Here is a 57,671-nt window from a genome sequence, read left to right as displayed (position 1 = left end):
TGAACCGATTGCGCTGAAACAGCCGAACGGCAGCATCTGGAAACCGATGAATGACGATCGTCGTTTCAGCGGCAAAGTGATGCTGGTGGATGCGCTGACCAACTCGATGAACGTGCCAACCGTCAACCTCGGTATGACGCTGGGACTGGATGCGGTGGTCGATACCTGGAACAAGCTCGGCGTGCCGAAAGATCAGCTGCATCCGGTGCCGTCAATGCTTCTCGGTGCGCTGAACCTGACGCCGATTGAAGTGGCGCAGGCGTTCCAGTCGATTGCCAGCGGCGGTAACCGCGCTGAGCTGTCGGCGGTGCGTTCGGTGATTGCGGAAGATGGCACGGTGCTGTATCAGAGCTATCCGCAGGCGCAGCGTGTTGAACCGGCGCAGGCGGCGTATCTGACGCTCTACACCATGCAGCAGGTCGCCGATCACGGTACTGCGCGTGCGCTGGGTGCGCGTTATCCTAAAGCGCATCTGGCTGGCAAAACCGGTACCACCAATGACCTGATCGATAGCTGGTTCGCCGGTATTGATGGCAAAGAAGTGGCGATTACCTGGGTTGGCCGCGATAACAACCAAACCTCGAAGCTGTACGGTGCCAGCGGTGCAATGCAGCTTTATCGTCGCTATCTCGACAACCAGGCGCCAATGCCGCTGGTGCTGACGCCGCCGGAAGATATCACGCAGATGAATATCGATTCTGCCGGTAACTTTATCTGCGGTACGGGCAGCAGCACATGGCGTTCGCTGCCGGTGTGGTCGCTGGATCCGAACGCGCTGTGTCAGCAGCAGCAAGAGCAGGTTCAGCAACAACAGCAGCAGTTGCAGCAGCAACAAGAGCAGCAACAGCAGCAACATCAGCAACAACAGCAGCAGCAGCCACAGAATGAGCAGAAAGATTCTGACGGCGTGGCGGGTTGGATTAAAGATATGTTCGGCAGCAAATAAGTTGCTGAGAAAACACAGGGCGCTGCGGCGCCCTTTTTTATTGGGATAGATGGTTAGCTGGGCTGATTCTTACAGTTACTTTTGCGAATATCAATAACCATACCAGTACCTTGCGTCACGAGAACTTCCAGGCTTTTTACTGCAACGTCTCGTGCATGTAGCAGTGAATCTGCAGGTTCGTCGCCAAAATTAACGGTTCTCATCGGTGTGGCGGTACGCTCAGGATTGATGCAGTTCACTTTGACTTTATCCTCAATCCACTCTTCCGCTAGCGCCTGAGTCAGATTGACTACCGCAGCTTTTGCCGATGAGTAAAGGGCGTAAAAAGCCCGTCCACGAGTGTAAGAACTGGATGTGAAATTCAATAACATGCCGGAGTTGCAGATTAACCGCTCTTTTGCCGCAATTGCCACGTTTACCGCTCCCAGATAATTAATGTTAATCAGCGCCATCACTTCCTGCTGAGTAAGCGTGGAGAGCGGTTTCTTAATCAAGACACCCGCAGTGTTGACGATAAAATCAATATTGCCATGCTCGGCAACAATGTTAGTTAAATAGTTTTTTACGCTGTCGAGATGAGTAATGTCGATATCATTATGTGAACGACTGGCAATATGTACTTTGGCCCCACACAGCGTGGCAACTTTCATCATCTCCAGACCAATTCCGCTACCTCCACCAAAAATAACCATATGCTTATCGCGCAGGAAATCGAGATTTGCAGAATTCAATGCGTGTGAGCTTTTCTCCTGCAGCAATTTCTCTGCGATAAAGAGATCAAGTGGATGGGTGATTTTAATATTGTTCTCATCGCCCTCTACGGTAATAACACGCGTTTCAGGCAGCATATTACGCAATACTCCGCAGTCGCAGGTAAACGTAAACTTACCCATGGCCGCTGCTTTCTCATAAGCCTGGCGAATTTTTTCCAGACGAAATGCCTGAGGGGTCTGGCCTCGGCGCATGCTGGCACGATGAGGAATATTGGCAATGCAGCCATCATCGTGAACTTCTACTAAAGTATCTGCTGAGGGGATCACCACATCTACGGCGTCAAAGGATTCAAGTGCATCTACGCATTTGCGAATAATAGTGTCGCTAATTAATGGACGCACGGCATCATGCAGTAAGATTTTACAATGACCGTCATAGTTGATAAGGGTTTTCAGCGCGGAATATGTTGAGTCAAAACGTTCCTTACCGCCGTTCACCACTTTACTCACTTTGTGCCACTGATTTTTTGCCACCAACTCCCACATGTAATCGATGTACTCATTTTGTGAGACGATAATAATTTCATCAATGTCGGCCGATTTTTCAAAACGTTCGATGGTGTATTCAATCACGGCACGTCCCGCTAACTTGGCGAATTGTTTTGGCTTGTCGCTGCCAAAGCGGGTGCCTGTACCGCCAGAAAGTATTATGGCTACATTTTTCATTTTTTATTCCGCCGCTTGCGGTCTGAGTGATGAACAAATAATTTCAGCGATTTTCTCGCCCGCTGTTTTCTCCTCTATCTGCAGTTCCTCACGCAGGACTTGTTCCCGGCGCACTTTCATTGCATCGTGACCCGCGACAATGTTGTCTACAAAGGTGAAAATATCCTTTTCACACCAGGCAACGTCGTAGGCGTCATAAATGAATTCTGCAGTGCGGTTCAAACCGTGACAGGTTTCGTGAGTGAGGTAGAGGATGGGTTTTTTCGACGGCAGATATTCCAGCAGGAAGGAACCGGCGTCCGCAATGAGTGCATCGGAACGCGCAAAAGTCAGCGTGTAATCATGCCCGAGATCCCACTCCAGATTGGTGTGTTGCTGCGACGCGCGCTGTAACTGCTGATAAAGACTTTGTGCCGTTGGGTTGGCTTCACCTATCCATTGGCTCAGCAGCGGATGGGGGCGAATGATCAGATGAATGTCCTGACGCTCAATCAGTTTTAAGAACGCCGAGCAGTAAAGGCTGAACGTGGTGTACATCTTCTGGTCGCCAGGCAGTACGAAATGCGGCGTCCACAGGAAGGTGGTTACCGTTTGAGCCGGCAGGTTATCCGTGAGATGGAAACGACGCTGATAGTGGTCAAATTTAGGATGGCCGGTAACGTGCACATGGCGATTTCCTGCCTGACACTGCAGCGCAAACTCAGTTTTATGTTTTTCCGAGCGGGCAAATATCCACGTCGCCAGATTTTGACAAAGCAAATTATATTGATACACCATGCTCTCTGCGCCAATTCCGGTATCGAGCGCATAAGGGATGTAAGCGATTTTCACGCCGCGCTCATGCAGGTAGTCGCTGCGAAAGGCTTCGGGGCGTGCTTCGTCGTAAGGGTTTTGCAAGAACACCACATCGGGCTGACGCTGCTCCAACTGATAGTCTTCAAATCCTGTGTAATCCAGCCCTCTTTCACGCAGAATCTCACGCTGAATATCGCCATTAACATCGCTCGCCTTCCAGTTCAGGTAAGGCACCACCACGATGCGGCAATCGAACGCGGGATTGGCCTGCATCGCCTCAATCACCGATTCAAAGTTCGTCCAACCCGGCGGCCACTGGAAGTAAAAGTCGACTTTAATTGGGCCTGAAGTGGAGGGTGTGAATTTGGCGGGCGCAACGATTTGACTCAACGGTTTTCTGAAGAGTGCGCGGTAATCTACCGTTCTATTTTCGATATCGCTTTTATCGAGCCGTTGTGCACCGGCATTGGGGAATACGCCCAGCCAAAGATCCTGCTGCATCAGGCTATTCCAGTGCACATCAAGGGCATATTGTGCCTGCGCACCACCTTGCAATTGCGCCTGCAGCGCCTCGTGATAGTTTTCAATCAGCGTGGTGTAATAGCGGTGATTTACGATATAGGCGCATGCGCACCACGCGAAGTTAGCGCGCACGATATAGTCCACGCTCTTTAACGGCGTGACTCGGCGGTAATTGGCCGCCAGAAAAGCCACTTGCCAGTTGATTTGCGGCAGGGCGGCAAAGTAGCGGTTGAGATTGTCGTAGTTTTTCTGGTTTTCATTGAAGCTAAAGTCATCCTCCAGAATCAGCACGCGCTCCCAGCCGTTATCGCGTGCCATCTCCAGCGCGGCGATATGCGATTGCGTGCAGCCGATGTAGCCCTTTTCATGCTTGATCGCGTCCAGGCGAACGATTTTTTCAGCGGTTAAACCCAGCTTTTTAAGTTGTTTAGTGATGCGGGTTAATCGGTCTTTGCGTTTCTTCAAATTGATGAAGATAACGCGATCAACAATGTTCCAGTTTATAGCGGTCATGAGTGTGTCTGCAGGAAGGAGAATGCAGGGCATAAGCAATTAGCGGGCCATTTTTTTAAGTTTATGATTTTACTCGTTATCGTTGGTTTGGTGCTCTGTCGGGATGAAATAAACTTCCTCTGTGCGGCAATGCAATTTCCCGATTGCCGGCCTCCGCTCCTTTTATTGCTCATTTATTATTTGCGATCATGAATATGCGCGATCTGGCTGTAAACGCCGCGCTTACAGGCATTAATCGTTGCGAATATGACGCTATTTCGCCTAAAATCCGTGCGTCATAATAATCATTCTCGTTTGTATTCGCCTGCATCGACTTTTTTCGAGAGACCTCACTTATGAATACGCGAAACACTAATCCTTGTTTCTTACGCCCGCGTTCGCTGGCTTGGTTTATTTCACTGACTATGGGTACGTTCAGCGTGCAGGCGTTGGCAGAAGATACCGTGGTGGTTAGCGCTGATGGCGGCAGCGGAGTCGAGCAAGAGAAAGCGTGGGGCCCGTCGCCAACCATTGCGGCCAAACGCAGCGCCACCGGCACCAAAACCGATACGCCGATCGAGAAGAACCCGCAGTCAATCTCGGTAGTCACGCAGGAAGAGATGGCGATGAAAAACGTCACCAGCGTGAAAGGGGCTTTCAACTACACGCCAGGCGTGTTGACCGGTAACCGCGGTAGCTCCAATGTTATCGATGCGCTCTCTATTCGCGGCTTCAGCGAAACCAACACCAACCAATATCTTGATGGCCTGAAACTGCAGGGTGATAACTACTCTGAGTTTGCTATCGATCCCTATTTTCTTGAACGCGCCGAACTGTTGCGCGGTCCGGTTTCGGTGCTGTACGGCAAGAGCAATCCAGGCGGCGTGGTGTCGCTGGTGAGTAAGCGTCCGACGCAGGAGACGCTGCGTGAAGTGCAGTTCCAGATGGGCACAAACAATCAGTTCTCCACGGGTTTCGATTTCGGCGGCTCGCTGGATGATGACGACGTTTACAGCTATCGCCTGACCGGTCTCGCGCGTAGCGCCGATGCGCAGCAGGATATGAACAAAGAGAAGCGCTATACCATTGCGCCATCATTCAGCTGGCGTCCGGATGAGAATACGCGTTTCGATTTGCTGACCTACTTCCAGAACGAACCGGAAACCGGCTATTACGGCTGGTTGCCGCGTCAGGGCACCGTGGTGGGCATCACGCGTCCTGACGGCAGCAGTTACAAGCTGCCAACTAACTTTGATGAAGGCGAAGACAGCAACAAGATTTCGCGCAACACCAGGATGGTGGGCTACAACTTCGAGCACAGTTTCAACGACACCTGGACGGTGCGGCAGAATTTGCGCTATGCGGATCTGAGAACGGATTATCGCAGCATTTATGGCAGTAGTTTTAATCCTGTTACGCTGGAAATTAATCGAGGTTCTGCTGTTTCAAACGAAAAATTGAACCAGTTTGCATTGGATAACCAGGTTCAAGCTAAATTTGCCACCGGTGCCGTAGATCATACTTTGTTGATGGGGGTGGATTATCAGCGTACCCGCAATGATATTGATGCTGCCTTTGGTAGCGCCGCACCGATCAGTGCAATCAATCCGCAATATGGCAATGACGCGGTTATCGGTACGCCATCTCCGTATCAATATCTAAACCGTCAGGAACAAACTGGCCTCTACTCCCAGGATCAAATGGAGTGGAACCGTTGGGTGCTGACGTTAGGTGGTCGCTATGATTACGCGATGACCTCAGCATTGAATCGTAACGGTAATATAGAAGAGAAAAATCACGATCAGGCCTTCACCTGGCGCGGTGGTTTGAACTATGTGTTTGATAACGGCATCGCGCCGTATTTCAGCTATAGCGAATCGTTTATTCCTACTGCGGGTACCACTTCCAGCGGCCAACCATTTGACCCTTCACGCGCTAAGCAGTATGAAGCGGGTGTGAAATATGTGCTAAAAGATCGTCCGATTGTTATTACGGGTGCGGTCTATCAGCTCACGAAAACGAAGAACCTTACAGCCGATCCCGATAGTCTGCAATTCAGCGTGCAGGGTGGTGAAATTCGTTCGCGCGGCGTGGAGTTAGAAGCCAAAGCGGCGGTGAATGCCAATATCAACCTGACTGCCGCTTACTCTTACACCGATGCTGAGTATACGCATGACACCTTGCTGAAAGGCAAAACGCCGGTGCAGGTGCCGAAGCATATGGCATCGCTGTGGAGTGATTACACCTTCCATGAAACGGCGCTGTCGGGCGTGACCGTGGGTGCAGGTGTACGTTATGTCGGCGAGAGCAAAGGGTTGTACGCCAGCGGCGACGATGTGAACCAAAACTTCGACGTAGCCGGTTACACCACCGTTGATGCCGCGCTGAAATACGATCTTGCACGCTTTGGCATGCCGGGCTCCACCATCGGCGTTAACGTCAATAACCTCTTCGATCGTGAATACGTCGCCAGCTGCTACCGCGACTACGCCTGCTACTGGGGCGCTGAGCGTCAGATTGTCGGTACTGCGACTTTCCGTTTCTGATCGTGTTACGCAGGTCGCCATCAATGGCGACCTACAGATTAACCAGGGATTATCATGCAGCATCCGCACCACGCAGAAACCACCTTCAGGCTGGATAACGTCAGTTTTCGTGTGCCAGGCCGCACGCTGCTGCATCCGCTGTCTCTTACCTTTGCACCGGGCAAAGTCACCGCGCTGATTGGTCATAATGGTTCCGGCAAATCCACGCTGCTGAAAATGCTCGGTCGTCACCATGCGGCGAGTGAAGGGCGCGTGTTGCTGAATGAGGACGCGGTAGATAACTGGGGCAGCAAAGATTTTGCGCGTCAGGTGGCGTATCTGCCGCAGCAACTGCCCGCGGCGGAAGGCATGACGGTGCGCGAGCTGGTGGCGATTGGCCGCTATCCGTGGCACGGCGCGCTGGGCCGCTATGGTCAGGAAGATCGCGATCGGGTGGAAGAGGCGATTACGCTGGTGGGATTAAAGCCTTTTGCCGGGCGTCTGGTGGATGGCCTTTCTGGCGGCGAGCGCCAGCGTGCCTGGCTGGCGATGCTGGTGGCGCAGAACAGTCGCTGCCTGTTGCTGGATGAACCGACCTCGGCGCTGGATATCGCCCATCAGGTTGATGTGCTGGCGCTGATTAAGCGTCTCAGCCGCGAACGTGGGCTGACGGTGATTGCGGTGCTGCACGATCTCAACATGGCAGCACGCTATTGCGATCGTCTGGTGGCGCTGCGCGGTGGCGAAGTGATAGCCGAAGGTGGCCCCGAGGCGATCATGCAGGCCGATGTGCTGGGCAACATTTACGGTATTCCGATGGGCATTTTGCCGCATCCGCTTGGCGGCGCGCCCGTCAGTTTCGTTTATTAAGGCCTCGCCATGTTCGACATTTCTCGCCGCCGCCTGCTGACGGCGCTGGCACTTTCCCCGTTGATGTCCGCGTTGCCGCTGCGTGCCGCCATACCGGATGCGCAGCGCATTCTGGCGCTGGAGTGGCTGCCGGTGGAGCTGCTGATGGCGCTCGGCGTGACGCCACTCGGGGTGGCCGACATGCACAACTACAACATTTGGGTCGGCGATCCGCAGCTGCCGTCCAGCGTTATCGATCTTGGCTTACGCACCGAGCCCAATCTGGAGCTGATGACGCAGCTCGAACCTTCACTCATCCTGCACTCCAATGGTTATGGTCCGGCGCTGGATAAGCTGCGGCACATCGCGCCAACCATGGGTTTTGACCTCAACAGCGGCGACGGCAAACCGCTCAGCACCGCGCGTCACTCATTGCAGGCGCTCGGCGCACGTCTTGGCCGTGAAGCGCATGCCGTGCAGCATCTGCAGTATGTGGATGAACAGCTGGCGGCGGCGCGTGAACGCCTCAGGCCGTGGGCCGATCGTCCGGTGCTGCTGATGTCGCTGATGGACAGCCGCCACGCGATTACCTTCGGTAAAAACAGTTTGTTCCTTGAGGTGATGGAGATCCTTGGCTTGAGCAATGCCTGGCAGGGCGAAACCAACTTCTGGGGCAGTGCAGTCGTTGGGCTGGAGCGGCTGGCGGAAGTGGGTGATGTGCAGGTGATCTGCTTCGATCACGATAACGATCGCGATATGCAGCAGGTGATGGCCACCGCGCTGTGGCAGGCGCTGCCGTTTGTGCGCGCGCAGCGTTTCCAGCGCGTGCCGGCGGTATGGTATTACGGCGCGACCTCTTCGGCGCTGAAATTTGTCCGCGTGCTGGAACACGCGCTGGAGTCGCACTGATGCGCAATCGTCTTTTTCCCGTCGCGCTATTGAGTACGGTGTTTCTGCTGGCGCTGGCCTTAACCGTGATCAATCTGCGCCAGGCGCTGCCGATCGATCAATGGTCGCAGGCGTTTTTTGCGCCTGACATTAACAACATCCAGCAAGTGGTGTTTCATCACAGTTTGCTGTCGCGACTGGCGCTGTCGCTGCTGGTTGGCGCGGGCCTTGGCCTGGCCGGTTTGCTGTTTCAGCAGGTGCTGCGCAATCCGCTGGCGGAACCCACCACGCTTGGCGTGTCGTCGGGCGCTCAACTGGGGATTACCGTCGCGACGTTATGGCATTTGCCGGGCGGCGAGTTCACGCAGCAGTTTGCGGCGATGGGCGGCGCGGTAATTGTCGGTATTTTGGTATTCGGCGTGGCCTGGGGCAAACGTCTGTCGCCGGTGACACTGATTCTGGCTGGGCTGGTGCTGAGTTTGTACGCCGGTTCGGTGAATCAAATCTTCGCGATCTTCAATCACGATCAGTTGCAGAACATGTTCCTGTGGAGCACCGGCGCGCTCAACCAGCTGGATGGACACAATGTGGCGCAGCTGTGGCCGCGTCTGCTGCTGGCGTTTGTGGTGGCGCTGGCGCTGCTGCGTCCGCTGACGCTGATGGGGCTCGACGATGGCGTAGCAAAAAACCTCGGTCTGGCGCTGTCGGCAGCACGTATTGCTGCGCTGGCGCTGGCGATTTTACTTAGCGCGCAACTGGTCAATGTTGCAGGCATCATCGGCTTTATTGGCCTGTTCGCGCCGCTGCTGGCGAAGATGCTCGGCGGGCGTCGCCTGATGAGCCGCATGATGTTGGCGCCGCTGATCGGTGCGCTGCTGCTGTGGCTGGCCGATCAGTGCGTGCTATGGCTGACCAGCCACTGGCGTGAAGTGTCTACCGGCACGGCGACCGCGCTAATCGGCGTGCCGATTCTGCTTTGGTTGCTGCCGCGCCTGCGTACCGGATCGGTACCGCCAGCGCTTAATCAGGGCGATAGCGTGCCGGCTGAGCGGCAAAACGTCTTGCGCTGGTGTCTGGTCGGTTTGCTGATTCTGGCCGCGTTTAGCTGGGTTGGCATCACCTTTGGCCGCGATGCGCACGGCTTTGCGTGGGTGGGCGGCGATATGCTGCAGCAGCTGCTGCCGTGGCGCGCGCCGCGCGTATTGGCCGCGCTGATGGTGGGCATGATGCTCGGCGTGGCGGGTGCGCTGATCCAGCGGCTTACCGGTAATCCGATGGCGAGCCCGGAAGTGTTGGGCATTAGCTCGGGTGCGGCGTGCGGCGTGGTGGTGATGATGTTCTTCGTGCCGGGCGATGCGGTGGCGTGGCTGTTGCCTGCCGGTGCGCTGGGTGCGGCGTTGACGCTGATGATTATTATGCTGGTGGCGAGTCGCGGCGGCTTTTCGCCAGAACGCATGTTGCTGGCGGGCATGGCGCTTAACAGCGCGTTTGTCACACTTTTGATGGTGCTGCTGGCCAGCGGCGATCCGCGCATGGCGGGCTTGCTGAGCTGGATCTCCGGTTCAACTTACAACATCAATATGCATCAGGCCGTGCAAAGCGCGGTGGTGGGTTTGGTGCTGATGGCGCTGGCGCCGCTGGCAAGTCGCTGGTTAACGTTGTTACCACTCGGCAGCACCACCGCACGTTCGGCGGGCATGGCGCTCACCACCTCGCGCCTCAGCCTGCTGCTGCTGGCGGCGGCATTAACCGCCACGGCAACCTTGACCATCGGGCCGCTGAGCTTTATCGGGCTGATGGCGCCGCATATCGTGCGCATGCTCGGGTTCCGCCGTGCGTTACCACAGGTGTTGATGGCCGGTTTGTTGGGCGGCGGCTTGATGATTTTCGCCGACTGGTGCGGCAGGATGCTGGCGTTTCCGGATCAAATTCCAGCCGGGTTGATGGCGACCTTCTTTGGTGCGCCGTATTTTATCTGGCTGTTGCGGCGGGCGTAATCAGGGTAACCCGGAATGGCGTAATGCTCGTCAGTTAAGGCATGAAAATCCCTCATACCGAGAGCACGCATTGTAGCGGCGCAATTCATTGCGCGATAAATCGCGCCGCTACGAAAGTTGCGGTGATTTGATACGGTGCTTAACTGTGATCGGCATTAAACCCTGAATGGCGACTCCACAACGACGGTAGAGTGCGCCATTCAGACGGTTTTAAAGTTTCGCGAAGCTGCGGCGTGCCGCATCGATGGTGCGTTGAATATCTTCTTTACTGTGCGCCAGCGACATAAAGCCTGCTTCAAAAGCAGATGGCGCAAGGTAAACGCCTTCTTCCAGCATCAGGTGGAAGAAACGCTTAAAGCGCTCAACGTCACACTGAGTGACGTCCTGATAGCAGGTCACTTCATCGGCATCAGTGAAGAAAATCCCGAACATACCGCCCACGTGGTTGATCACCAGCGGAATATTTTCGGCTTTCGCTGCGGCCAGCAGGCCTTGTGCTAACTGCGTGGTCAGATCGGTCAGCGTGCTGTGGGTGCCAGGCTGCGCAATTTGCGACAGACACGCGAAGCCCGCCGCCATGGCAATCGGGTTACCGGACAAGGTACCGGCCTGATAAACCGGACCGGTTGGTGCCAGCGCATCCATCACATCACGACGACCACCAAAGGCACCGACCGGCATGCCGCCGCCGATGATTTTACCGAGACAGGTCAGGTCTGGCGTCACGTCGTAATAGGCCTGAGCACCACCTAATGCGACACGGAAGCCGGTCATCACTTCGTCGATGATCAGCAGCGCACCGAATTCGTCACACAGCGCACGCAGGCCTGGCAGGAAGTCTGGCTGCGGTGGAATGCAGTTCATGTTGCCCGCGACCGGCTCAACGATGATGCAGGCAATATCCTCAGGATACTGCTCGAAAGCCGCACGCACGGTGCTGAGATCGTTATAGGTGCAGGTCAGCGTGTGCTTAGCGAAATCGGCCGGTACGCCCGGCGAGTTTGGCTGGCCGAGCGTCAACGCGCCGGAGCCGGCTTTCACCAGCAGGCAGTCGGCGTGGCCGTGATAGCAACCTTCGAATTTGATGATTTTGTCGCGATGGGTGAAGCCGCGCGCCAGGCGAATGGCGCTCATGGTGGCTTCGGTGCCGGAGTTAACCATGCGCACCATGTCCATGCTTGGCACCAGCTCGCACACCAGCTCGGCCATTTTCACTTCCATCTCGGTTGGCGCGCCGAAGCTCAGACCGCGCGCAGCCGCTTCAATCACTGCGTTACGGATGTTGGCGTTGTTATGACCCAGCACCATCGGGCCCCACGAACCGACATAATCGATATAGCCTTTGCCGTCGGCGTCATACAGATACGCACCGTCAGCGCGTTCGATGAACAGCGGCACACCGCCCACACCGGTAAATGCACGTACCGGGGAGTTCACACCGCCGGGGATCAGGCGTTGCGCTGCGGCATACAGGTTTTCTGACTTACTCATTGTTCTGCTCCTGCTGTTCGGGAAAAAATCTGGCGCCATTCTACGGGAATAACGGCTTGCGCTAAAGTTTAGGGTATATACTTTCCTGCGCATGCGGCGGCACGCAGTGTCAAGCGTGAGACTTGATTGCACTGGACGGCTGGCAGATAATAGCGAGATTAAGGTCGTTTTCTGACCTCGACGTTTACCCGGAGTAAAAGATGAGTGACGACTTAGCAGCGCTGCCTTTGCAATTTACTGATGCAGCAGCAAAAAAAGTGAAAAACCTAATTTCTGATGAAGAAAATCCCGAGCTGAAATTGCGCGTTTACATTACCGGCGGCGGTTGCAGCGGTTTCCAGTACGGCTTCACGTTTGACGATCAAATGAATGACGGTGACATGACCATCGAGAAACAAGGCGTGGCGCTGGTGGTGGATCCGATGAGCCTGCAATATCTGGTGGGCGGTTCCGTGGATTACACCGAAGGCCTGGAAGGTTCACGTTTTATCGTGACCAACCCGAATGCCAAAACCACCTGCGGTTGTGGTTCTTCCTTCAGCATCTAATGCTGCTTCTGGCTGCCGTTCTGGTAGCCAGATTCCTACCATTCAATAGTCACTAAACGCGCAGATTCGCGGCGTTTAGCATCGCGTTTTAATACTCGTTCAGTAATGCGCGGCTGCGCGCTGAAGTGACGTCCACAATCCACTTTGGGCAGAGAGTGTTCACTCTGGCGTGAGATATCGCAACGCGAGAATAACGTTAAGGTAGCGGCGATAGAGCCGGTCGACGTGGCCGCACTCAGAGGTGCAGCGATCACGAGCCCTATGGCCAGCAGCAGTGCTCTGGTCATGAATAGTTCCTGGTGAAGACAAAATTGCGCTAAACGCTAAAAAAGGGCACAGAGCATACGTGGCCGCTGCGCCTTGTATTATGATTTACGACAATTTATGCCGAATCTTTAATCTTTATTAGTGCTTTTTTTCGTCGGATGTAAATCTGCACACAGCTGTTTCGCTGCCAGCAGCATGCGAGGCCCCGGACGGCTCAGCCAGTCGTCATTGATGGCGATCACCGGCACATCCAATTGCGGCTGCCAATATTGCGCGATGCTGGCGGCCCGAGCGGCATCACCCCCGATCACAATCGCCTGCGGATGGCGCATCAGCACCTGTTCGCGGCTCACCTGCGGCCAGCTAACGCTGCTATCGGCAAAAATATTCCTGCCGCCGCACAGCTCAATGACCTGGTTTTGCATGGTGTTACGCGAAGCCGTAAACAGCGGCTGCTGACCAAACTGCAAAAACAGCGGCAGGGGCGTACTTTGCTGATACTGCTTGCGTAGCGCCGCTTCCTGCGCGCGTAATGCCTGCGCCGCATCGATGGCTTGCTGCGGCTGCGGACTCCAGCGCTGTAACGCCGCCAGCGCATCGATCATTTGGTCAATGGTTTGCGGATCGATCCACTCAACCTTAATCCCGAAACGCTGCAGCTGTTCAATTTGCCGCTGTGGATTACCGCCGCGCCACGCCAGCACCACATCCGGCTTCAGTTGCAGAATGCGTTCCACTTTAATGCCTTGCCAGTTCGCCACCTGTTCCAGCGCGTTGGCCTGCGCGGGATAATCGGAGAAGGCGCTGACGGCGAGCGGCGTAATGCCTGCGGCGAAGGCCAGTTCCGTCAGATGTGGCGAAAGAGTGATGACGCGCGGCGCGGCAGCGAACAGGCTGTTGCACAGCAGCAACAGCCCAAGCAGCAGGATTTTAGCCACGCGCCAGCTGAACCAGCAGGTTTTCAACCATCAGTGAAGATTGTTTTGCCGCAACGCTGAGGAACTCGTCGAAGCTGAGGTGTGATTCCTGATCGGCGACGTCAGAAATGGCGCGCACCACCACAAATGGCACCTTGAACTGATGGCAAACGTGACCAATCGCGGTCGCTTCCATCTCCACCGCAATCGCCTGCGGGAAGGTGGTGCGGATGCGTTCCAGCGGTGCTGCGCCGTTGATAAAGGCATCGCCGCTCACCACCAAACCGCGTACCGCGTTGAGGTCGAGCTGCTTGATAACCAGCTCAGCGGCGGTAATCAGTTTGTCATCCGCCACGAAAGCGGCGGGGCAGCTGGCCATCTGGCCTGGCTCGTAACCGAAGGCGGTGACGTCGGCATCGTGATAGCGCACTTCATCCGACACCACGATATCGCCCACTTTCAGCGTTGGTGCCAGGCCGCCGGCAGAACCGGTGTTGATCACTACATCCGGCTTGCACAGCTGAAGCAGCAATGTGGTACCCAGCGCGGCAGCCACTTTGCCGATGCCTGATTTCAGCAGCGCCACTTCAACACCGTTCAGCGTGCCGGTGTAAATTTCGCAGCCGGCCAGCGTCAGTGTCTGGCGGTTTTCGATTTTGTCACGCAGCAGTGTAACTTCCTGCTCCATCGCGCCAATAATGCCTACTTTCATAAGAATCTCGCTAATTTAATGGATGTAACCCGCAAAAGTGAGGCATAGTCTAACATGGCTGATTGAGGAAGAATTCACGAAAAAATAAGGGGTAATTATGGCGACGATCAATTTCAGGAAGAAGATCAGTTTCACCCGCCCTTATACCAGCCGCAAAGATCCCGAAGGGGAATACTTTATTACCCGCCACTTTGAAAGCGATCGCGGACGTATTATTAACTCCGCCGCCATTCGTCGTCTGCAACAGAAAACCCAGGTATTCCCGCTCGAGCGCAATGCGGCGGTGCGTTCGCGTCTAACGCACTCGCTGGAAGTGCAGCAAACCGGGCGATATATCACCAAAGAGATTCTGCAAGCACTGAAAACCCAGGGCGGCGGGCTGGTGAATTATGGGCTGGATGAGTTTGAAGGTGCCTTCGAAAGCCTGATTGAGATGGCCTGTTTACTGCACGATGTCGGCAATCCGCCGTTTGGTCATTTTGGCGAGGCGGCGATCAATGACTGGTTCGACGAAAATCTGCCTGCCGAGCTGGTCGATCCGCTGGTGGCGGGCGTTGCCGATGAGGCTGAGCGCACCGCTTTTGACCAGTTGAATGCAATGATTCGTCAAGATTTATGCCATTTCGAGGGTAACGCGCAGGCGATTCGCCTGGTGCATACGCTGCTGCAACTCAATCTCAGCTATGCGCAGGTCGCCTGTATTTTGAAATATACCGCGCCCGCATGGTGGCAAGGCGATAAACCGGCCGAATATAGCGTATTAATGAAAAAGCCGGGCTTCTATTTATCTGAGCGAGAATATGTGGCTGAGTTGCGTGAAGCGACCAATATTAAACAGCACCATCGTTTCCCGCTTACCTGGATAATGGAAGCCGCCGACGATATCTCTTATTGCATTGCCGATTTGGATGACGCCGTAGAAAAAGACATCTTCCATGTTGAAACGTTGTATAAGCATTTATTGGATGCCTGGGGCGCGGTAAAAAACGGCGATGTTTTCAGCCGCACTATCGGTGATGCCTGGAAAGAGGCTAATCAGAAAAAACGCCGCAGTATCAGCGATCAATTCTTTATGTCATTGCGGGTTAACGTGCAAAACGTGCTGGTTAGCCATGCGGTTAAGCGTTTTATCGACAACTTACCGGCTATTTTCGAAGGCGATTTTAATCACGCTTTACTGGAAGATGATGGTGAAGAAGGGCGTTTGCTGAAACTATTTAAAACGGTCGCGCGTCAGCAGGTGTTTAATCATCCGGAAGTTGAACAACTGGAATTGCAGGGTTATCGGGTAATTAAAGGTTTGCTCGAAATATATCAGTCACTGCTGTTGCTGGATTACGAGCAATTTACCACCTTGATGAACGAAGACTTTCTGGCAAAGCATCCGATTGAAACCCGCTTGTTTCACAAGCTTTCCGGCAAACATCGAAAGGCCTATCAACAACACATGCGCTCATTAATTGTTGAGCATAAATATCAGCGCTTGTTATGGGAACGTTATTATCGTGCGCGCCTGATTCAGGACTACATTAGTGGGATGACGGACAATTATGCCTGGGACGAATATCGTCGTTTAATGGCGGTTGAATAAGCGCACAATTGTAAAGATGAAGAACAATTTTTTACCTTTACCTAAAACTTTATTAGGAACTTCGCGCTAAAAACTTAATCTCACCATCACGACCACAGCAATGGTCTGGCCGTAATTCTTAGAGAGACACAGATAAATGAAAAAAAACACAATTATGCTGGCGTTGGCGCTGAGTTTCGGCGCGGCGACGTTGAGCCCTGTGAGTGCATTTGCCGCAGAGACCGCTTCTTCTTCCAGCCAGCAATTGCCAAGCCTGGCACCCATGCTGGAAAAAGTCATGCCTTCCGTGGTGAGTATTAGTGTGGAAGGCTCGACGACGGTTAAAACGCCGCGTATGCCGCAGCAGTTCCAGCAATTCTTTGGTGATAATTCTCCGTTCTGCCAGGACGGTTCACCGTTCCAAAGCTCACCCATGTGTCAAAACGGCGGTGGTGACGGCGGCGCGGATGGCGGTGCTAACGCGCAGAAACAGCAGTTCCGTGCGCTGGGTTCCGGCGTGGTAATTAACGCGGATAAAGGCTATGTGGTGACCAACAACCACGTGGTGGATAACGCGACCAAAATCCAGGTGCAGCTCAGCGATGGACGTCGTTACGACGCCAAAGTGATCGGTAAAGATCCACAATCAGATATCGCGCTGATTCAGCTGCAGGATGCGAAAAACCTCACCGCAATTAAGATTGCCGACTCCGACAACCTGCGCGTCGGTGATTACACCGTGGCGATTGGTAACCCGTACGGCCTTGGCGAAACGGTGACCTCGGGGATTGTTTCGGCGCTGGGCCGCAGCGGCCTGAACGTTGAAAATTACGAAAACTTCATCCAGACCGATGCGGCGATTAACCGTGGTAACTCCGGTGGCGCATTGGTAAACCTTAACGGCGAGCTGATCGGGATTAACACCGCGATTCTGGCGCCGGACGGCGGCAACATCGGTATCGGCTTTGCCATTCCAAGTTCAATGGTGAAAAACCTTACCGCGCAGATGGTGGAGTACGGTCAGGTGAAACGCGGCGAGCTGGGCATTATGGGCACCGAGCTGAACTCAGAGCTGGCGAAAGCGATGAAAGTCGATGCGCAGCGTGGCGCCTTTGTTAGCCAGGTATTGCCGAACTCTGCTGCGGCGAAAGCCGGCGTGAAAGCGGGTGACGTGGTGGTGTCGATGAACGGTAAAGCGCTGACCAGCTTTGCAGCGCTGCGTGCCGAAGTCGGCTCGCTGCCGGTCGGTACCAAGCTGCAGCTGGGTCTGCTGCGCGAAGGCAAACCGGTGAATGTTACCGTTGAACTGCAGCAGAGCTCGCAGGATAAAGTGCAGTCCGCCACCATTTACACCGGTATTGAAGGTGCCGATCTCAGCAATATTGATACCAACGGCCAGAAAGGCGTGCGCGTCGATAGCGTCAAGCCTGGCAGCGCAGCGGCGCGTATTGGCTTGAAGAAAGGTGACGTGATTCTGGGTGTCAACCAGCAAGCCGTGGCTAATCTTGGCGAGCTGCGTAAAGTGCTCGACACCAAACCTTCGGTGCTGGCACTGAACGTACAGCGCGGTGACAGCAGCCTGTATCTGCTGATGCAGTAAGTTTCAGGTTGTTGATAACAGGCGAGCTTTGGCTCGCCTTTTTTGTGTCTGTGCAAATGTCCGGTACTGAATGTGACGCTTACCGCAAATCCCGCATAATCCCGCTGGCTATGTGCAGTTGCACAATGTCAGCGCCGTAACGGATGCGTATTCTGTCTGTTCGTCCTTATCTCCGGAGTGTTTGATGGCCACCTATCATCTCGATGCGCGACTGGCTCAGGATATTGTTGCCCGCACCATGCAAATTATTGACAGCAATGTCAACGTGATGGATGCGCGTGGTCGCATCATCGGCAGTGGCGATCGTGAGCGCATTGGCGAATTGCACGAAGGGGCGCTTTTGGTGCTGTCACAAGGGCGCGTGGTAGACATCGACGAAGCGGTGGCAAAACATCTGCACGGCGTGCGTCCTGGCATCAATTTGCCGCTGCGTATTGATGGCGATATCGTTGGCGTGATCGGTTTGACCGGCCAACCGGCAACGCTGCGTCACTACGGCGAATTGGTGTGTATGACCGCCGAAATGATGCTGGAACAGGCGCGTTTGCTACACATGCTGGCGCAGGATAGCCGCTTGCGAGAAGAGCTGGTGCTGAATCTGGTGCGCAGCGAAACCTTATCGCCAGCGCTCAGCGAATGGGCGCAGCGGCTCGGCATCGATCTCAATCAACCGCGCGTGGTGGCGGTGGTGGAAGTGGACAGCGGCCAGCTCGGCGTTGATAGCGCCATGTCCGAGCTGCAACAGCTGCAAACGCTGCTGACCACGCCAGAGCGCGACAACCTGATTGCGATTGTTTCACTCACCGAAATGGTGGTGCTGAAACCGGCACTGAATGTACATGGCCGTTACGATCAGGACGATCATCGCCGCCGCGTGGATCAACTGCTGCAACGCATGAAGGAGAGCGGCCAGGTGCGAATGCGCATCGCGCTCGGCAACTACTTTACCGGTCCCGGCAGCATCGCACGTTCGTACCGCACCGCGCGTACCACCATGATGGTGGGCAAACAGCGCATGCCGGAACAGCGCAGCTATTTTTATCAGGATCTGGTGCTGCCGGTGCTGCTCGACAGTTTACGCGGCGGCTGGCAGGCCAACGAACTGGCACGCCCGCTGGCAAAGCTGAAAAGCATGGACAACAATGGCTTGCTGCGACGCACGCTGGTGGCGTGGTTCAGCCACAACGTGCAACCCAGCGCCACGGCACGCGCGCTATTCATTCATCGCAACACGCTGGAGTATCGCCTCAACCGTATTTCCGAGCTTACCGGGCTCGATCTGGGCAATTTTGACGATCGCTTGCTGCTGTACGTGGCTCTTCAACTGGATGAGCAAAGTTAATGAGAAACCTGTGGATTGCGCTGCTGTGGCTGTATAGCGCGCTAAGTGTGGCTAACGATCCGGCCTTTCTCTCGTTAAACGATCTGCAGAAAGTTAAGCAGCAGCTGGCACATCATCAGGCCGCGCCGCCAACGCTCGACGCCTGGCATCAGCTTAAACAGCAAGCGGATAACGCGCTACAACACCCCAATCCCAGCGTCACCGATAAAGGTATGATGCCGCCGAGCGGCTCGAAGCAGGATTATTTAAGCCTGAGCGCCTATTGGTGGCCGGATGCCAGCACCGCCGACGGCCTGCCGTGGCAGCGTCGTGATGGCGAAGTGAATCCTGCCAGTAAGAATGATCAAAGTGATGGCGTGCGGCTGGCGCGCTTTACCGCCGATTTTCAGGCCCTGACGCTGGCGTGGTACTTCACTGGCAATCAACGTTATGCCGATAAAGCGCTGGCGATGATGCGTCACTGGTTTATCAATCCCACCAGCCGTATGCACCCTAATCTTAACTTTGCTCAAGGCATTCCGGGCCGATCCGCGGGCCGCCATGATGGCGTGCTCGATGGGCGCTACTTTGCCACGCGCGTGGTGGATGCGCTGACTTTGCTACGCAATGCGCCCGGTTGGCAGCCTGCCGATCAGCAAGCGATGCAGCAGTGGTTTAGCGAGTATCTGCACTGGCTGCGGCACAATCCGCTAGCACTGCAAGAAGCGGCGGCGGTGAATAATCATGGCAGTTGGTATTGCACGCAGGTGGCGGGAATCGCGTGGTATCTGGGCGATCGTGAGACAGTCACAGCGATGGTAGAGTTGGCGCGCAATAAAATTGCGCTGCAAATTCGTGCCGATGGCAGCCAGCCCGCAGAGTTAGCGCGCACGCGATCCTTCCATTACAGCTACTTCAATCTGCAGGCGCTTAGCGCATTGGCGCAGCTAGCCGGTAAAGCAGGGTTAGGCGATTTATGGCATAGCCAGCAGCCGGGCGGATCGTTGCTGGCTGCGCTCGACATGATGGCGCCGTACAGCGATGCCACTAAACTCTGGCCGTGGAAAAACCGCGATCGCGTGAGCCAGCGCATCATTCCGCTGCTTTCAATGGCCGATAACAGCCTGCAGCAGCCGCGTTATCAACAGTGGATCATGCAGACGCAATGGAAAGATCAAAAGAGTGGGGCGGTGAGGCAGGCACAGCGTGATACCTGGCTGCTTTCGCTGCCTTATCAGCAGCCATAAAAAAAGGCCAGCATCGGCTGGCCTGTTATCTAAAGCGCAAAATCAACGGTTGTTGCGGGTCAGCTGATCAAGGTCTGATTCGATTTCAGCGATCTTGTTCGAGACCACGCTTTCCAGATGGCGCAGATCCGCCAGAATTTTGCGCTTCAGATCCACTTCAACCTGGTCGCGCTGGCAAATCTGGTCCAGTTCATCGATCACATAACGCAGGTTCGGGCTGATTTCCTGCACTTCTTTGTAACCCTGGCTGGTGTGATCGGCGACAACGGTTTTGCGCTGACGTGGATATTTGAATTTCACGCTTTTAGCAAAGAATTCACCTTTGTCTTTGCGGAAGTAGATTTTAAGAATGTCGTTGTTAGCTTCCTGACGCAGGCTGTAACGGTCGATGTCGTCAGGGTTGCTGATACCTAAGCTTTTCAGGTTGTCGTACATAGCGTTTATATTCCATCTAAGAGTGGGTGAGCGCGCAGGACTATCATCATCATTCGGGATGCAGCAGAAACGCGGCAACCGGAACGCTTACGGCATACTTAATCAACTGTAGACACAAAAACCGGGATGAACAGTGCGCGACCGGAGTTAACTTGGCGCGGATTATGAACTGTTTGAAAAATAAACGCACGTGTTAATTCGCGGCGCGAAACAGGTAATTCTGGCGGGAGTGTAAACAAATAATTACGGGCCTGTAGGCAGGCCCGTCGGGAAGATCTTCAGGCAGGAGAAGCTCAGTCGATGCTGCGCAGCAGTTCGTTAATGCCTGTTTTGCTGAGCGTTTTAGCGTCAACTTTCTTCACGATTACCGCGCAGTACAGGCTGTAGCTACCATCTTTAGACGGCAGATTACCGGAAACCACCACGGAACCCGCAGGTACGCGGCCGTAATGCACTTCGCCGGTTTCGCGGTCAAAGATTTTGGTGCTCTGGCCGATGTAAACGCCCATGGAGATCACGGAACCTTCTTCGACGATCACGCCTTCAACGATTTCTGAACGTGCGCCAATGAAGCAGTTATCTTCGATGATGGTTGGGTTAGCCTGCAGCGGCTCCAGCACGCCACCGATGCCCACGCCGCCTGACAGGTGGACGTTTTTACCGATCTGCGCGCAAGAACCCACAGTCGCCCAGGTATCAACCATGGTGCCTTCATCAACGTAAGCGCCGATGTTGACGTAGGAAGGCATCAGCACGGTATTACGTGCGATGAATGCGCCCTGACGCACGGCAGCAGGTGGCACAACGCGGAAACCGGCGTTTTTAAAACGCGCTTCATCCCAGCCAGCAAACTTCATTGGCACTTTGTCGTAGAAGCGGGTTTCAGAACCTTCCATGACCTGATTGTCGTTGATGCGGAACGACAACAGCACTGCTTTCTTCAGCCACTGATGCGTTACCCACTCACCGTTGATCTTTTCAGACACGCGCAGTTCACCGCTATCCAGCAGGCCAATAACCTGGGTGATAGCATCGCGGGTCGCGCTGTCTACGCTAGATGGCGTGATGTCGGCGCGGCGCTCAAAGGCAGATTCGATAACGCTCTGTAACTGTTGCATAATGATTTCCTAAGTCTGTAATACGGGTGCCAGCATCGCACTGGCACGGTAAATAAATTTGATTAATCGATTGCGGTCACACTTTATCGTTTGGATTAAGGGCCTCTGTCAACCTCTGTTGCAACACATTGCGCATTTCCACCCCAAGCGCACGTCGCTCACTATCGGCGAGGATGAAAAGATCCTCAACCCGTTCACCAATCGTACTGATGCGTGCGCCGTGCAGCGACACGCCCAAATCGGCGAACACTTCACCCACGCGCGCCAGTAAGCCGGGCTGATCGAGCGCGACCAATTCCAGATAACTGCGGCGGTCGGTGTGCGTCGGCAGGAAATTGACTTCGGTATCGACACTGAAATGCTTGAGGCGCGCAGACTGGCGACGCGTACGCGGCGGAACCCATTCGTTTTGCGTGATGGCTTGTTCCAGCGCCTGAATGATCAGCGGATGGCGATCGGCGGCCAGCGGGCTGCCATCCGGCTCCAGCACAATAAAAGTGTCCATCGCCATGCCATCGCGACTGGTAAAGATCTGCGCATCATGCACGCTGAGATTGCGGCGATCCAACTCGCCGGCCACCGCCGCAAACAGGTGCGGACGATCCGGGCTCCAGATAAAGATCTCGGTACCGCCGCGCGTGGCCTGCGGGCTGACCAGCACCAGCGGTTTGTTGAGATCGTGATGAATTAAGTGGCGCGCATGCCATGCAAGCTGATTCGGTGTGTGACGCAGGAAATAGTCGGCGCGGCAGCGGCTCCAGATATGGTGCAAACGCTCTTCGTCGAGGTTTTCCATCCGCAGCAGCGCCAGCGCTTGCAGACGATGATGGCGCACGCGCTCGCGCAGATCCGGGCTGTTTTCCATGCCGCGGCGCAGCTGTTTTTCGGTCGCGAAGAACAGCTCGCGCAACAAACTCTGCTTCCAGCTGTTCCACAAGCTTTCATTGGTGGCGCAGATATCGGAAACCGTCAGGCACGCCAGATAGCGCAAGCGGTTTTCGTTCTGCATCACTTCGGCGAATTGCTGAATCACGGTGGGATCCTGAATATCGCGGCGCTGCGCGGTGACTGACATCAATAAATGATGGCGTACCAGCCAGGCAACCAGCTGCGTTTCGCGGGAGTTCAGTCCGTGTAGTTCGGCAAAGTCGAGCGCATCCTGCGCGCCGAGAATGGAGTGATCGCCGTTGCGGCCTTTGGCGATATCGTGCAGCAGCGCAGCCATCAGCAACAGTTCCGGCTGTGGCAGGCGCGGCCAGAGTTCAACGCACAGCGGATGCATCGGGCGCGTGGCTTCGTCGGCAAAACTCTCCAGCTTCTGCAGCACGCGGATGGTGTGCTCATCCACCGTGTAAGCGTGGAACAGATCGAACTGCATCTGACCGACGATGTTGCCCCACAGCGGCGTATAGGCCCATAACACGCTGTGACGATGCATCGGCACCAGCGCACGCTTAACCGCGCCAGGATGACGCAGAATCGCCATAAAGGTTTCACGCGCTTCAGGAATTTGACACAGCGGCTGCTTCAAATGGCGGCGCGCATAGCGCAGCTGCCGCAGCGTGGTGGAGTAAATACCTTTGATGTTTTCGTTACGCACCATCACGTAGAACATACGCAAGATGGCTTGCGGCTCACGCTCAAACAGCGTGAGATCGCGCAGGTCGATGAGATCACCGCGAATCTGGAAATCGTCATCAATGTTGCGCGGTTTTTCAGTGGTCGACAGCGCCAGAATCGCTTCATCGAACAGCTGCAGCAGCATTTGATTGAGTTCGCCGATGCGACGCGTGACGCGATAGAAGTCCTTCATCATGCGCTCAACCGGCTCGTTGACTTCGCCAAGATAGTTGAGGCGTTGAGCGACGGTGAGTTGTCGATCAAACAGCAGACGATTGTCATAGCGTGGCAGCGTTAAGTGCAGCGCAAAGCGAATGCGCCACAAAAATTCCTGACACTCGTTGATTTCATTGCGTTCCGCTTCGGTGATAAAGCCGAAACCAACCATCTCATCCATGGTGGTGGCGCCAAAGTGACGACGCGCCACCCATTGCAGCGTGTGTATGTCGCGCAGGCCGCCGGGGCTGCTTTTGATATCCGGTTCGAGGTTATAGCTGGTGCCGTGATAGCGCTGATGGCGCTCCTGCTGCTCTTCAATTTTGGCGGCGAAGAAGCGCGACGACGGCCAGAAACCATCGCTGAAGATGTTCTTTTGCAGTTCGAGAAACAGCGCCACATCGCCAGTGAGCATGCGCGATTCGATCAGGTTGGTGGCGACCGTAAGATCGGATAAGCCTTCCAGCAGGCACTCTTCCAGCGTACGTACGCTGTGACCAACTTCCAGCTTCAAATCCCACATCAGCGTTAGCAGCTCGCTGGCGCGCTGCGCGGCTGTGTCGTCCAGCGGCTGGCGGCTGAGGATCAGCACATCAATATCGGAGAGCGGATGCAGTTCGCCGCGACCATAACCGCCAACGGCAACCAGTGCGATCTCCTTCATCTGGTCGAAACCAAAGAAGCGCCACAGGCGACGCAGTAAGCGGTCGATAAACAGCGTGCGGGCATCAATCAGAGATTCAATATCGGTGCCCGCATCAAATGCAATGCCCAGGTGCTGCTGGAATTGCTCAAGATAGTGTTTGAGCTTGTCGCGCGTCAGGGCGTCATCCGGCCAGCTGGCGGGGGAATCGGTCAGGCCTTTGTGTACTGCTTCGGTCACGCTACCACTCATCAACATGCCTCTTCATTACGCACATAAAAAAGGCCAGCGATAAGCCGGCCTGGTACTGTTAGCGAGATGATTACGCGACGTTTTCGAGCACCGCTGGAATGGTGTCGTCTTCACGCAGCGTCAGAATCTCACAGCCGTTTTCTGTCACCACAATAGTATGCTCATACTGCGCGGACAAGCTGCGATCTTTGGTTTTCACGGTCCAGCCATCCTTCATGGTGCGGATGCGGTAATCACCGGCATTGACCATCGGTTCGATGGTGAAGGTCATGCCTGCTTGCAACACCACGCCGCTATCATCCGCGTCGTAATGCAGTACCTGCGGCTCTTCATGGAAGCCTTTGCCGATGCCGTGACCGCAATACTCGCGCACCACCGAAAAATCCTGTGCTTCGACATACTGCTGAATCGCGCGGCCCAGTTCACGCAGACGAATACCCGGTTTCACCAGACGCAGCGCGATATAGAGACTTTCCTGAGTAACGCGACACAGGCGCTCGCCCTGAATGGTGGCTTTACCGACGATGAACATTTTTGAGGTATCGCCGTGATACTCATCTTTGATCACCGTGACATCGACGTTAACTACGTCGCCATCCTTCAGCACGCGATCGTCGCTCGGAATACCGTGACATACCACTTCATTCACCGAAATACACACTGATTTCGGGAAGCCGTGATAGCCGAGGCAGGCGGAAATCGCCTGCTGCTTCTGCGTGATGTGTTCGTGGCAGAGACGATCCAGTTCACCGGTGGTGACGCCAGGCACCACGTGCGGGGCAATCATCTCCAGCACTTCAGCGGCAAGGCGGCCCGCCACGCGCATTTTTTCGATTTCTTCAGGGGTTTTAATTGAAATAGCCATTAAATTAATCCGCAATCGTCGAATTTTTCGACAATAATGAGTTCTGTGGCAGTCATGTTAGCAGCCAGCAAAAGGGCTGCCAAATGGCGATTGTCTGCGCCTGCGGCGCTCAACTACTATTGGCGTATTCCTGCGCATTGTGGTATAAAGCGCGCCGACGATTCTCTGTCACCGACGTTTGGCTGGCAGGAAACGCATAAAACTCATTATGTGTACTAAAACACACATGTATCGACACATACGCCGGGGTGCCTTGAAAGAGGTCGGTCGTATGGGATACATGGAGGCCCAACCCCAAATCAAACTTTAGAGGTAATCATGGCAACTGTTTCAATGCGCGACATGCTCAAGGCTGGTGTTCACTTTGGTCACCAGACCCGTTACTGGAACCCGAAAATGAAGCCATTCATCTTCGGCGCACGTAACAAGGTTCACATCATCAACCTCGAGCAGACTGTGCCAATGTTCAACGACGCTCTGGCTGAGTTGAAAAAGATCTCTTCCCGTAAAGGTAAGATCCTGATCGTTGGTACTAAGCGCGCTGCTGCCGAAGCGGTAAAAGAGTCAGCTCTGAGCTGCGACCAGTTCTTCGTAAACCACCGCTGGTTGGGTGGCATGCTGACTAACTGGAAAACCGTTCGTCAGTCAATCAAACGCCTGAAAGATCTTGAGTCTCAGTCTCAGGACGGTACTTTCGACAAACTGACCAAGAAAGAAGCGCTGATGCGCACTCGCGAACTGGCCAAGCTGGAAAACAGCCTGGGCGGTATCAAAGATATGGGCGGTCTGCCGGATGCACTGTTCGTTGTTGACGCTGATCACGAGCACATCGCTATCAAAGAAGCAAACAACCTGGGTATCCCAGTTTTTGCTATCGTTGATACCAACTCTGATCCAGACGGCGTTGACTTCGTTATCCCAGGTAACGACGATGCGATCCGTGCTGTAAGCCTGTACCTGACTGCCGTTGCCACTACCGTGCGCGAAGGCCGTTCACAGGATCTGGCTGAGCAGGCTGAAGAAGCTGCTGAAGCTTAATAAGGTTCGCTCTTTCTAAGAGCCCTTAGACATCAGATGTTATCTGTTAAGGGGGCCGTTCAGGCCCCTTTATTTTATCTAAGTCTGTCACGCTCACTACAGAGCGAGCGGGGCAGAGTAAATTTTCCGCAACAAGTTTCTGACAGTGTGTGAGCACACAGAGACGAATCGAGGATTCTGGAATGGCTGATATTACCGCTGCATTGGTAAAAGAACTGCGTGAGCGTACTGGCGCAGGCATGATGGACTGCAAAAAAGCGCTGACCGAAGCGAACGGCGACATCGAGCTGGCGATTGAGAACATGCGCAAATCTGGCGCAATCAAAGCTGCTAAGAAAGCAGGCAACGTTGCTGCTGATGGCGTGATCAAAACCAAAATCGCTGACGGCTTCGCGGCGATCCTGGAAGTAAACTGCCAGACCGACTTCGTTGCAAAAGATGGCGGTTTCCAGGCGTTTGCTGACAAGGTTCTGGATGCAGCTGTCGCTGGCAAAGTTACCGATGTGGAAGTTCTGAAAGCGCAGTTCGAAGAAGAACGCGTAGCGCTGGTTACGAAAATCGGTGAGAACATCAACATCCGTCGTATTGCTATCCTGGAAGGCGCTGAGCTGAACAGCTATCAGCATGGCGCACGTATCGGTGTGGTTGTTTCTACCACCGGTGCTGACGAAGAACTGAGCAAGCAAGTTGCTATGCACATCGCTGCAAGCAAGCCAGAATTCGTTAAGCCAGAAGACGTGTCTGCAGACGTGGTCGAGAAAGAGTACCAGGTCCAGCTGGATATCGCCATGCAGTCTGGCAAGCCAAAAGAAATCGCAGAGAAAATGGTTGAAGGCCGCATGAAGAAATTCACCGGCGAAGTTTCTCTGACCGGTCAGGCTTTCGTTATCGACCCAAGCAAAACCGTTGGCCAGGCGTTGAAAGAGAAAAACGCTGACGTCATCAACTTCATCCGCTTCGAAGTGGGCGAAGGCATTGAGAAAGTTGAAGCTGACTTCGCAGCAGAAGTTGCTGCAATGTCCAAACAGTCTTAATGGTCCGAAAGAACCGCCACAAGGCGGTTCTTTTTTGTCTGCGATTTAGTGCAGCACTTTCAGTCTCATCCCAATAGCTTTTCTCGCGGGCTTTGCGGATGATCGACCAGATTTTACTTCTCCTTTTCATCATATCTTCCAGGAAGAACTGACCATGGCGACCAACGCAAAACCTGTATATCAACGTATCCTGCTAAAACTGAGTGGCGAAGCACTGCAAGGTGCCGAAGGTTTTGGCATCGACGCGAGCGTGCTTGACCGCATGGCGCAAGAGGTGAAAGAGCTGGTTGAGCTGGGCATTCAGGTGGGTGTGGTTATTGGTGGCGGTAACCTGTTCCGCGGCGCAGGTCTGGCCCAGGCGGGCATGAACCGTGTGGTAGGCGACCATATGGGCATGCTGGCAACAGTGATGAATGGCCTGGCAATGCGTGACGCGCTGCACCGTGCGTATGTCAATGCGCGCTTGATGTCAGCGATTCCGCTGAACGGCGTGTGTGATAACTACAGCTGGGCAGAAGCGATCAGCCTGCTGCGTAATAACCGCGTCGTGATCTTCGCGGCCGGTACCGGCAACCCGTTCTTTACCACTGACTCTGCAGCCTGCCTGCGCGGCATCGAAATCGAAGCCGACGTGGTACTGAAAGCCACCAAAGTAGACGGCGTCTACTCTGAAGATCCGGTGAAAAACCCGGATGCCACGCTGTATGACCAACTGAGCTATGCAGAAGTGTTGGATAAAGAGCTTAAAGTAATGGATCTCGCCGCCTTTACGCTGGCGCGTGACCACAAGCTGCCTATCCGCGTCTTCAACATGAACAAGCCTGGCGCATTGCGTCGCGTCGTGATGGGTGAAAAAGAAGGCACCCTGATTACGCATTAATACCCGACGCGCGTTAAAATAAGGTATATTCTTTTGCCGCGATGCTCTGACATCGCGCAGCAATTAGGATGATCGATGTTTATCGATACCGCTTCCGGTTAGCCCGGAAATGGCCAGGTCAACCGAATTCAAGGGTTTCAACGTGATTAACGACATTAAAAAAGATGCAGACACGCGCATGGAAAAATGTGTGGATGCATTTAAAAACAACATCAGCAAAATCCGCACCGGTCGTGCTTCGCCTTCACTGCTCGACGGCATTGTGGTTCCTTATTACGGTACACCAACGCCGCTGCGCCAGCTGGCTAGCGTGACGGTTGAGGATTCACGTACGTTGAAAATCAACGTATTTGATCGCTCGCTGAGCGCTGCGGTTGAGAAAGCGATTATGACGTCTGATTTGGGTCTGAACCCAAGCTCAGCCGGTAGCGATATTCGTGTGCCGCTGCCAGCGCTGACCGAAGAGCGTCGTAAAGACCTGATCAAGATCGTACGTGGCGAAGCAGAGCAGGGCCGTGTTTCCGTGCGTAACGTCCGCCGTGACGCCAACGATAAGATCAAAGCGCTGCTGAAAGACAAAGAGATCAGCGAAGACGACGAACGTCGTACGCAGGACGAGATCCAGAAAATGACCGATGCGCACATCAAGAGTGTTGATGCCGCATTGGCCGATAAAGAAAAGGAACTGATGGACTTCTAATTCCATCAACTGCTTTTCAAAACGCCGTTCAGAGACGAGACGTGTTCGACTCTGGCGGCGTTTTACATTGTGTCTGGCGCTGTTGCGGACACTCTCCACGACTTCACAGGGATAGCATGATGAAGCGATTAACTCTGCTGGGATCGACCGGCTCCATTGGTACCAGCACGCTGGCGGTGATTGCCGCAAATCCTGAACTTTATCAGGTGACCGCGCTGGTGGCTGGCCAGAATGTGGCGTTGATGGCTGAACAATGCCTGCAATTCCAACCGCGCTATGCCGCGATGTCCGACGAGACTTCCGCACAAGCGTTGCGTGAGCGACTGAAAGCACTCAACGTTAATACCGAAGTGCTCTCCGGCGTTCAGGCAGCCTGCGAATTGGCCGCGCTGGATGACGTGGATCAGGTGATGGCGGCGATTGTTGGCGCCTCAGGTTTACAGCCCACCATGGCGGCAATTCGCGCCGGTAAAACCGTGCTGCTGGCCAACAAAGAGTCGCTTGTCACATGCGGCCGTCTGTTTATGGAGGCGGTACGCCAACATCAGGTGCAATTGCTGCCGGTCGATAGCGAGCACAACGCCATTTTTCAGAGTTTACCCGCTTCCATACAGCATCAGTTGGGGTACGCTGATCTGCGGGGAAACGGCATCGAGTCGATTCTCCTTACGGGATCGGGTGGTCCTTTTCGTGACACGCCATTAGCGGATTTAGCCGGTATGTCGCCGGATCAGGCTTGTGCGCATCCGAACTGGTCAATGGGGCGTAAAATCTCCGTTGATTCGGCCACCATGATGAATAAAGGTCTTGAATACATTGAAGCCCGCTGGCTGTTTAATGCGACTGACGCGCAGATGGAGGTGATCCTGCATCCGCAGTCGGTTATCCATTCGATGGTGCGTTATTGCGACGGCAGCGTGCTGGCGCAACTGGGCTCTCCGGATATGCGGACGCCTATTGCGCACAGCATGGCATGGCCAGCACGTATTTCTGCGGGCGTAACGCCGCTCGACTTCACGCGCATGAAGTCGTTGACGTTTTCCGAGCCGGACTACGAGCGCTATCCTTGCCTGAAGCTTGCGATTGATGCCTGTGCCACAGGTCAGGCCGCTACGACATCGCTGAATGCAGCGAATGAAATGGCGGTGGCAGCTTTTCTGCAGCACCAGATTCGCTTTACCGATATCGCCGCCATCAACAGCGAAGTGCTGGCGTCCCTGAGTTGTCAGGAGCCGGGCAGCATTGACGAGGTGATGGAGATCGATCGGTTAGCGCGCGTACGTGCCAATGAATTGTTACCGCGCTTTCGTTTAGCAGGTTGATAGTTCCCGCTATTTGTTCGCTCTGGGTGAAAATGGTATAGTCGCTCGCTCGCGTTTCACAGCCGACATTGTTTCGATGTCATCTGGCGTGTTTGCCGGAGTTTGCTGCAGGCGCAATGTATTCAGAAACCACAGCATTTCTGATGAAAGGAATTATTACGCGTTATGTCGTCCAACAATCACAACACAATCGATGACGAGTCGTACTGCACGCCACGTCACGTGGCCATCATTATGGATGGTAATGGTCGCTGGGCAAAAAATCAGGGCAAACTGCGTATTTCAGGCCACAAAGCCGGGGTAAAATCAGTACGCCGGGCTGTCAGCTTTGCGGTTAGCCATAAACTGGAAGCGCTCACGCTTTATGCGTTCAGCAGTGAAAACTGGAGCCGTCCGATTCAGGAAGTGACAGCGTTAATGGAGTTGTTTGTCTGGGCGCTCGACAGCGAAGTCAAAAGCCTGCACAAACACAATGTGCGTCTGCGCATTATTGGCGATATCAGTCGTTTCAATAACCGAATTCAGGAACGCATTCGCCGCGCCGAGGAACTGACTCAGCAAAATAATGGACTGACCCTAAACATTGCTGCCAACTATGGCGGCCGTTGGGATATTATCCAGGGTGCCAGAAAATTGGCCGAACAGGTTCAGGAAGGTTTACTGCGTCCTGACCAGATTACCGAAGAAAGCCTGGCTCCGTATTTGTGTATGCAGGAGCTGGCGCCAGTGGATTTAGTGATAAGGACCGGGGGAGAGCATCGGATTAGCAACTTCCTGCTGTGGCAAATCGCCTATGCTGAGTTTTGGTTTACCGATGTTCTTTGGCCTGATTTTGATGAAAACGTTTTTGAAGGTGCACTGAATGCATTCTCTACGCGGGAGCGACGCTATGGCGGTACTGCACCAGGCGGCGCCTAAGCAATTTGGGGGTAACCTTTGCTGAAGTCTCGTCTGATTACCGCGTTAATTTTGATTCCGCTGGTGATCGCTGCACTGTTCTGGTTACCCCTGTCCGGTTTTGCGATTATCACTATCATCATCTGCATGCTTGCCGCTTGGGAATGGGGGCAGTTTGCCGGCATGAAAACGCGTCAGCAACGTATCTGGCTGGCCGTGCTTTGCGGCCTGTTGCTGTCCGCGATGCTCTTTACCCTTGAACCCTATCAACGCAATCTGCACCAATTCCAGATGGAAGGCTCGCTCTGGGCATCGCTGTTGTGGTGGATTGTCGCGCTCATCTTAGTACTGTTCTATCCCGCTTCTGCCGCGTTGTGGCGTCACTCACGTACGCTGCGCCTGCTGTTTGGCGTGCTTACCTTGATTCCGTTCTTCTGGGGCATGATGGCGCTGCGTCAGTATCATTACGATACCGACCATTTCGCCGGCGCATGGTGGCTGCTGTTCGTGATGTTCCTTGTCTGGGGCGCAGATTCCGGTGCTTACATGTTTGGTCGCTTGTTTGGCAAACACAAGTTGGCACCGAAAGTCTCTCCGGGTAAAACCTGGGAAGGTTTCTTCGGCGGCCTATTGTCATCTGCCATTATCGCCTGGCTGTTTGCTCTGCTGGCACCGCTTTCGGTGGCGCCGGGCACGCTAATTATCTGTGCGGTGATTGCGACGCTGGCATCGGTATTGGGCGACCTGACTGAAAGTATGTTCAAGCGTGAAGCGGGCATTAAAGACAGCGGTAACTTGATTCCGGGGCACGGTGGTATTCTCGATCGTATTGATAGCCTGACTGCTGCGGTGCCGGTGTTTGCCTGCCTGCTGCTGTTGGTGTTTCGCACCCTCTGAGGATAGCTGGCGATGTTGAGTATACTCTGGAGTTTTGCCGCCTTTATCGTGGCGCTTGGCGTGCTAATTACCGTGCACGAGTTTGGCCATTTCTGGGTGGCGCGCCGCTGCGGTGTTAAAGTTGAACGTTTCTCGATTGGCTTTGGTAAAGCGCTGTGGCGTCGCAGCGATCGTCAGGGCACCGAATATGTCATCGCGCTGATCCCTCTTGGCGGCTACGTCAAAATGCTCGACGAACGCGTTGAAAGCGTTCCCGCCGAGCTGCGTCATCAAGCCTTCAACAATAAAACCGTGCTGCAGCGTGCTTCGATTATCGCAGCCGGTCCTATCGCCAACTTCATCTTCGCCATCTTTGCTTACTGGGTCGTGTTTATTCACGGCGTGCCAGGTGTGCGTCCTGTGGTTGGTGAAATTCTGAACGGTTCCGTCGCTGCCGAAGCGCAAATTACCTCCGGCATGGAACTTAAAGCGGTAGATGGTATCGAAACGCCTGATTGGGATGCTGTGCGTATGGCGCTGATCGGTAAAATCGGCGACAGCGATGCCACGCTTACCGTCTCGCAATTTGGCGAAGAAGCCACGCAGCAAAAGCAATTAAATTTGCGCGATTGGCAATTTGAGCCTGATAAACAGGATCCGGTGGTCGCTTTAGGTATTCGTCCACTTGGGCCGCAGATTGAAACGACCTTAGCCGAAGTTCAGGCAAACTCACCGGCAAGCAATGCTGGTTTGCAAGCGGGCGATAGGATCGTTAAAGTCGATGGTCAGCCATTGTCACAGTGGCAGGCTTTTGCGGCACAGGTGCGGGATAATCCGGGTAAAAACATGGCGCTAGATATCGAGCGCAACGGCGAACCTGTGGCGTTGACGTTAACGCCGGAAGCGAAACCGGGCAATGAAGCGGAAGGCTTCGCGGGTGTCATCCCGCGTGTGATTCCGCTGCCTGATGAGTACAAAACGGTAAGGCAGTATGGACCTTTTGCGGCGATCGGCGAAGCCAGTGTAAAAACCTGGCAGTTGATGAAGCTAACAGTCTCCATGCTGGGCAAGTTGATAATCGGGGATGTGAAGCTGAATAACCTGAGCGGGCCGATTTCGATCGCGCAGGGTGCCGGGTTATCAGCAGAGTACGGGGTGATTTATTACCTGATGTTCCTGGCGCTGATCAGCGTCAACCTGGGCATCATTAACCTGTTCCCTCTGCCGGTTTTAGATGGTGGTCACCTGCTCTTTCTGGCGATCGAAAAGATCAAAGGTGGACCGGTGTCCGAGCGAGTTCAGGACTTTAGTTATCGCATTGGCTCAATCTTGCTAGTGCTGTTAATGGGGCTTGCACTTTTCAATGATTTCTCACGTCTGTAATAGCTGGAACGCATACAGGCGCGGGATGTGTTAGGAAAACGCATAACAACGATGGCGATGAAAAAGTTGCTCATAGCGTCGCTGCTGTTTAGCAGCGCCACCGTTTACGGTGCAGACGATTTCGTAGTGAAGGACATTCATTTCGAAGGTCTCCAGCGAGTCGCCGTCGGCGCGGCTCTGCTCAGCATGCCGGTACGTGTCGGTGATACGGTGAATGACGATGATGTCAGAAACACCATTCGCTCACTGTTCGCCACCGGTAACTTTGAAGATGTGCAGGTTCTGCGTGACGGTACAACCCTGATTGTTCAGGTGAAAGAGCGTCCAACCATTGCCAACATCACTTTCTCCGGCAACAAAGCGGTGAAAGAAGATCAGCTGAAACAGAACCTCGAAGCCTCTGGCGTGCGCGTTGGCGAAGCGCTGGACCGCACCACGCTCTCTTCAATCGAGAAGGGTCTGGAAGACTTCTACTACAGCGTCGGTAAATACACCGCCAGCGTCAAAGCGATTGCTACGCCGCTGCCGCGCAACCGTGTGGATCTGAAATTCGTCTTCCAGGAAGGCGTTTCAGCGCAGATCCAGCAGATCAACATCGTCGGTAATAAAGCATTTACCTCTGACGAACTGATCTCGCGCTTCTCACTGCGTGACGAAGTGCCATGGTGGAACGTGGTGGGCGATCGTAAATACCAGAAACAGAAGTTAGCGGGCGATCTCGAAACCCTACGCAGCTTCTATCTGGATCGTGGTTATGCGCGTTTCAACATCGATTCCACGCAGGTGAGCCTGACGCCAGATAAGAAAGGCATCTACATCACCGTGAACATTAACGAAGGCGATCAGTACAAGATTGCTGGCGTGATCGTGAACGGCAGCATGGCGGGCCATTCTGCTGAAATCGAAAAGATGACCAGGATTCCATCGGGTGAGTTGTATAACGGCACTAAAGTCACCCAGATGGAAGATGACATCAAGAAATTGCTGGGTCGCTACGGTTACGCCTATCCGCGCGTAATGACGCAGCCAGAAATCAACGATGCTGATAAAACCGTCAAGCTGCATATCAACGTGGATGCGGGCAACCGTTACTACGTGCGTAAAGTGCGCTTCGAAGGTAACGACACCTCAAAAGATTCCGTACTGCGCCGTGAAATGCGTCAGATGGAGGGTGCCTGGTTGGGCAGCGACCTCGTCGATCAGGGTAAAGAGCGTCTGAATCGTACCGGTTACTTCGAAACCGTGGATGTGGATACGCAACGTGTTCCGGGTGCGCCGGATCAGGTTGATGTGGTCTACAAGGTGAAAGAGCGTAACACCGGTACTTTCAACTTTGGTGTCGGTTACGGTACTGAAAGTGGCGTCAGCTTCCAGGTGGGCGTGACCCAGGAAAACTGGCTCGGCACCGGTAACACTGTTGGCATCAGCGGTACCAAAAACGATTACCAGACCTATGCTGAGTTCTCACTGACCGACCCATACTTCACGGTCGACGGCGTGAGCCTTGGCGGTCGTTTGTTCTATAACGACTTTAAAGCCGATAACGCCGACCTGTCTGACTATACCAACAAAAGTTATGGTCTCGACGGTACGCTGGGCTTCCCGGTCAATGAAAATAATACGCTGCGTGTTGGTTTAGGTTATGTGCATAACGACCTGTCCAACATGCGTCCTCAGGTTGCGATGTGGCGTTATCTCGATTCGGTCGGTCGCCATCAGGGCTTGAACGATGACGGTGATTTCTCTGCAGATGATTTCACCTTCAACTACGGTTGGACCTATAACACTTTAGACCGCGGCTTCTTCCCTACGCGCGGTAACCGTACCAACCTGAACGGTAAAGTGACGATTCCAGGCTCTGATAATGCGTTCTATAAAGCGACATTGGATAGCCAGCAATATGTGCCGCTGAACCGCGATGGTACGTGGGTGGTGTTAGGCCGTGGCCGTGTAGGATATGGTGACGGACTTAATGGAAAAGAGATGCCGTTCTATGAGAACTTCTACGGCGGTGGCTCGAGCACGGTTCGTGGCTTCCAGTCCAACACCATTGGTCCTAAAGCTGCGTACCTGAACGATGGCTCGTCAAACTGTAATATCTCTGATCCAAACGGCGTCTGTAAGTCGGACGATGCGGTCGGTGGTAACGCCATGGCGATTGCCAGCCTGGAGCTGATTACGCCAACGCCGTTCCTGAGCGAGAAGTATGCGAATTCCGTGCGTACCTCAGTGTTTATGGATGCCGGTACCGTTTGGGATACCAAATGGCAGAACACTGCGGAAACACGCGCGGCGGGTGTGCCAGATTACAGCGATCCTAATAACATTCGCGTCTCTGCCGGTGTGGCACTGCAGTGGATGTCACCGTTAGGGCCGCTGGTCTTCTCATACGCCCAGCCGATGAAGAAAGTCGAGGGAGACAAGTCAGAGCAATTCCAGTTTAACATTGGTAAAACCTGGTAAGGCTCTGAGCAGGGAAGTGAAAATACCGTCTTGCATGCGTGCTGCCTGATAATGTGGCACGCTGCAAACACACACGTTGAGGTAAGGAGTTTATAGTGAAAAAGTTGTTCTGTGCTGCTGCTCTGGGTGTTGCATTAGCTGCTTCTGCGGGTGCCCAAGCGGCTGATAAAGTTGCCGTCGTTAACCTGAGCCAGGTTTTCCAGCAGTCTCCGCAGCGTGCCGCTGTTGCTAAACAGCTTGAAGGTGAATTCCAGAGCCGCGCCTCTGACCTCCAGTCTCAGCAGCAGAAGATCCAGCAAGAAATTCAGGATCTGCAGCGTAATGCATCGACCATGAAAGCGAGCGACCGCACCAAGAAAGAGAAGCAAATCTCTTCTGAGCGTGCTGCCTTTGAACAAAAAGCACAGGCTTTTGACAAAGACAACCAAACTCGTCAGATGCAGGAGCGTAACAAGCTGCTGGCTAAAATCCAGACCGCTGTTCAGTCTGTAGCGAAAAGCGAAGGTTACGATCTGGTTCTGGACTCTCAGGCCGTGCTGTACTCTTCTTCTGATGCTAAAGACATCACTGCTGACGTTGTAAAACAGGTTAAATAATTGATGTCATCAATTCGACTGGCTGATTTAGCCCAGCAGTTGGATGCAGAATTGCACGGAGATGGCGATATCGTCATCTCCGGCATTGCTTCTATGCAATCCGCCACAACTGGCCAAATCACTTTTCTTGCAAACAGCCGCTACCGCGAGCAGCTCGCTACTATCCAGGCTTCAGCCGTGGTGCTGACGGAAGCGGATCTGGAGTGGTGTAAAACGGCCGCCCTGGTGGTGAAAAATCCTTACCTGACTTATGCCCGCATGGCACAACTGCTGGACACAACGCCGCAGCCCGCGCAGAATATCGCGCCCAGCGCGGTGATCGATGCAACGGCTAAGCTGGGTAACAACGTTTCGGTAGGCGCAAATGCGGTAATCGAGTCTGGCGTAGAGCTGGGTGACGACGTCGTTATTGGCGCAGGATGTTTTGTTGGTAAGCAGACGCGTATCGGTCGCGGCTCACGTTTGTGGGCTAACGTCACGATTTATCACGAAATCCAGATTGGTCAGGATTGTCTGATTCAGTCCGGCACCGTCATTGGTGCTGATGGTTTCGGGTATGCTAACGATCGCGGCAATTGGGTGAAAATCCCGCAGCTGGGTACCGTCGTGATTGGTGATCGGGTTGAAATTGGTGCCTGTACTACCATCGATCGCGGCGCGCTGGATAACACTCTGATCGGCAATGGTGTTATCATAGATAACCAGTGTCAGATTGCGCACAACGTCGTGATTGGTGATAACACCGCTGTTGCGGGTGGTGTGATCATGGCGGGTAGTCTGAAGATTGGACGTTACTGTATGATTGGCGGCGCCAGCGTCATTAACGGCCATATGGAAATCTGTGACAAAGTGACCGTAACGGGCATGGGCATGGTAATGCGCCCGATCACAGAGCCAGGCGTATATTCGTCGGGTATTCCACTGCAACCCAACAAAACCTGGCGTAAAACAGCAGCGCTGGTGATGAACATCGATGAAATAAGCAAACGCTTAAAAGCCATCGAACGTAAGGTCGATAAAGACGACTAAACGCATCCCACGCTACTTGCTTTCATAACAAGAAGTGTACTTTCTTCCACCTTCGGTAACCCGAGAATGGCAGCAGGTATCGTAAGAAAGCGAAACGCCCCGAACTAATTTGCGGCCTGCGGAAGATCATTTTGATCGGTGCAGGCCGTGTTATTGATGCCATCAGATTTTTAGGACAGGAAGAGTATTTTGACTACTGAAACGCATACTCTGAAAATTGAAGAGATTTTAGAACTGCTGCCACACCGCTATCCTTTCTTGCTGGTTGATCGCGTGCTGGATTTTGAAGAGCATAAATATCTGCGCGCGGTGAAGAACGTTTCTGTTAACGAACCGTTTTTCCAGGGACATTTCCCTGGTAAGCCGATTTTCCCAGGCGTTCTGATCCTGGAAGCGATGGCGCAAGCGACCGGTATTCTGGCGTTCAAAAGCGTTGGGAAACTGGAACCAGGCGAACTCTATTACTTCGCTGGTATCGATGAAGCCCGTTTCAAACGTCCGGTTGTGCCGGGCGATCAGATGATCATGGAAGTGACCTTCGAGAAAACCCGTCGTGGTCTGACGCGCTTTAAAGGCGTGGCGACCGTGGACGGCAAAATTGTCTGTGAAGCGACCATGATGTGTGCCCGTAGCCGGGAGGCATAATAAGTGATTGATTCAACCGCCAATATCCATCCCAGTTCTGTCATTGAAGAGGGTGCCGTCATCGGCGCCAATGTTCATATCGGCCCGTTCTGCTTTATCGGCGCTAATGTGGAAATTGGTGAAGGAACCGTACTCAAATCGCACGTGGTGGTGAACGGCCACACGCGTATCGGCAAAGACAATCAGATCTACCAGTTCGCTTCCATCGGTGAAGTGAATCAGGACCTGAAATATGCGGGCGAACCGACGCGCGTTGAAATTGGCGATCGTAACCGCATCCGCGAGAGCGTCACCATTCATCGTGGCACTACGCAGGGCGGCAATGTGACCAAGGTCGGCAGCGATAATCTGCTGATGGTTAATGCTCACATCGCGCATGACTGCGTGATCGGTAATCGCTGCATCTTTGCCAACAACGCCACGCTGGGCGGTCACGTCACCGTTGATGATTTTGCGATTATCGGCGGCATGACGGCGGTACATCAGTGGTGCACCATTGGTGCTCACGTGATGGTTGGCGGTTGTTCAGGCGTCGCGCAGGATGTGCCGCCTTATGTCATTGCGCAGGGCAACCACGCAACGCCATACGGTATCAACATCGAAGGTCTGAAGCGTCGCGGCTTTAGCAAAGAAGCGCTGCATGCCATTCGCAACGCGTACAAACTGCTGTACCGCAGCGGCAAAACGCTGGATGAAGTGAAACCAGAGATTGAAGAGCTGGCGAAACAACACAGCGAAGTGCAGCCTTTCTATGACTTCTTTGCCCGTTCAACGCGTGGATTGATTCGTTAATCCATGTCAGCGCGTCCCCTAACGATTGCCCTGGTCGCCGGAGAAACCTCCGGCGATATTCTTGGTGCAGGTCTCATCCGTGCGTTAAAAGCGCGCCATCCTGATGCGCGCTTTGTTGGCGTGGCCGGTCCGCTGATGCAGGCCGAAGGCTGCGAAGCCTGGTATGAGATGGAAGAGCTGGCGGTGATGGGCATCGTCGAAGTGCTGGGACGCCTGCGGCGTCTGCTGAAAATTCGTCGTGACCTGACACAGCGCTTCACCGAACTCAAGCCGGATGTGTTCGTGGGCATTGATGCGCCGGATTTCAACATCACGCTGGAAGGTCGCCTCAAGCGCGCGGGCATTCGCACCATTCATTACGTCAGCCCTTCGGTTTGGGCATGGCGTCAAAAGCGCGTTTTCAAAATCGGCCGCAACACCAATCTGGTGCTGGCATTCCTGCCGTTTGAAAAAGCGTTTTACGATCGCTTTAACGTGCCGTGCCGCTTTATCGGCCACACCATGGCTGATGCGATGCCGCTGCAGCCCGATAAGCTGGCGGCGCGCCGCGAGTTAGGCATTGCTGACGAGGCGATTTGCCTTGGCTTGTTGCCGGGCAGTCGCGGTGCCGAAGTGGAAATGCTCAGCGCCGATTTCCTGCGCGCCGCGCAGCTGTTGCGTCAGCGCTATCCCACGCTGGAAATCGTGGTGCCGCTGGTGAACGCCAAACGCCGCGCGCAGTTTGAGCAGATCAAAGCGCAAGTTGCGCCAGAACTGCCGATGCATTTGCTGGATGGCAAAGGCCGTCAGGCGATGCTGGCCAGCGATGCCGCTATTCTTGCGTCTGGCACCGCCGCGCTGGAGTGCATGCTGGCGAAATGCCCGATGGTGGTCGGTTATCGCATGAAGCCGTCTACTTTTTGGCTGGCAAAACGTCTGGTAAAAACGCCGTACGTTTCCCTGCCAAATCTGCTGGCCGGTCGCGAGCTGGTGAAAGAATTGCTGCAGGACGAATGCCAGCCCGACGCGCTCGCCGCGGCGCTGGAGCCGTTACTGCACGCTGGCCCGGAGCGCGAAGCGCTACTGAAAACCTTCACCGAACTGCATCAACAGATTCGCTGGAATGCCGATGAGCAGGCGGCGGATGCGGTACTGGAGATTATCAATGGCTGAATTTATCTATCCCAACGCGCAGCGGATTGCTGGCGTTGATGAAGTAGGGCGCGGCCCGCTGGTTGGCGCCGTGGTCACGGCGGCGGTGATCCTCGATCCCGCCAACCCGATAGCAGGACTGGCCGACTCGAAAAAGCTCTCCGAGAAGCGTCGTCTGGCGCTGTATGACGAGATCAAAGAGAAGGCGCTGGCCTGGAGCCTTGGTCGTGCCGAACCAGAGGAGATCGATCAGCTCAATATTCTGCACGCTACCATGCTGGCGATGCAGCGCGCGGTCGCGGGTTTGCACATTGTACCGGACTTCGTACTGATCGATGGTAACCGTTGCCCGGCGCTGCCGATGCCCTCGCAGGCGGTGGTGAAGGGTGATAGCCTGGTGCAAGCGATCAGTGCCGCCTCGATCATCGCCAAAGTCACGCGCGATCGTGAAATGGCCGAACTGGATCTGCTGTTCCCGCAATATGGCTTTGCGCAACACAAAGGCTATCCAACCGCGCTGCACATGGAAAAGCTGACGCAGCACGGCGCCACACCTCATCATCGTCGCAGCTTTGCGCCGGTGCGTAACGCCTTGATTGATGCCGATGTGCTGGCAGCCCGCCAGCCAACTACGCTTTAATAGCCTGACGCTGTTTTAACCGGAAACTGATATGGCTGAACCTCGTTTTATACATCTGCGCGTCCACAGTGATTACTCCATGGTTGATGGTCTGGCGAAAACCGGACCCTTAGTCAAGAAGGCGGCTGCGCTGGGCATGCCGGCGATTGCCATTACCGATTACATCAACCTGTGCGGGCTGGTGCGTTTTTACGGTAGCGCACACGGCGCGGGGATCAAGCCGATTATTGGTGCTGACTTCCAGGTTGCCAGCGAATTGATGGGCGATGAGCTGACACAGTTAACGCTGCTGGCGGCCAATAACACCGGTTATCAAAACCTGACCTTGCTGATTTCACGTGCATATCAGCGCGGTTACGGCATTGCGGGCCCAATCATCGATCGCGACTGGCTGCTGGAGCTGGGCGAAGGCCTGATTCTGCTGTCTGGCGGACGTCGCGGCGACGTGGGCCGCAGTCTGCTGCGCGGCAATAGCGCAATGGTGGCGCAGTGTTTAAGCTTTTATCAGGAACACTTCCCGAATCGTTATTACCTGGAATTGATGCGCACCGGTCGCGCTGATGAAGAAGCGTATCTGCATGCCGCCGTCGAGCTGGCGGTGGCCGAAGGCGTTCCCGTCGTTGCCACCAACGAAGTGTGCTTCCTGAATGAAGAAGATTTTGATGCGCATGAAATCCGCGTCGCGATTCATGACGGCTATACGCTGGACGATCCCAAGCGTCCACGCAACTACAGTCCTCAGCAATATATGCGCAGTGAAGAGGAGATGTGCGAGCTGTTCTCGGACATTCCGGAAGCGCTGGAAAATAGCGTAGAGATTGCTAAGCGCTGTAACGTGACGGTGCGCCTCGGCGAATATTTCCTGCCGCAGTTCCCCACCGGTGACATGAGCACTGAAGACTTCCTCGTGGCGAAGTCACGTGAAGGCCTGGAAGAGCGTATGGAATTCCTCTTCCCGGATCCGGCGGTGCGCGCAGAAAAACGCGTGGAATATGATGAACGTCTGGAGATTGAACTCACTGTTATCAACCAGATGGGCTTCCCGGGCTACTTCCTGATCGTGATGGAGTTTATTCAGTGGTCGAAGGACAACGGCATTCCCGTCGGCCCAGGCCGCGGTTCGGGTGCCGGTTCATTGGTGGCGTATGCGCTGAAAATCACCGATATCGATCCGCTGGAGTTTGACCTGCTGTTCGAACGTTTCCTGAACCCGGAACGTGTTTCGATGCCTGACTTTGACGTTGACTTCTGCATGGAGAAGCGCGATCAGGTGATCGATCACGTGGCCGATATGTATGGACGCGATGCGGTATCGCAGATCATCACCTTCGGTACCATGGCGGCGAAAGCGGTCATCCGCGATGTGGGACGCGTACTCGGTCATCCGTACGGTTTTGTTGATCGTATCTCGAAACTGATCCCGCCGGATCCGGGCATGACGCTGGAGAAAGCCTTCCTGGCTGAACCGCAGCTGCCGGAGATCTACGAGGCCGATGAAGAGGTGAAAGCGCTGATCGACATGGCGCGCAAACTGGAAGGTGTCACGCGTAACGCCGGTAAACATGCCGGTGGTGTGGTGATTTCGCCGACCAAAATCACCGATTTTGCGCCGCTCTACTGCGATGAAAACGGGCAATTCCCGGTTACCCAGTTTGATAAGAATGACGTGGAATATGCCGGGCTGGTGAAGTTTGACTTCCTTGGCCTGCGTACGCTTACTATCATCGACTGGGCGCTGAAGATGATTAACCCGCGCCGTGAAAAGCAGGGTTTGCCACCGATTGATATCGCCGCCATCCCGCTGGATGACAAGAAAAGCTTTGATATGCTGCAGCGCTCGGAAACCACGGCGGTGTTCCAGCTTGAATCGCGCGGCATGAAAGATCTGATCAAACGTCTGAAGCCTGACTGCTTCGAAGATATGATCGCACTGGTGGCGCTGTTCCGTCCGGGACCGCTGCAATCGGGCATGGTAGATAACTTCATTGACCGTAAGCACGGTCGCGAAGAGATCTCTTATCCGGATATTCAGTGGCAGCACGAAACCCTGAAGCCGGTGCTGGAGCCGACCTACGGCATCATTCTGTATCAGGAACAGGTGATGCAGATTGCGCAGGTGCTGTCTGGCTACACGCTGGGCGGTGCGGACATGCTGCGTCGTGCGATGGGTAAAAAGAAACCCGAAGAGATGGCGAAGCAGCGTTCGGTGTTCCGGGACGGCGCGGAGAAGATGGGCGTCGACGGTGAGCTGTCGATGAAAATCTTCGATCTGGTAGAAAAATTTGCCGGTTATGGCTTTAACAAGTCGCACTCCGCCGCTTACGCGCTGGTTTCCTATCAAACCCTGTGGCTGAAAGCGCACTATCCGGCAGAGTTCATGGCGGCCGTAATGACCGCTGATATGGATAACACCGAGAAAGTGGTTGGCCTGGTCGACGAATGCTGGCGCATGGGCCTTAAAGTGCTGCCGCCAGACATCAACTCCGGTTTGTATCCGTTTCACGTCAATGACGAAGGCGAGATCGTTTACGGCATCGGCGCGATCAAAGGCGTGGGTGAGGGCCCGATCGAAGCGATCATTGATGCGCGTAATGAAGGCGGCTACTTCAAAGAGCTGTTTGATCTCTGTGCGCGCACCGACACCAAAAAGATCAACCGTCGCGTAATGGAAAAACTGATCATGTCGGGCGCATTCGATCGTCTCGGCCCGCATCGCGCGGCTTTGATGAGTGCACTCGGCGATGCATTAAAAGCGGCCGATCAGCATGCTAAAGCCGAAGCCATCGGCCAGGCCGATATGTTTGGCGTGCTGGCCGAAGAGCCAGAGCAGGTAGAGAAATCGTACGCCAGCATCACGCCGTGGCCGGAACAAATTCAACTGGATGGCGAACGTGAGACTTTGGGTCTCTATCTTACCGGCCATCCGATTAACCAGTATTTGAAAGAAATCGAGCGTTACGTCGGCGGCATGCGGCTGAAAGACATGCATCCGACAGATCGTGGTAAAGTAACCGTCGCGGCGGGGCTGGTGATTGCCGCCCGTGTGATGGTCACTAAACGCGGCAACCGAATTGGTATTTGTACCATTGACGATCGTTCTGGTCGTCTTGAAGTGATGTTATTTACCGATGCGTTAGATAAATACCAGCAGTTGCTGGAGAAGGACCGTATCCTGATCGTCAGTGGACAGGTCAGCTTTGATGACTTTAGCGGTGGCCTTAAAATGACCGCTCGAGAAGTGATGGACATCGACGAAGCGCGGGAAAAATACGCGCGCGGACTTGCTATCTCGCTGACGGACAGGCAAATTGATGACCAGCTTTTAAACCGTCTCCGCCAGTCTCTGGAGCCTCATCGTTCCGGGACCATTCCGGTGCATCTCTACTATCAGAGAGCCGATGCGCGAGCGAAGCTACGCTTTGGTGCAGCGTGGCGTATTTCGCCCAGCGATCGTTTACTCAACGATTTGCGGTCGTTAGTAGGATCGGAGCAGGTGGAACTGGAGTTTGACTAAAACAGGAACATTATGAGTCTTAATTACCTGGATTTTGAACAGCCAATCGCAGAGCTTGAAGCGAAAATCGACTCGTTAAAATCGATTGGCCGTTCGGATGAGAAACACGATATTAATTTGGATGAGGAAGTGCAGCGTTTACGCGAAAAAAGCGTTGAGCTGACCCGTAAAATCTTCTCCGATTTAGGCGCATGGCAAGTGGCGCAACTCGCGCGTCATCCGCTGCGTCCTTATACACTGGACTATATCCGCAACGCGTTTGATGATTTCGACGAACTGGCTGGCGATCGTGCTTATGCCGATGATAAAGCGATTGTCGGCGGTATTGCCCGTCTTGACGGTCGTCCAGTGATGATCATTGGTCATCAGAAAGGTCGCGAAACCAAAGAGAAAATTCGTCGTAACTTCGGTATGCCGGCACCAGAAGGCTATCGCAAAGCGCTGCGTCTGATGGAAATGGCTGAACGCTTTAAGATGCCGCTGATCACCTTCATCGATACGCCGGGAGCTTATCCGGGCGTGGGTGCAGAAGAGCGCGGTCAGTCAGAAGCGATCGCACGCAACCTGCGTGAAATGTCTGGCCTGAAAATTCCGGTGATTTGTACCGTAATCGGCGAAGGCGGTTCCGGTGGTGCGCTGGCAATCGGCGTGGGCGACAAAGTCAATATGCTGCAATACAGCACCTATTCGGTGATTTCACCGGAAGGTTGTGCGTCGATCCTGTGGAAAAGCGCCGACAAAGCTCCGCTGGCTGCCGAAGCGATGGGTATCACAGCTGAGCGTCTGAAAGAGCTGAAGCTGATCGATTCCATCATTCCTGAGCCGCTGGGCGGCGCGCATCGTCAGCCGGTAGATATGGCGGCTTCTCTTAAGCAGCAACTGCTGGCCGATCTGGCCGATCTCGATGTGCTGAGCACCGAAGAGTTGCTCAACCGTCGCTATCAGCGCCTGATGAACTACGGCTACGCTTGATACATCAGAGCTAAGCAAGAAGCGGACCCCGGTCCGCTTTTTTTATGTCGAACGAACACCATTCTGATCAGCCATCCGTAGGGTAGCCATCCATGGCTACCTGGTTCGACGATTTCGCTGTGACTCCGGTGCAAGGTCCAGAAAAGACCAGCCCGATCGCAAAGAATAACTGCATCCATGCAGATCGGCCTCGCCATCCATGGCTCGGACGCTTTGCTCTTCGGGCTGCTCTTTCCTGTCCCCTTTGGCTTGATCGTGGCTTTTCTGGTGCATTAGCATTCGGTTGCAATCACTCAACAGCAGAGCATTCCAGGTTTATCCGCGCGCGCTTTTCGCTATCCTTATTCAGTGCCACAACACCACAGGAGGTGAGCATTGAATATTATTGCGATCATGGGACCGCACGGCGCTTTCTACAAAGATGAGCCTATTCGCGAACTGGATGCTGCCCTCAAGCTGCAAGGCTTCCAAACCGTTTACCCCAATAATGCCAGCGACCTGCTGAAGTTGATTGAACACAATCCGCGTATCTGCGGTGTGATTTTTGACTGGGACGATTACAGTCTGGCGCTGTGTAGCGACATCAATCAGCTTAATGAATATCTGCCGCTCTATGCCTTCATCAACACCCATTCGCAGATGGATGTCAGCATCAACGAGATGCGCATGGCGCTGCACTTCTTCGAGTATGCCCTGAGCGCTGCCGATGACATCGCGCTGCATATTCGTCAGTACACCGATGAGTACATCGATAACATCACGCCGCCGCTAACTAAAGCATTGTTCACCTACGTCAAAGAGGGCAAATACACCTTCTGCACGCCGGGTCACATGGGCGGCAGCGCCTTCCAGAAAAGTCCGGTGGGCAGCCTGTTTTATGACTTCTTTGGCTCGAACACCTTAAAAGCGGATGTCTCGATCTCGGTCACGGAATTGGGTTCATTGCTCGATCACACCGGCCCGCATCTGGAAGCGGAGGAGTACGTTGCTCGCACCTTTGGCGCTGAGCAAAGCTACATGGTGACTAACGGCACCTCGACCTCGAATAAAATCGTCGGCATGTATGCGGCGCCTGCGGGTAGCACGGTGCTGATTGACCGTAACTGCCATAAATCGCTGACCCATTTGCTGATGATGAGCGACATCATCCCAATCTGGCTGAAACCGACGCGCAACGCACTGGGCATTCTGGGCGGCATTCCGCAGCGCGAGTTTACGCGTGACAACATCCAGCAAAAGGTCAACGCCACGCCGCGCGCTAGCTGGCCGGTGCATGCGGTGATCACCAACTCAACCTACGATGGCCTGCTGTACAACACGCAGTTCATCAAACAGACGCTGGATGTGCCATCGATCCACTTTGATTCTGCGTGGGTGCCGTACACCAATTTCCATCCGATCTATGCCGGTAAAAGCGGCATGAGCGGCGATCGTATTCCCGGCAAAGTGATTTATGAAACGCAATCGACGCACAAACTGTTAGCGGCGTTCTCGCAGGCTTCGCTGATTCACATCAAAGGCGATTACGACGAGCACACCTTCAACGAAGCCTACATGATGCACACCACCACCTCGCCGAGCTACGCGATTGTCTCGTCGATTGAAACCGCGGCGGCGATGCTGCGCGGCAATCCGGGTAAGCGACTGATCAACCGCTCGGTTGAACGTGCGCTGCATTTCCGTCGTGAGATTCAACGCTTGCGGGAAGAGTCTGACGGCTGGTTCTTTGATATCTGGCAGCCGGAGCAGGTCGATCAAGCCGAATGCTGGCCGATCCAGCCGGGCGAGGAGGATTGGCACGGTTTCACCCATGCCGATCGCGATCATATGTATCTCGATCCGATCAAAGTCACCATTCTGACGCCGGGCATGAGCGAGCTCGGTAACATGGCGGAAGAGGGCATTCCAGCCGCGCTGGTGGCGAAGTTCCTCGATCAGCGCGGCATCGTGGTGGAGAAAACCGGGCCATACAATCTGCTGTTCCTGTTCAGCATCGGCATCGATAAAACCAAAGCGATGAGCGTGCTGCGTGGGCTGACGGAGTTTAAGCGTGCATACGATCTCAACCTGCGCGTGAAAAACATGCTGCCGGATCTCTACGCTGAAGATCCCGACTTCTACCGCAACATGCGCATTCAAACGCTGGCGCAGGGTATTCATCAGTTGATCCTGCAACATGATCTGCCGCGCCTGATGTTGAAAGCATTCGACGTGCTGCCGGAGATGAAAATGACGCCGCATCAGGCGTTTCAGCGCCAGGTAAAAGGTCAGGTGGAAACGGTGGATATTCGCGAGCTGGTGGGGCGCATTTCCGCCAACATGATTCTGCCGTATCCGCCTGGCGTGCCGGTGGTGATGCCGGGCGAGATGATCACCGAAGAGAGCCGTTCAGTGCTCGATTTTCTGCTGATGCTCTGCACCATCGGCCGGCACTATCCCGGCTTCGAGACCGACATTCACGGTGCGACGTTGACGGACGATGGGCGTTATCTGGTGCGCGTATTGCGTGAAGATGACGAAGGCTAACTTAGGACAATCACCTCTTTTCATCGCCGCATTTGCCACGTAGGGTAAGCGGCTTGTGTGAAAACCGGAGTCGCTATGCTGCAGATTAAACAGATCCATCACATCGCCATTATTGCCACCGATTATCAGCGCAGTAAGGCGTTTTATTGTGATGTGCTGGGCTTTGAATTGTTGGGTGAATATTACCGCGCCGAGCGTGACTCGTGGAAAGGCGATCTTGGCCTGAACGGGGTTTATACCATCGAACTGTTCTCTTTCCCCTCGCCGCCGCCACGCGTTAGTGGACCGGAAGCCTGCGGCCTGCGTCATCTGGCGTTTTGCGTTGAGGATGTTGAGCAGTCCATAGCGGCGCTGGCGGAGAAGGGCGTGACGTGCGAGCCGATTCGTATCGATGCGTTAACCGGTAAAGCCTGCACCTTCTTCCCCGATCCGGATGGTTTGCCGCTGGAGCTGTATCAGGCGTAAACTAGCGTCCGCCGCGAGCCGCAATTCGGTGGCTCGCCCGGACGGAACGCGCTCATGTCTTTATCTCATCTTGCTTCGCTGCTGACACCCGACGCTGGCTATGTGCTGGCGTTCAGCGGCGGACTTGATTCCACCGTGCTACTGCATCAATTGGTCTGCTGGCAACGTCAGCAGCCAGCGCTACGCGTGCGCGCGTTACACGTCCATCATGGTCTTAGCCCGAATGCCGATAGCTGGGCGCTGCATTGCCAGCAAGTTTGCCAGCAGTGGCAGATTCCCTGTGAAGTGCTGCATGTGCAGGTTGATGGCCGCGCCAACGGCATTGAAGCGGCTGCCCGCGAAGCACGCTATCAGGCGCTGTTTCAGCATCTGCAACCCGGTGAACACTTACTTACCGCTCAGCACCTCGACGATCAGGCGGAAACGCTGCTGCTGGCGTTAAAACGCGGCAGCGGACCGGCGGGTTTGGCCGCGATGCCGCTGCAGCGCAGCATGGGTGAACATCGGCATCTGCGTCCGTTGCTCGACGTTAGCCGTCAGCAGCTTGAAAACTATGCTACCGAGCATCAACTGCGCTGGATTGAAGATGAAAGCAACACCGATAGCCGCTATGACCGCAACTTCCTGCGTCAGCAGATTCTGCCGCAGCTGCAGGCGCGCTGGCCGCACTTCAGTGCCGCCAGTGCACGCAGCGCCGCGCTCTGTGGCGAGCAGGAGCAACTGCTCGACGAGTTGCTGGCGGAACAGCTGGCGCAGCTTAGCGATGCGCAGGGCGCGCTGCACTTCCCGCCGTTAATGAACATGAGCGAAGCGCGGCGTCATGCGCTGTTACGCCGCTGGATTGCGCAACAGGGCGGCGCGATGCCTTCGCGCGAGGCATTGAAACGCATCACCGATGAAGTCATCAACAGCCGTGAAGACGCCAAACCTTGTTTGCGTTTCGGCGCTTTTGAGCTGCGCCGCTATCGCCAGCAACTCTATTGGTTACCGCCGCATCCTTCACTTAGTCAGCACTTGCTAACCTGGCAAGACCGCACGCAGCCGCTTAATTTACCCGCTGGTTTAGGTTCGCTGCACGCGAATGCGTGGATTGCTGAGCTGCGCCAGCCTGCAGCGGATGAAGCGATCACGATCCGCTTCCAGGCGCAGGGTTATTATCATATACAGGGGCGCGCAGGTGGCCGCGAGATGAAGAAGCTGTGGCAAGAGCTGGGCGTTGCGCCCTGGCAGCGCGAACGTATTCCGTTGATTTATTTTAACCAGACGTTAATTAGCGCGCCGGGGCTGTTTATTACCCGCGAAGGCGCAGCCAGCAACGAGCAAGGCTGGCAGGCGATCTGGTCACCACAACAATAAAATGGAGAGCAATGATGAAACTTTGGATGGCCGCGGCGTTATTCGCTGCGGCGCTGCCAGCGTTGGCCGACGGCGATGTGAATGCGGGCGCGCAAAAAGCGGCCAGCTGTATGGCGTGTCACGGTGCGGAGGGCAAAAGCGCGGTGCCGCTCTATCCCAATCTGGCCGGGCAACATGCGCCTTATCTGCTGCATTCACTGCAAGCCTATAAAAAAGGCGAGCGGAGCGGCGGCCAGGCGGAAGTGATGAAAGCGTTTGTAGCGGGATTGAGCGATCAGGATATGGCAGATTTATCGGCGTATTACAGTTCGTTAAAACCTTAAGCGAGGTGGGCGGGATGTGATTCCCGCCCGAGAGAGGTTTTACTCGTCTTCGCTGACGACGACGGTGCCCAGCTCCGGATGTGTGAAGCTGGCGATGTGGTCGAGCCGCACTTCGCGGGTCTCGCCTGAGAGATCGACGGCAAGGTACTCGACGTTTTTACGTGAGACCATGTCCACGGCTTTGGCCTTGAGCTGATCGCCGTTTTTTAACTCTAACGACAGCGTCCAGTGTTTTTGGCAGGCGAGTTCAAGGTTGTCGTAATCATCGCAGTTGATGGGTTTGTAGGCTTCATTCGTCAACATAGTCGCTCACCAATAAGTTTGCAGCGGCATACGCTGCTTGTTCCCTGAGAGAAGAGTTTAGCGCAGAATCAGCGGCAATATCGTTGAGAGCCTTCAACGCACAACCTATGGCGTCTGGCACATACCCAAGGTCGCCGCTACCAATTTCGGCATACTTCTGGCGAACTAACTCACAATACTTTTGCACATACACCTCCTCAGCAGAGTTGATACTCTGGATGATAGGCGACTATATCACAGGAATTTCATCGAAATCAGCCCGGTCGTCACGGGAATGATGCAAGCAAATGGGCAAAAGTGACATTTCGCGCTGGTCTTATGCATTCAGCGTGCGCACAAAAGGTTAAGTTGATGAACAGGTTATTACGCGACGCAACGTCGAGCCAAACGGTAGGTGACAGATGATTGTGCTGTCTCGATCGCTTTCACTTGCAGATAATGAAGTGGAACTCAGTGCCATCCGTGCGCAAGGTGCCGGTGGCCAGCATGTGAATAAAACGTCGACGGCGATTCACCTGCGATTTGATATTCATGCCTCATCGCTGCCGCCGTTTTATAAAGAGCGGCTGCTGGCGGCGAGCCATCATTTGATTACCGCGGAAGGCGTGGTGATCATCAAAGCACAGGAACATCGCAGCCAGGAAATGAATCGGGAAGCGGCCGTGCAGCGGCTGATAAATCTGATTCGGGAGTTAACCACGGTGGAAAAAGTGCGGCGTGCGACCAAACCGACGCACGGCTCTAAAGTGAGGCGGCTGGAAGGTAAAACGCGGCGCAGTAACGTGAAGGCGATGCGCGGAAAGGTGCAATAAAAAACGCCTCCGGCTGGAGGCGTTTTAGCGTTACTTGTTGAGTGCTTTCACCAGGAAGTCGACGATGTCATGTTGCTTAATCATCTGCTTCTCGCTGGCGGTACGCGCCTTGTACTCAATCTCTTCGTTATCGAGATTACGATCGCCAATTACGATGGTGTGAGGCACGCCAATAAGCTCCATATCCGCGAACATCACGCCTGGACGCTCTTTGCGGTCATCCAGAATCACGTCAATGCCTTTGGCACGCAGCGTGTTGTACAGCTCTTCAGCCAACTGCTGCACACGGAAAGATTTGTGCATATTCATTGGCAGAATTGCCACTTCAAACGGTGCCAATGCCGCAGGCCAGATGATGCCACGCTCGTCGTTGTTCTGCTCAATTGCCGCCGCCACAACGCGCGTGATACCGATGCCGTAACAGCCCATGGTCATCACCTGGTTACGACCATCTTCGCCCTGAACCGCTGCTTTCATCGCTTCGGAGTACTTGGTACCCAGCTGGAAGATGTGGCCCACTTCGATACCGCGTTTAATCAGCAGCGTACCTTTGCCGTCTGGGCTTGGATCGCCTTCCACCACGTTACGGATATCTTCCACGCGCGGTTCTGGCAGATCGCGGCCCCAGTTGATGCCGCTCAGGTGTTTGCCATCAATGTTGGCACCCGCGCAGAAGTCAGCTGTTTTTGCCACAGTACGATCGGCGATCACTGGCATGGTCAAACCGACCGGGCCGAGCGAGCCTGGACCGGCACCCAGCAGCGCGCGAATCTGTTCTTCGCTCGCCATCTCCAGCGGTTCAGCGACGATATCCAGCTTCTCCGCTTTAATTTCGTTCAGCTGATGATCGCCGCGCAGCAGCAGGGCAACCAGCGTGTGGCCGCTCTCTTCGGTGGCTTTGACGAACAGCGTCTTAACGGTTTTCTCAATCGGCAACTGATGTTGCTCAACCAGCTCGGCGATAGTTTTGGCGTTTGGCGTATCGAACTGCGTCATGGCTTCTGTGGCCTGCGGACGCTCGCCAGCCGGCGCTAAGGCTTCGGCTTTCTCAATGTTGGCCGCATAATCAGATTCGCTGGAGAAGATCACGTCATCTTCACCGCTCAGCGCCAGCACCTGGAATTCATGTGATGCGCTGCCGCCGATAGAACCGGTGTCAGCTTGTACGGCGCGGAAATCCAGGCCCATACGGCTGAAGCTCTGGCTGTAGGCGCGGTACATCGCGTCGTAGGTTTCCTGCAGCGATTCCTGCGTGGTGTGGAACGAGTAAGCATCTTTCATGATGAACTCGCGTGAACGCATCACACCAAAACGCGGGCGCACTTCATCGCGGAATTTGGTCTGGATCTGATACAGATTGAGCGGCAGCTGTTTATAAGAGCTCAGCTCGTTGCGGATCAAATCGGTAACCACTTCTTCGTGGGTTGGACCCAGCACGAAGGGACGTTCGTGACGATCTTTAATGCGCAGCAGTTCCGGGCCGTATTGCTCCCAACGGCCGCTCTCTTCCCACAGATCGGCAGGCTGAACCACCGGCATGGAGATCTCAATCGCACCGGCGTTGTTCATCTCTTCACGCACGATGTTTTCAACTTTTCGCAGCACGCGAATCCCGGTCGGCAACCAGGTGTAGAGACCGGAAGCCAGTTTGCGGATCATGCCGGCGCGCAGCATCAGCTGGTGGCTGATCACTTCTGCATCGGAAGGTGTCTCCTTCAGAGTGGAGAGCAGATATTGAGTAGTACGCATTGATTACGATTCCAGTTATACGGAAGGAAACTGACAAAATTTTTCTGGCGGCTAGTGTACCAGCGAGATCAATCACTCAAAAGCGGGTTTTAACGGGGATCGAGGGCGATCACCTCGGTTCCTGCCTCATCAATGCGCCAGCGCACGTTAAAGTCGAGTAGCCAGGCGGCATATTCACGATCTTCCGTCTCACCTTTACGGTAAGCCGGGCGCGGATCCTGTGCCAGCACTTCGCTAATGAAACGCGCTAGCTGCGGATGGGTTTTCTGCTGCAGCTGAAGCTGGCTCTGCGCCAGCGGCGAAAAGCGCACCGGCATGGTGGCATCAGGCGCTGCCTGTGCAAACCCGGCGCGCGCATCAGGCAGCGCTTCAGCGAACGGCAGATAAGGTTTGATATCCACCACCGGCGTGCCATCGACTAAATCGAGGCTGCCGAGCTGCAAGATCACCTGCTGCTTCTCGCAGCGAATGCCTTTTAACTCAACCAGCGACATACCGATAGGATTGGGGCGGAAGGTTGAACGGGTGGCGAACACGCCCATACGCGCATTGCCACCGAGGCGCGGGGGACGCACGGTCGGACGCCAGCCACCTTCCATCGTTTGGTGGAACACAAACAGCACCCACAAATGACTAAACGCTTCCAGCCCGCGCACCGCTTCCGGCTGATTGTAAGGTGGTAGCAGATGCAGCTCGCCGCCGCCATCCTGCACCAGACCGGGCTGGCGCGGGACGGCAAACTTCTCTTTCCACGGCGAACGAATTACGCCGATTTGCGCAAAGGCAAACTCACTCATTGATTTGATACTTTCAGTGCGGAGCCCTGGCAAATGGCCTGGCGATAGCATCCCGGCGTGCTGGTGACAATTTCGCACTTATGCAGCAGGACGGCGTTGGCTTTCATGCCGGCTGCGCGAATCTGCAGGCGCTTGCGCGCGGTGTTGATGTTAGGAGGCGAATCCTGGCTGCTGCTCTGGCAATCTTCAGCAGAGACTTCGCCCAAATCGCGGAACGGGTTGCTGACCAGATCGGTCGCATCGGTGTAGATCTTCACCGGCGCGGGACGTGGAGTCGGTTTACGTTGTGGTTCGCTGGATGCCTGTTGCGGACGAGAAGGAGCACTGCTTATCGGGTGATATTCACGCACACACCCGGTTAGCATCAATGCTAACAAGCAGAGCGGTAAAAAACGCATGGCAACATCCTCAAGTAATAAAAAAGTGGCGTTATTGAAACAAGGACGACAATAAATAACAAGTCAGGTGCAATTTATGGCAAAAGAAAGGGCGGCCGAAGCCGCCCTGCAAGGCATGAAAGGTGAACATTACCAGCCTTTCACTGCGCCGCCGTTGAAGATCTTGTTGGCCGCTTCAGACACTTCGTCTGATTGGTAAGCCTGCACAAACTTCTTCACGTTCTCAGCGTCTTTGTTGTCTTCACGGCTAACAATCAGGTTCACGTAAGGTGAATCTTTGTCTTCCACGAAGATGCCATCTTTCGCTGGCGTCAGACCAATCTGGCTGGCGTACGTGGTGTTGATCACCGCCAGTGCGATCTGCTGATCGTCAAGTGAACGTGGCAGCTGCGGCGCTTCCAGCTCAACAATCTTCAGCTTTTTCGGGTTCTCAGTGATATCCAGTGAGGTTGGCAGCAGGCCAACGCCATCTTTCAGTTTGAGCAGGCCGACCTTCTGCAGCAGCAACAGTGAACGTCCCAGGTTGGTTGGATCGTTCGGGATAGCAACCTGTGAACCGTCCTGCAGTTCATCCAGTGATTTGATTTTCTTCGAGTAGCCGGCGATTGGGTAAACGAAGGTGTTCGCTACGATGGCCAGCTTGTAACCGCGATCTTTGATCTGCTGATCCAGATACGGCTTATGCTGGAAGGCGTTAACGTCAATATCACCTTTGCTCAGCGCTTCGTTTGGCAGCACGTAATCGTTAAAGGTCACCAGCTCAACATCGAGGCCATATTTCTCTTTCGCCACTTTAACTGCAGTTTCAGCAACCTGCTGTTCAGCGCCGACAATCACACCCACTTTAATGTGGTTTGGATCTTTTGCTTTCTGATCGCATCCTGCCAGCGCAATTGCGCCAATCAGAGCACCCACAGTGGCAATCTTTTTAAATGTAAAAGACATATCCTTTCCTTAATAGAGGACTATTGATGTTGCTTGCTTACTTATGGGACACAGCACGTACAATGCGGTCGCCACAGAATTGGATTAAATAGACCAGCACAACCAGCAAAACCAGCACGGTGTTCATTACGGTGGCGTTATAGCCAATGTAACCGTATTGATAGCCAATCTGGCCCAAACCGCCTGCGCCAACCGCTCCGCCCATTGCGGAGTAGCCAACCAGCGTAATCAGGGTAATTGTAGCGGCATTCACCAGACCTGGCAGCGCTTCCGGCAGCAGGACTTTACGCACGATCTGCAGCGGCGTGGCGCCCATGGCGCGAGATGCTTCGATCAATCCGGTTGGCAGTTCCAGCAGGGCGTTTTCCACCATACGTGCAATAAACGGCGCGGCGCCGACGGTTAGCGGCACAATCGCGGCTTGCAGGCCAATCGAGGTGCCGACAATGGCGCGAGTGAATGGAATCATCCATACCAGCAGGATAATGAACGGAATCGAACGGAAGATATTCACCAGCGCGGACAGCACGCGATAAAGCGCGTTGTTGGCCAGAATCTGGCCGGGACGCGTCACATACAGCAGCACGCCAATCGGAAGACCGAGAACAAAACCAAAGAAACCAGAGACGAAGGTCATCATCAGCGTTTCCCAGACGCCACGCGTCAGTAACCACATCATCGCTTCAGACATAACCCAACACCTCTACTTTCACATGATTTTCTTTCAGCCAGGCAATCGCGGCTTGTGTATCTGTTTCACTGCCATCCATCTCAGCCAGCATGATGCCGAACTTCACGCCGCCGGCGTAATCCATCTGCGCACTGATGATGTTGTTATTAACGTTAAAGCGGCGAGCCGATTCTGACAGTAGCGGAGCATCCACCGATTTGCCGGTGAACTCGAGACGCAGCAGCGGCACGCTATCAGCTGTTGGCTGTGGCGCCATGCGTTGCTGGTAGTCGTCGGGGATATCCAGATGCAGCGTCGATTGAATGAATTGTTGCGCCAGCGGCGTTTTCGGATGCGAAAACACTTCGCTCACGCTGTCTTTTTCAATTAACTCACCATTGCTGATCACCGCAACCTGATCGCAGATGCGTTTCACCACATCCATTTCATGGGTGATCAATAGAATGGTAATGCCCAGACGACGGTTAATGTCCTTAAGCAGCTCCAGAATCGAACGCGTGGTTGCAGGATCTAGTGCGCTGGTGGCTTCATCACACAGCAGCACCTTAGGATTGCTCGCCAGTGCGCGGGCAATCGCAACACGCTGCTTTTGTCCGCCAGAGAGATTCGCTGGCCAGCTATCATGCTTGTCTGATAATCCCACCAGATCCAGCAATTCGCTAACGCGCTTCTTTATCTGTTCGCGCGAAAGATTGCCTAACTCTAATGGCAGCGCCACGTTACCGGAGACGGTGCGGGAGTTCATCAGATTAAAGTGCTGGAAAATCATGCCAATCTGGCGGCGTGCCAGCGTCAATTGGCCAGAAGAAAGGGTGGTTAATTCCTGGCCATCAACCAGCACGCGTCCGGAGGTTGGGCGCTCCAGCAGATTGACGCAGCGAATCAGGGTACTTTTACCGGCACCGGAGGAACCGATGACGCCATAGATCTGTCCAGCAGGCACGTGCAGGCTGACGTTGGATAGCGCCTGAATGGTGCGTGAGCCTTGCTGGAACACTTTGGTGATATTTTCGAGTTTAATCATTAGTTTATTTATTATCGTGTTGCATAATCCGTGGTGTATCGGGCTTCACTCAGCAGGGCTGTGCGAAATTTGGATGGATGTTAAGGCATCCAGACGGCTAAATCAATGGAAGTCATTCAAACTGCCATTCTCTCGCTATACGCAATCATGCGATACTTAGCGACACATTTTCAGCAGGAGTTTCTACGTGGCGAACCAAGTCCCGGCTATTTTTCTTGATCGTGATGGCACATTGAATGTTGATCACGGCTATGTTCATGAAATCGATAATTTCGAATTCATTGATGGCACCATCGAAGCGCTACAGGCGTTAAAGAAGATGGGCTATGCGCTGGTACTGGTGACTAACCAGTCGGGCATTGCGCGTGGCATGTTTACCGAAGACCAGTTTATGCAACTCACAGAATGGATGGATTGGTCGCTGGCCGATCGTGATGTTGATTTGGATGGCATCTATTTCTGTCCGCATTTGCCAGATGCCACGGTAGAAGCGTATCGCCAGCAGTGTGATTGCCGTAAGCCGCAGCCGGGCATGTTGCTCTCCGCGCAGCAGCATCTGGATATCGATATGGCTTCTTCTTATATGGTAGGCGACAAATTAGAAGATATGCAGGCGGCGTTAGCAGCGGGGGTGGGTACCAAAGTGCTGGTGCGTAGTGGCAAGCCGGTAACGGCAGAAGGGGAAGCAGTGGCGGATTGGGTGATTAACAGTCTGGCAGAGCTGCCAGCACGCATCAAAAAGGCCTGAAAACGGGTCTTTTGCGCAAATTTCAAGCGAACAGCAAAAAACTTGAAATTTGCACTTGTCAGCTCCGAATAACTCCCTATAATGCGCCACCACTGAGACGGCAAAGCGGCAACGCAGACGGCTCAGCAGGGAGTGAAGAAATTCATCCCGCCGGATGAAAACGCTGAAAAAAGTGCTTGACTCCGAAGGAGAGTAGCGTAGTATACGCCACCTCGCGACGGACGGTTCAGCCGCTGTTCGCAACGCTCTTTAACAATTTATCAGACAATCTGTGTGGGCACTCGCAGGATTGATATCCGCGTCTCCGGACGCAAAAAAATATCAAAGCCTCACGAGTGAACACATAA

The 57,671-nt window shown here is 54.4% G+C and carries 51 protein-coding genes (1 of these 51 running past the window's edge); 33 read left to right on the top strand and 18 right to left on the bottom strand.

All coding sequences use genetic code 11. From position 1 onward, the window contains the following. A protein-coding gene (gene mrcB, locus IB226_RS12055; RefSeq protein ID WP_192235675.1) for a bifunctional glycosyl transferase/transpeptidase crosses the window boundary here: on the top strand, nucleotides 1–946 show its 3' portion. It extends 1,604 nt beyond the left edge of the window; 946 of the gene's 2,550 nt are visible here — the last part of the coding sequence; the start codon falls outside the window, past its left edge; it ends in the stop codon at nucleotides 944–946. A 53-nt stretch (nucleotides 947–999) separates the two neighbouring features. Here the strand turns inward: mrcB and IB226_RS12050 are convergent, their stop codons facing one another. Together IB226_RS12050 and IB226_RS12045 are read right to left on the bottom strand one after the other, a co-directional pair. Further along, complete coding sequence (locus tag IB226_RS12050; protein WP_192235673.1) at nucleotides 1,000–2,385, bottom strand: bifunctional cytidylyltransferase/SDR family oxidoreductase; 1,386 nt, start codon at nucleotides 2,383–2,385, stop codon at nucleotides 1,000–1,002. 3 nt (nucleotides 2,386–2,388) lie between these two features. Next, complete coding sequence (locus IB226_RS12045; RefSeq protein ID WP_192235671.1) at nucleotides 2,389–4,215, bottom strand: glycosyltransferase family 25 protein; 1,827 nt, start codon at nucleotides 4,213–4,215, stop codon at nucleotides 2,389–2,391. Between the two features lie 335 nt (nucleotides 4,216–4,550). Here IB226_RS12045 and fhuA point away from each other — a divergent pair, with 335 nt between their 5' ends. The 4 genes from fhuA to fhuB are packed head-to-tail and all read left to right on the top strand — an operon-like array spanning nucleotide 4,551 to nucleotide 10,453. Next, nucleotides 4,551–6,740, top strand: a complete 2,190-nt coding sequence (gene fhuA / locus IB226_RS12040) for a ferrichrome porin FhuA (protein WP_192235669.1) — start codon at nucleotides 4,551–4,553, stop codon at nucleotides 6,738–6,740. 54 nt (nucleotides 6,741–6,794) lie between these two features. Beyond that, on the top strand, nucleotides 6,795–7,589 hold the full coding sequence (gene fhuC, locus IB226_RS12035; protein WP_192235667.1) for a Fe3+-hydroxamate ABC transporter ATP-binding protein FhuC: 795 nt from the start codon (nucleotides 6,795–6,797) through the stop codon (nucleotides 7,587–7,589). Nucleotides 7,590–7,598: 9 nt separating this feature from the next. Next, nucleotides 7,599–8,477: a Fe(3+)-hydroxamate ABC transporter substrate-binding protein FhuD gene (gene fhuD / locus IB226_RS12030; protein ID WP_192235665.1), complete on the top strand. Its 879-nt coding sequence runs from the start codon at nucleotides 7,599–7,601 to the stop codon at nucleotides 8,475–8,477. After that, complete coding sequence (gene fhuB, locus IB226_RS12025; protein WP_192235663.1) at nucleotides 8,477–10,453, top strand: Fe(3+)-hydroxamate ABC transporter permease FhuB; 1,977 nt, start codon at nucleotides 8,477–8,479, stop codon at nucleotides 10,451–10,453. Before fhuD ends, fhuB begins: the two co-directional genes overlap by 1 nt. A gap of 210 nt (nucleotides 10,454–10,663) precedes the next feature. On the opposite strand, the gene hemL is transcribed toward fhuB, so the two are convergent. Then, on the bottom strand, nucleotides 10,664–11,944 hold the full coding sequence (gene hemL, locus IB226_RS12020; RefSeq protein WP_008108498.1) for a glutamate-1-semialdehyde 2,1-aminomutase: 1,281 nt from the start codon (nucleotides 11,942–11,944) through the stop codon (nucleotides 10,664–10,666). 200 nt (nucleotides 11,945–12,144) lie between these two features. On the opposite strand from hemL, the gene erpA reads away from it, so the two are divergent. Next, complete coding sequence (gene erpA, locus IB226_RS12015) at nucleotides 12,145–12,492, top strand: iron-sulfur cluster insertion protein ErpA (RefSeq protein WP_007893884.1); 348 nt, start codon at nucleotides 12,145–12,147, stop codon at nucleotides 12,490–12,492. A 35-nt stretch (nucleotides 12,493–12,527) separates the two neighbouring features. Here erpA and IB226_RS12010 read toward each other — a convergent pair whose 3' ends face one another. From IB226_RS12010 to mtnN, 3 genes are all read right to left on the bottom strand, one after another. Further along, complete coding sequence (locus IB226_RS12010) at nucleotides 12,528–12,779, bottom strand: hypothetical protein (protein WP_101762055.1); 252 nt, start codon at nucleotides 12,777–12,779, stop codon at nucleotides 12,528–12,530. A 108-nt stretch (nucleotides 12,780–12,887) separates the two neighbouring features. Continuing rightward, complete coding sequence (gene btuF / locus IB226_RS12005) at nucleotides 12,888–13,697, bottom strand: vitamin B12 ABC transporter substrate-binding protein BtuF (RefSeq protein ID WP_192235661.1); 810 nt, start codon at nucleotides 13,695–13,697, stop codon at nucleotides 12,888–12,890. Next, nucleotides 13,690–14,388, bottom strand: coding sequence for a 5'-methylthioadenosine/S-adenosylhomocysteine nucleosidase (gene mtnN / locus IB226_RS12000; protein ID WP_192235659.1), 699 nt, complete (start codon nucleotides 14,386–14,388; stop codon nucleotides 13,690–13,692). Before mtnN ends, btuF begins: the two co-directional genes overlap by 8 nt. Before the next feature lie 97 nt (nucleotides 14,389–14,485). On the opposite strand from mtnN, the gene dgt reads away from it, so the two are divergent. From dgt to IB226_RS11980, 4 genes are all read left to right on the top strand, one after another. Continuing rightward, nucleotides 14,486–15,979 carry a dGTPase gene (gene dgt / locus IB226_RS11995; protein ID WP_192235657.1) on the top strand — a complete coding sequence of 498 codons (1,494 nt, stop codon included), beginning with the start codon at nucleotides 14,486–14,488 and terminating at the stop codon, nucleotides 15,977–15,979. A gap of 136 nt (nucleotides 15,980–16,115) precedes the next feature. Continuing rightward, the gene (gene degP, locus IB226_RS11990; RefSeq protein ID WP_192235655.1) at nucleotides 16,116–17,558 is read left to right on the top strand and encodes a serine endoprotease DegP; all 1,443 of its coding nucleotides are present in this window, start codon (nucleotides 16,116–16,118) and stop codon (nucleotides 17,556–17,558) included. Nucleotides 17,559–17,742: 184 nt separating this feature from the next. Beyond that, nucleotides 17,743–18,900, top strand: a complete 1,158-nt coding sequence (locus IB226_RS11985; protein WP_110867567.1) for a CdaR family transcriptional regulator — start codon at nucleotides 17,743–17,745, stop codon at nucleotides 18,898–18,900. After that, a complete protein-coding gene (locus IB226_RS11980; RefSeq protein ID WP_192235653.1) occupies nucleotides 18,900–20,126 on the top strand; it encodes an alginate lyase family protein in 1,227 nt (408 codons plus the stop codon). The genes IB226_RS11985 and IB226_RS11980 overlap by 1 nt, the downstream gene beginning before the upstream one ends. Before the next feature lie 42 nt (nucleotides 20,127–20,168). Here the strand turns inward: IB226_RS11980 and IB226_RS11975 are convergent, their stop codons facing one another. From IB226_RS11975 to map, 4 genes are all read right to left on the bottom strand, one after another. Next, nucleotides 20,169–20,561 (bottom strand): DUF3461 family protein, encoded by a 393-nt coding sequence (locus tag IB226_RS11975; protein WP_007893894.1) that lies wholly within the window; start codon nucleotides 20,559–20,561, stop codon nucleotides 20,169–20,171. A 293-nt stretch (nucleotides 20,562–20,854) separates the two neighbouring features. Further along, nucleotides 20,855–21,679 carry a 2,3,4,5-tetrahydropyridine-2,6-dicarboxylate N-succinyltransferase gene (gene dapD / locus IB226_RS11970; protein WP_008108489.1) on the bottom strand — a complete coding sequence of 275 codons (825 nt, stop codon included), beginning with the start codon at nucleotides 21,677–21,679 and terminating at the stop codon, nucleotides 20,855–20,857. Nucleotides 21,680–21,755: 76 nt separating this feature from the next. Then, nucleotides 21,756–24,410 carry a bifunctional uridylyltransferase/uridylyl-removing protein GlnD gene (gene glnD, locus IB226_RS11965; protein WP_110867586.1) on the bottom strand — a complete coding sequence of 885 codons (2,655 nt, stop codon included), beginning with the start codon at nucleotides 24,408–24,410 and terminating at the stop codon, nucleotides 21,756–21,758. Nucleotides 24,411–24,480: 70 nt separating this feature from the next. Next, nucleotides 24,481–25,275, bottom strand: a complete 795-nt coding sequence (gene map, locus IB226_RS11960) for a type I methionyl aminopeptidase (RefSeq protein ID WP_008108487.1) — start codon at nucleotides 25,273–25,275, stop codon at nucleotides 24,481–24,483. Between the two features lie 318 nt (nucleotides 25,276–25,593). On the opposite strand from map, the gene rpsB reads away from it, so the two are divergent. From rpsB to IB226_RS11855, 21 genes are all read left to right on the top strand, one after another. Next, nucleotides 25,594–26,313: a 30S ribosomal protein S2 gene (gene rpsB / locus IB226_RS11955; RefSeq protein WP_007893898.1), complete on the top strand. Its 720-nt coding sequence runs from the start codon at nucleotides 25,594–25,596 to the stop codon at nucleotides 26,311–26,313. A gap of 182 nt (nucleotides 26,314–26,495) precedes the next feature. Then, nucleotides 26,496–27,347, top strand: coding sequence for a translation elongation factor Ts (gene tsf, locus IB226_RS11950; protein WP_101762048.1), 852 nt, complete (start codon nucleotides 26,496–26,498; stop codon nucleotides 27,345–27,347). Between the two features lie 154 nt (nucleotides 27,348–27,501). Next, nucleotides 27,502–28,227, top strand: a complete 726-nt coding sequence (gene pyrH, locus IB226_RS11945; RefSeq protein WP_007893903.1) for a UMP kinase — start codon at nucleotides 27,502–27,504, stop codon at nucleotides 28,225–28,227. A 142-nt stretch (nucleotides 28,228–28,369) separates the two neighbouring features. Continuing rightward, nucleotides 28,370–28,927 (top strand): ribosome recycling factor, encoded by a 558-nt coding sequence (frr, locus tag IB226_RS11940; protein ID WP_036649587.1) that lies wholly within the window; start codon nucleotides 28,370–28,372, stop codon nucleotides 28,925–28,927. 119 nt (nucleotides 28,928–29,046) lie between these two features. Then, nucleotides 29,047–30,249: a 1-deoxy-D-xylulose-5-phosphate reductoisomerase gene (ispC, locus tag IB226_RS11935; protein WP_192236071.1), complete on the top strand. Its 1,203-nt coding sequence runs from the start codon at nucleotides 29,047–29,049 to the stop codon at nucleotides 30,247–30,249. Between the two features lie 165 nt (nucleotides 30,250–30,414). Further along, nucleotides 30,415–31,167: a (2E,6E)-farnesyl-diphosphate-specific ditrans,polycis-undecaprenyl-diphosphate synthase gene (gene ispU, locus IB226_RS11930; RefSeq protein ID WP_007893909.1), complete on the top strand. Its 753-nt coding sequence runs from the start codon at nucleotides 30,415–30,417 to the stop codon at nucleotides 31,165–31,167. A gap of 18 nt (nucleotides 31,168–31,185) precedes the next feature. Further along, a complete protein-coding gene (gene cdsA / locus IB226_RS11925) occupies nucleotides 31,186–32,043 on the top strand; it encodes a phosphatidate cytidylyltransferase (RefSeq protein ID WP_101762046.1) in 858 nt (285 codons plus the stop codon). A gap of 12 nt (nucleotides 32,044–32,055) precedes the next feature. Then, nucleotides 32,056–33,405, top strand: coding sequence for a sigma E protease regulator RseP (gene rseP, locus IB226_RS11920; protein ID WP_192235651.1), 1,350 nt, complete (start codon nucleotides 32,056–32,058; stop codon nucleotides 33,403–33,405). 51 nt (nucleotides 33,406–33,456) lie between these two features. Further along, complete coding sequence (gene bamA, locus IB226_RS11915) at nucleotides 33,457–35,868, top strand: outer membrane protein assembly factor BamA (RefSeq protein WP_101762044.1); 2,412 nt, start codon at nucleotides 33,457–33,459, stop codon at nucleotides 35,866–35,868. 95 nt (nucleotides 35,869–35,963) lie between these two features. Next, nucleotides 35,964–36,464: an OmpH family outer membrane protein gene (locus IB226_RS11910; RefSeq protein WP_007893920.1), complete on the top strand. Its 501-nt coding sequence runs from the start codon at nucleotides 35,964–35,966 to the stop codon at nucleotides 36,462–36,464. 3 nt (nucleotides 36,465–36,467) lie between these two features. After that, nucleotides 36,468–37,493, top strand: coding sequence for a UDP-3-O-(3-hydroxymyristoyl)glucosamine N-acyltransferase (gene lpxD / locus IB226_RS11905; protein ID WP_192235649.1), 1,026 nt, complete (start codon nucleotides 36,468–36,470; stop codon nucleotides 37,491–37,493). Nucleotides 37,494–37,682: 189 nt separating this feature from the next. Further along, a complete protein-coding gene (gene fabZ / locus IB226_RS11900) occupies nucleotides 37,683–38,138 on the top strand; it encodes a 3-hydroxyacyl-ACP dehydratase FabZ (protein WP_007893924.1) in 456 nt (151 codons plus the stop codon). Nucleotides 38,139–38,141: 3 nt separating this feature from the next. Further along, a complete protein-coding gene (lpxA, locus tag IB226_RS11895; protein ID WP_101762042.1) occupies nucleotides 38,142–38,930 on the top strand; it encodes an acyl-ACP--UDP-N-acetylglucosamine O-acyltransferase in 789 nt (262 codons plus the stop codon). Nucleotides 38,931–38,933: 3 nt separating this feature from the next. Further along, nucleotides 38,934–40,082: a lipid-A-disaccharide synthase gene (gene lpxB / locus IB226_RS11890; protein ID WP_101762041.1), complete on the top strand. Its 1,149-nt coding sequence runs from the start codon at nucleotides 38,934–38,936 to the stop codon at nucleotides 40,080–40,082. Next, nucleotides 40,075–40,701, top strand: coding sequence for a ribonuclease HII (rnhB, locus tag IB226_RS11885; protein WP_192235647.1), 627 nt, complete (start codon nucleotides 40,075–40,077; stop codon nucleotides 40,699–40,701). The genes lpxB and rnhB overlap by 8 nt, the downstream gene beginning before the upstream one ends. A 31-nt stretch (nucleotides 40,702–40,732) precedes the next feature. Beyond that, nucleotides 40,733–44,215, top strand: a complete 3,483-nt coding sequence (gene dnaE, locus IB226_RS11880; protein WP_192235645.1) for a DNA polymerase III subunit alpha — start codon at nucleotides 40,733–40,735, stop codon at nucleotides 44,213–44,215. A gap of 12 nt (nucleotides 44,216–44,227) precedes the next feature. Then, nucleotides 44,228–45,187 carry an acetyl-CoA carboxylase carboxyl transferase subunit alpha gene (accA, locus tag IB226_RS11875; RefSeq protein WP_101762038.1) on the top strand — a complete coding sequence of 320 codons (960 nt, stop codon included), beginning with the start codon at nucleotides 44,228–44,230 and terminating at the stop codon, nucleotides 45,185–45,187. Nucleotides 45,188–45,562: 375 nt separating this feature from the next. Beyond that, nucleotides 45,563–47,713: a lysine decarboxylase LdcC gene (locus IB226_RS11870; RefSeq protein ID WP_192235643.1), complete on the top strand. Its 2,151-nt coding sequence runs from the start codon at nucleotides 45,563–45,565 to the stop codon at nucleotides 47,711–47,713. Nucleotides 47,714–47,788: 75 nt separating this feature from the next. After that, a complete protein-coding gene (locus IB226_RS11865) occupies nucleotides 47,789–48,178 on the top strand; it encodes a VOC family protein (protein WP_008108470.1) in 390 nt (129 codons plus the stop codon). Nucleotides 48,179–48,232: 54 nt separating this feature from the next. After that, nucleotides 48,233–49,534: a tRNA lysidine(34) synthetase TilS gene (gene tilS / locus IB226_RS11860; RefSeq protein ID WP_192235641.1), complete on the top strand. Its 1,302-nt coding sequence runs from the start codon at nucleotides 48,233–48,235 to the stop codon at nucleotides 49,532–49,534. 14 nt (nucleotides 49,535–49,548) lie between these two features. After that, on the top strand, nucleotides 49,549–49,857 hold the full coding sequence (locus IB226_RS11855) for a cytochrome c (protein ID WP_101762035.1): 309 nt from the start codon (nucleotides 49,549–49,551) through the stop codon (nucleotides 49,855–49,857). Between the two features lie 39 nt (nucleotides 49,858–49,896). Here the strand turns inward: IB226_RS11855 and rof are convergent, their stop codons facing one another. Further along, entirely contained in the window at nucleotides 49,897–50,160 is a 264-nt protein-coding gene (gene rof, locus IB226_RS11850; RefSeq protein ID WP_101762034.1) for a Rho-binding antiterminator, read from the bottom strand. Beyond that, nucleotides 50,147–50,347 (bottom strand): YaeP family protein, encoded by a 201-nt coding sequence (locus IB226_RS11845; RefSeq protein ID WP_036622231.1) that lies wholly within the window; start codon nucleotides 50,345–50,347, stop codon nucleotides 50,147–50,149. Before IB226_RS11845 ends, rof begins: the two co-directional genes overlap by 14 nt. A 214-nt stretch (nucleotides 50,348–50,561) precedes the next feature. Between IB226_RS11845 and arfB the strand changes: the two genes are divergently transcribed. Next, nucleotides 50,562–50,972, top strand: a complete 411-nt coding sequence (arfB, locus tag IB226_RS11840; RefSeq protein ID WP_101762033.1) for an alternative ribosome rescue aminoacyl-tRNA hydrolase ArfB — start codon at nucleotides 50,562–50,564, stop codon at nucleotides 50,970–50,972. 30 nt (nucleotides 50,973–51,002) lie between these two features. On the opposite strand, the gene proS is transcribed toward arfB, so the two are convergent. The 6 genes from proS to metN all read right to left on the bottom strand — a co-directional run bounded on the left by proS (nucleotide 51,003) and on the right by metN (nucleotide 56,576). Then, nucleotides 51,003–52,721, bottom strand: coding sequence for a proline--tRNA ligase (gene proS / locus IB226_RS11835; RefSeq protein WP_110867580.1), 1,719 nt, complete (start codon nucleotides 52,719–52,721; stop codon nucleotides 51,003–51,005). A gap of 89 nt (nucleotides 52,722–52,810) precedes the next feature. Beyond that, nucleotides 52,811–53,518 carry a tRNA (N6-threonylcarbamoyladenosine(37)-N6)-methyltransferase TrmO gene (gene tsaA / locus IB226_RS11830; RefSeq protein WP_192235639.1) on the bottom strand — a complete coding sequence of 236 codons (708 nt, stop codon included), beginning with the start codon at nucleotides 53,516–53,518 and terminating at the stop codon, nucleotides 52,811–52,813. Then, nucleotides 53,515–53,916, bottom strand: coding sequence for an Rcs stress response system protein RcsF (gene rcsF, locus IB226_RS11825; RefSeq protein WP_101762030.1), 402 nt, complete (start codon nucleotides 53,914–53,916; stop codon nucleotides 53,515–53,517). Before rcsF ends, tsaA begins: the two co-directional genes overlap by 4 nt. 129 nt (nucleotides 53,917–54,045) lie before the next feature. Continuing rightward, nucleotides 54,046–54,861 (bottom strand): MetQ/NlpA family lipoprotein, encoded by an 816-nt coding sequence (locus IB226_RS11820; protein WP_192235637.1) that lies wholly within the window; start codon nucleotides 54,859–54,861, stop codon nucleotides 54,046–54,048. A gap of 37 nt (nucleotides 54,862–54,898) precedes the next feature. Continuing rightward, the gene (locus tag IB226_RS11815; RefSeq protein ID WP_101762028.1) at nucleotides 54,899–55,552 is read right to left on the bottom strand and encodes a methionine ABC transporter permease MetI; all 654 of its coding nucleotides are present in this window, start codon (nucleotides 55,550–55,552) and stop codon (nucleotides 54,899–54,901) included. Beyond that, nucleotides 55,545–56,576 carry a methionine ABC transporter ATP-binding protein MetN gene (gene metN, locus IB226_RS11810; RefSeq protein ID WP_101762027.1) on the bottom strand — a complete coding sequence of 344 codons (1,032 nt, stop codon included), beginning with the start codon at nucleotides 56,574–56,576 and terminating at the stop codon, nucleotides 55,545–55,547. The genes IB226_RS11815 and metN overlap by 8 nt, the downstream gene beginning before the upstream one ends. Before the next feature lie 187 nt (nucleotides 56,577–56,763). Here metN and gmhB point away from each other — a divergent pair, with 187 nt between their 5' ends. Continuing rightward, on the top strand, nucleotides 56,764–57,324 hold the full coding sequence (gmhB, locus tag IB226_RS11805; RefSeq protein WP_192235635.1) for a D-glycero-beta-D-manno-heptose 1,7-bisphosphate 7-phosphatase: 561 nt from the start codon (nucleotides 56,764–56,766) through the stop codon (nucleotides 57,322–57,324). Nucleotides 57,325–57,671 lie beyond the last annotated feature (347 nt).

Source organism: Pantoea sp. PNT03 (assembly GCF_014852515.1).
Lineage (GTDB): Bacteria > Pseudomonadota > Gammaproteobacteria > Enterobacterales > Enterobacteriaceae > Pantoea > Pantoea leporis.
Note: the sequence above shows the minus strand (reverse complement) of the source record. Positions and strands in the feature narration are given on the sequence as shown.

Coding starts and splice junctions, on each gene's coding strand:
- hemL (WP_008108498.1), bottom strand. CDS start 11,944: ATGAGTAAGTCAGAAAACCTGTATGCCGCAGCGCAACGCCTGATCCCC.
- IB226_RS11865 (WP_008108470.1), top strand. CDS start 47,789: ATGCTGCAGATTAAACAGATCCATCACATCGCCATTATTGCCACCGAT.
- fhuB (WP_192235663.1), top strand. CDS start 8,477: ATGCGCAATCGTCTTTTTCCCGTCGCGCTATTGAGTACGGTGTTTCTG.
- arfB (WP_101762033.1), top strand. CDS start 50,562: ATGATTGTGCTGTCTCGATCGCTTTCACTTGCAGATAATGAAGTGGAA.
- rof (WP_101762034.1), bottom strand. CDS start 50,160: ATGTTGACGAATGAAGCCTACAAACCCATCAACTGCGATGATTACGAC.
- IB226_RS11975 (WP_007893894.1), bottom strand. CDS start 20,561: ATGTACGACAACCTGAAAAGCTTAGGTATCAGCAACCCTGACGACATC.
- IB226_RS12010 (WP_101762055.1), bottom strand. CDS start 12,779: ATGACCAGAGCACTGCTGCTGGCCATAGGGCTCGTGATCGCTGCACCT.
- fhuC (WP_192235667.1), top strand. CDS start 6,795: ATGCAGCATCCGCACCACGCAGAAACCACCTTCAGGCTGGATAACGTC.
- IB226_RS11980 (WP_192235653.1), top strand. CDS start 18,900: ATGAGAAACCTGTGGATTGCGCTGCTGTGGCTGTATAGCGCGCTAAGT.
- fhuA (WP_192235669.1), top strand. CDS start 4,551: ATGAATACGCGAAACACTAATCCTTGTTTCTTACGCCCGCGTTCGCTG.
- IB226_RS12050 (WP_192235673.1), bottom strand. CDS start 2,385: ATGAAAAATGTAGCCATAATACTTTCTGGCGGTACAGGCACCCGCTTT.
- dnaE (WP_192235645.1), top strand. CDS start 40,733: ATGGCTGAACCTCGTTTTATACATCTGCGCGTCCACAGTGATTACTCC.
- IB226_RS11820 (WP_192235637.1), bottom strand. CDS start 54,861: ATGTCTTTTACATTTAAAAAGATTGCCACTGTGGGTGCTCTGATTGGC.
- dapD (WP_008108489.1), bottom strand. CDS start 21,679: ATGCAACAGTTACAGAGCGTTATCGAATCTGCCTTTGAGCGCCGCGCC.
- fhuD (WP_192235665.1), top strand. CDS start 7,599: ATGTTCGACATTTCTCGCCGCCGCCTGCTGACGGCGCTGGCACTTTCC.
- tsf (WP_101762048.1), top strand. CDS start 26,496: ATGGCTGATATTACCGCTGCATTGGTAAAAGAACTGCGTGAGCGTACT.
- rnhB (WP_192235647.1), top strand. CDS start 40,075: ATGGCTGAATTTATCTATCCCAACGCGCAGCGGATTGCTGGCGTTGAT.
- proS (WP_110867580.1), bottom strand. CDS start 52,721: ATGCGTACTACTCAATATCTGCTCTCCACTCTGAAGGAGACACCTTCC.
- rseP (WP_192235651.1), top strand. CDS start 32,056: ATGTTGAGTATACTCTGGAGTTTTGCCGCCTTTATCGTGGCGCTTGGC.
- IB226_RS11815 (WP_101762028.1), bottom strand. CDS start 55,552: ATGTCTGAAGCGATGATGTGGTTACTGACGCGTGGCGTCTGGGAAACG.
- erpA (WP_007893884.1), top strand. CDS start 12,145: ATGAGTGACGACTTAGCAGCGCTGCCTTTGCAATTTACTGATGCAGCA.
- pyrH (WP_007893903.1), top strand. CDS start 27,502: ATGGCGACCAACGCAAAACCTGTATATCAACGTATCCTGCTAAAACTG.
- rcsF (WP_101762030.1), bottom strand. CDS start 53,916: ATGCGTTTTTTACCGCTCTGCTTGTTAGCATTGATGCTAACCGGGTGT.
- lpxB (WP_101762041.1), top strand. CDS start 38,934: ATGTCAGCGCGTCCCCTAACGATTGCCCTGGTCGCCGGAGAAACCTCC.
- ispC (WP_192236071.1), top strand. CDS start 29,047: ATGAAGCGATTAACTCTGCTGGGATCGACCGGCTCCATTGGTACCAGC.
- metN (WP_101762027.1), bottom strand. CDS start 56,576: ATGATTAAACTCGAAAATATCACCAAAGTGTTCCAGCAAGGCTCACGC.
- ispU (WP_007893909.1), top strand. CDS start 30,415: ATGTCGTCCAACAATCACAACACAATCGATGACGAGTCGTACTGCACG.
- lpxD (WP_192235649.1), top strand. CDS start 36,468: ATGTCATCAATTCGACTGGCTGATTTAGCCCAGCAGTTGGATGCAGAA.
- bamA (WP_101762044.1), top strand. CDS start 33,457: ATGGCGATGAAAAAGTTGCTCATAGCGTCGCTGCTGTTTAGCAGCGCC.
- glnD (WP_110867586.1), bottom strand. CDS start 24,410: ATGAGTGGTAGCGTGACCGAAGCAGTACACAAAGGCCTGACCGATTCC.
- rpsB (WP_007893898.1), top strand. CDS start 25,594: ATGGCAACTGTTTCAATGCGCGACATGCTCAAGGCTGGTGTTCACTTT.
- degP (WP_192235655.1), top strand. CDS start 16,116: ATGAAAAAAAACACAATTATGCTGGCGTTGGCGCTGAGTTTCGGCGCG.
- IB226_RS12045 (WP_192235671.1), bottom strand. CDS start 4,215: ATGACCGCTATAAACTGGAACATTGTTGATCGCGTTATCTTCATCAAT.
- IB226_RS11855 (WP_101762035.1), top strand. CDS start 49,549: ATGAAACTTTGGATGGCCGCGGCGTTATTCGCTGCGGCGCTGCCAGCG.
- map (WP_008108487.1), bottom strand. CDS start 25,275: ATGGCTATTTCAATTAAAACCCCTGAAGAAATCGAAAAAATGCGCGTG.
- mtnN (WP_192235659.1), bottom strand. CDS start 14,388: ATGAAAGTAGGCATTATTGGCGCGATGGAGCAGGAAGTTACACTGCTG.
- dgt (WP_192235657.1), top strand. CDS start 14,486: ATGGCGACGATCAATTTCAGGAAGAAGATCAGTTTCACCCGCCCTTAT.
- tsaA (WP_192235639.1), bottom strand. CDS start 53,518: ATGAGTGAGTTTGCCTTTGCGCAAATCGGCGTAATTCGTTCGCCGTGG.
- tilS (WP_192235641.1), top strand. CDS start 48,233: ATGTCTTTATCTCATCTTGCTTCGCTGCTGACACCCGACGCTGGCTAT.
- accA (WP_101762038.1), top strand. CDS start 44,228: ATGAGTCTTAATTACCTGGATTTTGAACAGCCAATCGCAGAGCTTGAA.
- IB226_RS11985 (WP_110867567.1), top strand. CDS start 17,743: ATGGCCACCTATCATCTCGATGCGCGACTGGCTCAGGATATTGTTGCC.